Annotated in this window: 55 protein-coding genes (2 of these 55 cut by a window edge); 26 read left to right on the forward strand and 29 right to left on the reverse strand. The window is 70.1% G+C overall.

Annotated elements, in window-relative coordinates:
• The 4 genes from glsA to ACVFI9_RS04330 form a co-directional block, all read right to left on the reverse strand.
• Nucleotides 1-609: the 5' portion of a glutaminase A gene (glsA, locus tag ACVFI9_RS04315; protein WP_474764812.1), read on the reverse strand. 432 nt of this gene lie to the left of the window's left edge; only the first 609 of its 1,041 coding nucleotides appear in the window; its start codon is at nt 607-609; its stop codon lies off the left edge, out of view.
• Nucleotides 610-821: 212 nt separating this feature from the next.
• Nucleotides 822-1,820: a DUF222 domain-containing protein gene (locus ACVFI9_RS04320; RefSeq protein ID WP_474764813.1), complete on the reverse strand. Its 999-nt coding sequence runs from the start codon at nt 1,818-1,820 to the stop codon at nt 822-824.
• 102 nt (nt 1,821-1,922) lie between these two features.
• The gene (locus ACVFI9_RS04325) at nt 1,923-2,324 is read right to left on the reverse strand and encodes a hypothetical protein (RefSeq protein ID WP_474764814.1); all 402 of its coding nucleotides are present in this window, start codon (nt 2,322-2,324) and stop codon (nt 1,923-1,925) included.
• Between the two features lie 88 nt (nt 2,325-2,412).
• Nucleotides 2,413-2,865: an Lrp/AsnC family transcriptional regulator gene (locus ACVFI9_RS04330; protein ID WP_474764815.1), complete on the reverse strand. Its 453-nt coding sequence runs from the start codon at nt 2,863-2,865 to the stop codon at nt 2,413-2,415.
• A gap of 161 nt (nt 2,866-3,026) precedes the next feature.
• Here ACVFI9_RS04330 and ACVFI9_RS04335 point away from each other — a divergent pair, with 161 nt between their 5' ends.
• Nucleotides 3,027-3,758: a LysE family translocator gene (locus ACVFI9_RS04335; protein ID WP_474764816.1), complete on the forward strand. Its 732-nt coding sequence runs from the start codon at nt 3,027-3,029 to the stop codon at nt 3,756-3,758.
• A 102-nt stretch (nt 3,759-3,860) separates the two neighbouring features.
• Here ACVFI9_RS04335 and ACVFI9_RS04340 read toward each other — a convergent pair whose 3' ends face one another.
• Nucleotides 3,861-4,694, reverse strand: coding sequence for an alpha/beta fold hydrolase (locus ACVFI9_RS04340; RefSeq protein WP_474764817.1), 834 nt, complete (start codon nt 4,692-4,694; stop codon nt 3,861-3,863).
• Between the two features lie 108 nt (nt 4,695-4,802).
• On the opposite strand from ACVFI9_RS04340, the gene ACVFI9_RS04345 reads away from it, so the two are divergent.
• The 3 genes from ACVFI9_RS04345 (at nt 4,803) to ACVFI9_RS04355 (ending at nt 6,651) form a co-directional block, all read left to right on the forward strand.
• Nucleotides 4,803-5,351 carry a CGNR zinc finger domain-containing protein gene (locus ACVFI9_RS04345; protein ID WP_474764818.1) on the forward strand — a complete coding sequence of 183 codons (549 nt, stop codon included), beginning with the start codon at nt 4,803-4,805 and terminating at the stop codon, nt 5,349-5,351.
• A gap of 113 nt (nt 5,352-5,464) precedes the next feature.
• Nucleotides 5,465-5,767 (forward strand): hypothetical protein, encoded by a 303-nt coding sequence (locus ACVFI9_RS04350; RefSeq protein ID WP_474764819.1) that lies wholly within the window; start codon nt 5,465-5,467, stop codon nt 5,765-5,767.
• Nucleotides 5,768-5,799: 32 nt separating this feature from the next.
• Nucleotides 5,800-6,651 carry an NAD(P)H-binding protein gene (locus ACVFI9_RS04355; RefSeq protein ID WP_474764820.1) on the forward strand — a complete coding sequence of 284 codons (852 nt, stop codon included), beginning with the start codon at nt 5,800-5,802 and terminating at the stop codon, nt 6,649-6,651.
• Nucleotides 6,652-6,693: 42 nt separating this feature from the next.
• Here ACVFI9_RS04355 and ACVFI9_RS04360 read toward each other — a convergent pair whose 3' ends face one another.
• The 4 genes from ACVFI9_RS04360 to ACVFI9_RS04375 all read right to left on the reverse strand — a co-directional run bounded on the left by ACVFI9_RS04360 (nt 6,694) and on the right by ACVFI9_RS04375 (nt 8,675).
• A complete protein-coding gene (locus tag ACVFI9_RS04360; RefSeq protein ID WP_474764821.1) occupies nt 6,694-7,071 on the reverse strand; it encodes a RidA family protein in 378 nt (125 codons plus the stop codon).
• Nucleotides 7,072-7,104: 33 nt separating this feature from the next.
• The gene (locus ACVFI9_RS04365) at nt 7,105-7,602 is read right to left on the reverse strand and encodes an adenosine-specific kinase (protein WP_474764822.1); all 498 of its coding nucleotides are present in this window, start codon (nt 7,600-7,602) and stop codon (nt 7,105-7,107) included.
• Between the two features lie 197 nt (nt 7,603-7,799).
• Nucleotides 7,800-8,222, reverse strand: coding sequence for an acyl-CoA thioesterase (locus ACVFI9_RS04370; RefSeq protein WP_474764823.1), 423 nt, complete (start codon nt 8,220-8,222; stop codon nt 7,800-7,802).
• Nucleotides 8,223-8,279: 57 nt separating this feature from the next.
• Nucleotides 8,280-8,675 carry a hypothetical protein gene (locus tag ACVFI9_RS04375; protein WP_474764824.1) on the reverse strand — a complete coding sequence of 132 codons (396 nt, stop codon included), beginning with the start codon at nt 8,673-8,675 and terminating at the stop codon, nt 8,280-8,282.
• 126 nt (nt 8,676-8,801) lie between these two features.
• Here ACVFI9_RS04375 and ACVFI9_RS04380 point away from each other — a divergent pair, with 126 nt between their 5' ends.
• Entirely contained in the window at nt 8,802-9,302 is a 501-nt protein-coding gene (locus ACVFI9_RS04380) for a hypothetical protein (RefSeq protein WP_474764825.1), read from the forward strand.
• 34 nt (nt 9,303-9,336) lie between these two features.
• Here ACVFI9_RS04380 and ACVFI9_RS04385 read toward each other — a convergent pair whose 3' ends face one another.
• Nucleotides 9,337-10,365 (reverse strand): serine hydrolase domain-containing protein, encoded by a 1,029-nt coding sequence (locus ACVFI9_RS04385; protein WP_474764826.1) that lies wholly within the window; start codon nt 10,363-10,365, stop codon nt 9,337-9,339.
• A gap of 184 nt (nt 10,366-10,549) precedes the next feature.
• On the opposite strand from ACVFI9_RS04385, the gene ACVFI9_RS04390 reads away from it, so the two are divergent.
• On the forward strand, nt 10,550-11,182 hold the full coding sequence (locus ACVFI9_RS04390) for a MarR family winged helix-turn-helix transcriptional regulator (RefSeq protein WP_474764827.1): 633 nt from the start codon (nt 10,550-10,552) through the stop codon (nt 11,180-11,182).
• Here ACVFI9_RS04390 and ACVFI9_RS04395 read toward each other — a convergent pair.
• Genes ACVFI9_RS04395 through ACVFI9_RS04430 form a run of 8 tightly spaced genes read right to left on the reverse strand, consistent with a single transcriptional unit; the run spans nt 11,119 to nt 19,796 of the window.
• A complete protein-coding gene (locus ACVFI9_RS04395) occupies nt 11,119-12,375 on the reverse strand; it encodes an MFS transporter (RefSeq protein WP_474764828.1) in 1,257 nt (418 codons plus the stop codon). The genes ACVFI9_RS04390 and ACVFI9_RS04395 overlap by 64 nt on opposite strands.
• An 8-nt stretch (nt 12,376-12,383) precedes the next feature.
• Nucleotides 12,384-13,634 (reverse strand): 2-hydroxyacyl-CoA dehydratase, encoded by a 1,251-nt coding sequence (locus ACVFI9_RS04400; protein WP_474764829.1) that lies wholly within the window; start codon nt 13,632-13,634, stop codon nt 12,384-12,386.
• A complete protein-coding gene (locus ACVFI9_RS04405) occupies nt 13,631-14,725 on the reverse strand; it encodes a 2-hydroxyacyl-CoA dehydratase (protein ID WP_474764830.1) in 1,095 nt (364 codons plus the stop codon). The genes ACVFI9_RS04400 and ACVFI9_RS04405 overlap by 4 nt, the downstream gene beginning before the upstream one ends.
• Complete coding sequence (locus tag ACVFI9_RS04410) at nt 14,722-15,957, reverse strand: CaiB/BaiF CoA transferase family protein (RefSeq protein ID WP_474764831.1); 1,236 nt, start codon at nt 15,955-15,957, stop codon at nt 14,722-14,724. Before ACVFI9_RS04410 ends, ACVFI9_RS04405 begins: the two co-directional genes overlap by 4 nt.
• Nucleotides 15,954-17,087 (reverse strand): CapA family protein, encoded by a 1,134-nt coding sequence (locus tag ACVFI9_RS04415; RefSeq protein ID WP_474764832.1) that lies wholly within the window; start codon nt 17,085-17,087, stop codon nt 15,954-15,956. Before ACVFI9_RS04415 ends, ACVFI9_RS04410 begins: the two co-directional genes overlap by 4 nt.
• Entirely contained in the window at nt 17,084-17,911 is an 828-nt protein-coding gene (locus ACVFI9_RS04420; RefSeq protein WP_474764833.1) for an amino acid ABC transporter ATP-binding protein, read from the reverse strand. The genes ACVFI9_RS04415 and ACVFI9_RS04420 overlap by 4 nt, the downstream gene beginning before the upstream one ends.
• A complete protein-coding gene (locus tag ACVFI9_RS04425; RefSeq protein WP_474764834.1) occupies nt 17,911-18,855 on the reverse strand; it encodes an amino acid ABC transporter permease in 945 nt (314 codons plus the stop codon). The genes ACVFI9_RS04420 and ACVFI9_RS04425 overlap by 1 nt, the downstream gene beginning before the upstream one ends.
• Nucleotides 18,856-18,875: 20 nt before the next feature.
• On the reverse strand, nt 18,876-19,796 hold the full coding sequence (locus ACVFI9_RS04430; protein ID WP_474764835.1) for a transporter substrate-binding domain-containing protein: 921 nt from the start codon (nt 19,794-19,796) through the stop codon (nt 18,876-18,878).
• A gap of 216 nt (nt 19,797-20,012) precedes the next feature.
• Here ACVFI9_RS04430 and ACVFI9_RS04435 point away from each other — a divergent pair, with 216 nt between their 5' ends.
• Both ACVFI9_RS04435 and ACVFI9_RS04440 read left to right on the forward strand, forming a co-directional pair.
• Nucleotides 20,013-21,347, forward strand: coding sequence for an alpha/beta fold hydrolase (locus tag ACVFI9_RS04435; protein ID WP_474764836.1), 1,335 nt, complete (start codon nt 20,013-20,015; stop codon nt 21,345-21,347).
• 263 nt (nt 21,348-21,610) lie between these two features.
• On the forward strand, nt 21,611-22,357 hold the full coding sequence (locus ACVFI9_RS04440) for an SGNH/GDSL hydrolase family protein (RefSeq protein ID WP_474764837.1): 747 nt from the start codon (nt 21,611-21,613) through the stop codon (nt 22,355-22,357).
• A 116-nt stretch (nt 22,358-22,473) separates the two neighbouring features.
• Here the strand turns inward: ACVFI9_RS04440 and ACVFI9_RS04445 are convergent, their stop codons facing one another.
• The gene (locus ACVFI9_RS04445) at nt 22,474-23,904 is read right to left on the reverse strand and encodes an HNH endonuclease signature motif containing protein (RefSeq protein WP_474764838.1); all 1,431 of its coding nucleotides are present in this window, start codon (nt 23,902-23,904) and stop codon (nt 22,474-22,476) included.
• Nucleotides 23,905-24,152: 248 nt separating this feature from the next.
• On the opposite strand from ACVFI9_RS04445, the gene ACVFI9_RS04450 reads away from it, so the two are divergent.
• Together ACVFI9_RS04450 and ACVFI9_RS04455 are read left to right on the forward strand one after the other, a co-directional pair.
• Entirely contained in the window at nt 24,153-26,777 is a 2,625-nt protein-coding gene (locus ACVFI9_RS04450; protein WP_474764839.1) for an ATP-dependent Clp protease ATP-binding subunit, read from the forward strand.
• 176 nt (nt 26,778-26,953) lie between these two features.
• On the forward strand, nt 26,954-27,283 hold the full coding sequence (locus ACVFI9_RS04455) for an anthrone oxygenase family protein (protein WP_474764840.1): 330 nt from the start codon (nt 26,954-26,956) through the stop codon (nt 27,281-27,283).
• Here the strand turns inward: ACVFI9_RS04455 and ACVFI9_RS04460 are convergent.
• Nucleotides 27,272-27,469: an alpha/beta fold hydrolase gene (locus ACVFI9_RS04460; RefSeq protein ID WP_474764841.1), complete on the reverse strand. Its 198-nt coding sequence runs from the start codon at nt 27,467-27,469 to the stop codon at nt 27,272-27,274. The two genes, ACVFI9_RS04455 and ACVFI9_RS04460, sit on opposite strands and share 12 nt — an antisense overlap.
• Before the next feature lie 475 nt (nt 27,470-27,944).
• Here ACVFI9_RS04460 and ACVFI9_RS04465 point away from each other — a divergent pair, with 475 nt between their 5' ends.
• Both ACVFI9_RS04465 and ACVFI9_RS04470 read left to right on the forward strand, forming a co-directional pair.
• Nucleotides 27,945-28,355 (forward strand): hypothetical protein, encoded by a 411-nt coding sequence (locus tag ACVFI9_RS04465; protein WP_474764842.1) that lies wholly within the window; start codon nt 27,945-27,947, stop codon nt 28,353-28,355.
• A gap of 365 nt (nt 28,356-28,720) precedes the next feature.
• Nucleotides 28,721-29,533: a hypothetical protein gene (locus ACVFI9_RS04470; protein WP_474764843.1), complete on the forward strand. Its 813-nt coding sequence runs from the start codon at nt 28,721-28,723 to the stop codon at nt 29,531-29,533.
• 182 nt (nt 29,534-29,715) lie between these two features.
• Here the strand turns inward: ACVFI9_RS04470 and ACVFI9_RS04475 are convergent, their stop codons facing one another.
• Nucleotides 29,716-30,135, reverse strand: coding sequence for a DUF1801 domain-containing protein (locus ACVFI9_RS04475; RefSeq protein ID WP_474764844.1), 420 nt, complete (start codon nt 30,133-30,135; stop codon nt 29,716-29,718).
• A gap of 357 nt (nt 30,136-30,492) precedes the next feature.
• Here ACVFI9_RS04475 and ACVFI9_RS04480 point away from each other — a divergent pair, with 357 nt between their 5' ends.
• Entirely contained in the window at nt 30,493-31,242 is a 750-nt protein-coding gene (locus ACVFI9_RS04480) for a hypothetical protein (RefSeq protein WP_474764845.1), read from the forward strand.
• On the opposite strand, the gene ACVFI9_RS04485 is transcribed toward ACVFI9_RS04480, so the two are convergent.
• Nucleotides 31,234-32,052: a hypothetical protein gene (locus ACVFI9_RS04485; RefSeq protein ID WP_474764846.1), complete on the reverse strand. Its 819-nt coding sequence runs from the start codon at nt 32,050-32,052 to the stop codon at nt 31,234-31,236. The two genes, ACVFI9_RS04480 and ACVFI9_RS04485, sit on opposite strands and share 9 nt — an antisense overlap.
• 101 nt (nt 32,053-32,153) lie before the next feature.
• Nucleotides 32,154-33,452 carry an MFS transporter gene (locus ACVFI9_RS04490; protein ID WP_474764847.1) on the reverse strand — a complete coding sequence of 433 codons (1,299 nt, stop codon included), beginning with the start codon at nt 33,450-33,452 and terminating at the stop codon, nt 32,154-32,156.
• Between the two features lie 63 nt (nt 33,453-33,515).
• Here ACVFI9_RS04490 and ACVFI9_RS04495 point away from each other — a divergent pair, with 63 nt between their 5' ends.
• Nucleotides 33,516-34,124: a CGNR zinc finger domain-containing protein gene (locus ACVFI9_RS04495; RefSeq protein ID WP_474764848.1), complete on the forward strand. Its 609-nt coding sequence runs from the start codon at nt 33,516-33,518 to the stop codon at nt 34,122-34,124.
• A 20-nt stretch (nt 34,125-34,144) separates the two neighbouring features.
• Here ACVFI9_RS04495 and ACVFI9_RS04500 read toward each other — a convergent pair whose 3' ends face one another.
• Nucleotides 34,145-35,146, reverse strand: a complete 1,002-nt coding sequence (locus tag ACVFI9_RS04500; protein ID WP_474764849.1) for a LacI family DNA-binding transcriptional regulator — start codon at nt 35,144-35,146, stop codon at nt 34,145-34,147.
• Nucleotides 35,147-35,376: 230 nt separating this feature from the next.
• Here ACVFI9_RS04500 and ACVFI9_RS04505 point away from each other — a divergent pair, with 230 nt between their 5' ends.
• From ACVFI9_RS04505 to ACVFI9_RS04525, 5 genes are all read left to right on the forward strand, one after another.
• The gene (locus ACVFI9_RS04505) at nt 35,377-36,651 is read left to right on the forward strand and encodes an ABC transporter substrate-binding protein (protein WP_474764850.1); all 1,275 of its coding nucleotides are present in this window, start codon (nt 35,377-35,379) and stop codon (nt 36,649-36,651) included.
• A gap of 65 nt (nt 36,652-36,716) precedes the next feature.
• On the forward strand, nt 36,717-37,679 hold the full coding sequence (locus ACVFI9_RS04510) for a carbohydrate ABC transporter permease (RefSeq protein WP_474764851.1): 963 nt from the start codon (nt 36,717-36,719) through the stop codon (nt 37,677-37,679).
• The gene (locus tag ACVFI9_RS04515) at nt 37,679-38,599 is read left to right on the forward strand and encodes a carbohydrate ABC transporter permease (RefSeq protein WP_474764852.1); all 921 of its coding nucleotides are present in this window, start codon (nt 37,679-37,681) and stop codon (nt 38,597-38,599) included. The genes ACVFI9_RS04510 and ACVFI9_RS04515 overlap by 1 nt, the downstream gene beginning before the upstream one ends.
• Nucleotides 38,599-39,402: a ThuA domain-containing protein gene (locus tag ACVFI9_RS04520; RefSeq protein WP_474764853.1), complete on the forward strand. Its 804-nt coding sequence runs from the start codon at nt 38,599-38,601 to the stop codon at nt 39,400-39,402. Before ACVFI9_RS04515 ends, ACVFI9_RS04520 begins: the two co-directional genes overlap by 1 nt.
• Complete coding sequence (locus ACVFI9_RS04525) at nt 39,399-40,463, forward strand: Gfo/Idh/MocA family protein (protein WP_474764854.1); 1,065 nt, start codon at nt 39,399-39,401, stop codon at nt 40,461-40,463. Before ACVFI9_RS04520 ends, ACVFI9_RS04525 begins: the two co-directional genes overlap by 4 nt.
• 13 nt (nt 40,464-40,476) lie before the next feature.
• On the opposite strand, the gene ACVFI9_RS04530 is transcribed toward ACVFI9_RS04525, so the two are convergent.
• Nucleotides 40,477-42,717 carry an alpha-galactosidase gene (locus ACVFI9_RS04530; protein WP_474764855.1) on the reverse strand — a complete coding sequence of 747 codons (2,241 nt, stop codon included), beginning with the start codon at nt 42,715-42,717 and terminating at the stop codon, nt 40,477-40,479.
• A 74-nt stretch (nt 42,718-42,791) separates the two neighbouring features.
• On the opposite strand from ACVFI9_RS04530, the gene ACVFI9_RS04535 reads away from it, so the two are divergent.
• Together ACVFI9_RS04535 and ACVFI9_RS04540 are read left to right on the forward strand one after the other, a co-directional pair.
• Nucleotides 42,792-43,754, forward strand: coding sequence for a beta-L-arabinofuranosidase domain-containing protein (locus tag ACVFI9_RS04535; RefSeq protein WP_474764856.1), 963 nt, complete (start codon nt 42,792-42,794; stop codon nt 43,752-43,754).
• On the forward strand, nt 43,751-44,623 hold the full coding sequence (locus tag ACVFI9_RS04540) for a beta-L-arabinofuranosidase domain-containing protein (protein WP_474764857.1): 873 nt from the start codon (nt 43,751-43,753) through the stop codon (nt 44,621-44,623). Before ACVFI9_RS04535 ends, ACVFI9_RS04540 begins: the two co-directional genes overlap by 4 nt.
• Here ACVFI9_RS04540 and ACVFI9_RS04545 read toward each other — a convergent pair.
• Entirely contained in the window at nt 44,604-45,650 is a 1,047-nt protein-coding gene (locus tag ACVFI9_RS04545; protein ID WP_474764858.1) for a LacI family DNA-binding transcriptional regulator, read from the reverse strand. The two genes, ACVFI9_RS04540 and ACVFI9_RS04545, sit on opposite strands and share 20 nt — an antisense overlap.
• 103 nt (nt 45,651-45,753) lie before the next feature.
• Between ACVFI9_RS04545 and ACVFI9_RS04550 the strand changes: the two genes are divergently transcribed.
• The 5 genes from ACVFI9_RS04550 to ACVFI9_RS04570 all read left to right on the forward strand — a co-directional run bounded on the left by ACVFI9_RS04550 (nt 45,754) and on the right by ACVFI9_RS04570 (nt 51,959).
• Nucleotides 45,754-46,935, forward strand: coding sequence for a Gfo/Idh/MocA family protein (locus tag ACVFI9_RS04550; protein WP_474764859.1), 1,182 nt, complete (start codon nt 45,754-45,756; stop codon nt 46,933-46,935).
• Nucleotides 46,935-47,642, forward strand: coding sequence for a ThuA domain-containing protein (locus ACVFI9_RS04555; protein WP_474764860.1), 708 nt, complete (start codon nt 46,935-46,937; stop codon nt 47,640-47,642). Before ACVFI9_RS04550 ends, ACVFI9_RS04555 begins: the two co-directional genes overlap by 1 nt.
• A complete protein-coding gene (locus ACVFI9_RS04560; RefSeq protein ID WP_474764861.1) occupies nt 47,615-48,703 on the forward strand; it encodes a Gfo/Idh/MocA family protein in 1,089 nt (362 codons plus the stop codon). Before ACVFI9_RS04555 ends, ACVFI9_RS04560 begins: the two co-directional genes overlap by 28 nt.
• On the forward strand, nt 48,700-50,217 hold the full coding sequence (locus ACVFI9_RS04565; RefSeq protein WP_474764862.1) for an alpha-N-arabinofuranosidase: 1,518 nt from the start codon (nt 48,700-48,702) through the stop codon (nt 50,215-50,217). The genes ACVFI9_RS04560 and ACVFI9_RS04565 overlap by 4 nt, the downstream gene beginning before the upstream one ends.
• A 107-nt stretch (nt 50,218-50,324) precedes the next feature.
• The gene (locus ACVFI9_RS04570; RefSeq protein ID WP_474764863.1) at nt 50,325-51,959 is read left to right on the forward strand and encodes a GH39 family glycosyl hydrolase; all 1,635 of its coding nucleotides are present in this window, start codon (nt 50,325-50,327) and stop codon (nt 51,957-51,959) included.
• Between the two features lie 37 nt (nt 51,960-51,996).
• On the opposite strand, the gene ACVFI9_RS04575 is transcribed toward ACVFI9_RS04570, so the two are convergent.
• The 3 genes in view from ACVFI9_RS04575 to ACVFI9_RS04585 are tightly spaced (at most 51 nt apart) and all read right to left on the reverse strand, a layout consistent with a single transcriptional unit that may run on beyond the window.
• The gene (locus tag ACVFI9_RS04575) at nt 51,997-54,363 is read right to left on the reverse strand and encodes a glycosyl hydrolase family 95 catalytic domain-containing protein (RefSeq protein WP_474764864.1); all 2,367 of its coding nucleotides are present in this window, start codon (nt 54,361-54,363) and stop codon (nt 51,997-51,999) included.
• Nucleotides 54,364-54,371: 8 nt separating this feature from the next.
• A complete protein-coding gene (locus tag ACVFI9_RS04580; protein ID WP_474764865.1) occupies nt 54,372-54,767 on the reverse strand; it encodes a nuclear transport factor 2 family protein in 396 nt (131 codons plus the stop codon).
• Nucleotides 54,768-54,818: 51 nt separating this feature from the next.
• Nucleotides 54,819-55,191, reverse strand: the 3' portion of a protein-coding gene (locus ACVFI9_RS04585) for a class I SAM-dependent methyltransferase (RefSeq protein ID WP_474764866.1). It continues 329 nt past the right edge of the window; 373 of the gene's 702 nt are visible here — the last part of the coding sequence; its start codon lies off the right edge, out of view — the gene reads right to left on this strand; its stop codon occupies nt 54,819-54,821.

Here is a 55,191-nt window from a genome sequence, read left to right on the forward strand (position 1 = left end):
GAGCGGATCGGCGTCGATCCGACCGTAACTCTCGAGCAGACCCCCGATGGCCCGGTTCCGCTGGTTGGTGGCGGCCTCCGAACGGTAGACCTCCTCGTCGACGACGAGGTCGTGCCCGGCGAACTCCGACAGGCCGACTCGAATGGCCTCCCACTGCTCGCCGGGCGAGCCGCCCGGTACCAGCGCGGTGGTCGCGAGCGCTCCGGCGTTGACCATCGGATTCATCGGATGCCCATCGTTCAGTTCGATGGCGACGACGGAGTTGAACGCAAGCCCGGTGTTGTTCACGCCGACGCGTTCGAGGAGCGCCTCATGGCCGATCGCGTCGGACACGAGGGCGTAGACGAACGCCTTCGAGATGGACTGGATCGAGAACTCGACGGATGCCTCGCCCGCCGTATGCACACCGCCGTCGACCTCGACGACACTGACGCCGAACCACTCGGGATCCGCTTCGGCGAGGATCGGGATGTAAGCGGCGACGAGGCCGGATGACTCGGCGCGGGCGTACTCGTGTGCCTCGATCACCAGCTCGTCGACGCGCTCCCAACCGGGTAGCGCTCCGGTCGAGACGCGCTGCTCCACTTCGGCGATGCGCGGCAAGTACACGTCGAACTCCCCCCCGGTGTCAACGAGTCGCTCCGGCGACAAGCCGAACGCTACCGCGCCCAGCCGCCTGCCGCGACCATCGCCGGGATGCCGCCTCGAGGAGCATGTCGCCGCAGAGACGTACACACCCGCACGCGAGGGTTCGGTGGCGCTGCCGGCGGGCGCACCGCATCAGGTTCGGTCGCGCCGCCGGCGGGCGCACCGCATCGATGTCACGCGGCCTGGCTGTCGTGGAGTTGGAATCGTGTTCGGCCGCCGAGTCGTGGCGTTTGGAGCGCGTCGGCCTGGAGCTGCGGGATCGAGCGCCGGTCGTCCACGACCGCGTTGGTGCCGGGGTCGCCGTCGGTGTGGTCAGTGATCGGCATGCCGTCGGCGGGCGCGCGGTCGCCGGGTTCGCGTCGGCGGAGCACGTCGGTGACGAGCGCTTCGATCGCGGTCTTGATCGGGGCGGCGGTTTCGGGGTCGAGGCGGGCGTGCAGGTGCACCAGGCCGCGGCCGTCTTCACGGATCGTCAGCGACCGCTCCTGCCGGAGTTCGTCTTCGCGGGGTTCGACGCCGTCGGGACCGAGGCGTGCTTCGGCCTCGCGGACCCCGCGGAGCAGGGTCTCGAGGGGGACGTGCGCGGCGAGGTCGACGAGCGCGGCTTCGACGACGTCGACCCGACCCGGGTCGGCGTGCATCGCGGCCCGGTCGAGCATCGCCGTGATCGCCGCGGCAGCGTCGATACCGATCGTCGCGGCTTCCAGGGCGGCGGCGACGTGCGGGTGCCGGGACGGCTGTCGTTCACCGGTGAAGGTCTGGCGCCCGGCGGTGGCGGTGCCGACGGTGATCAGTCGTTGCGCGTCGGCGCGGGACGACCCGGTGGATGCCGCGATCAGGCGTACCGGGTTGTGGAACCCATGCGTCTTCGCGAGCCCGGTGTCACCGAACTCCGACCCGGAACGCTTGGTCACCTCGGCCGCGACTCGGGCGAGGAGGGCGTCGGTGTCGCGGCGCACCTTCGCGAGCGCGTCGGCGACGTGCATGAGGCCGGTGTCGCTCAGTTGCTCGACCTCGACCTGCGCGCGCCCATGGACGGCACCCCACGCTGGCATCGCACCCGCCCACACCTCGGTCAGCGCCGCGAGATCGCGCTCGAGCGCGACCAACGCCAACGGCTGCGCCAGCGGCTGCGGCTGCGGTGGCGGAGGTGGCGGTGGGGGTTGTTGCATGCTTCGATCCTGCACCCACCCACCGACATTCAACCCGCGGCGAAATCAACCATGATCAGCCATTCCACGTGTGGAGAATCGATGCAGGCGCCCGCGCACCCACTACTGGGAGAAGCGCACGCTCCGCACCTGCATCGTGTCGCCGTCGGTCCGGATGACGCATCGAACGGCGGCATGCCGCGCGGTGCCGGAGTCGTCGACGAAGCTGACGGTGCCGGAGACGCGTTGTGCGTCGTCGACCGCGGTGACCTCGAACGATCGGGAGAGGTCGATGTCGGTGCGCCCGCGCGCCTCGAGCCGAACCTCTGCAGCGGACCGGCACAGGGACTCTGCGGTGGCCGGCTCCGGCGATCCGGCGGCCATGACGCCGCCCACCACCGCCGCGCCGCCCGCGACGACGAGCACGGGCACCGCGATGCGGGCCCAGAGCGGGATCCGGTCGAGCCGAGTGGGTTTCGATGTGGACGCCACGACAGCAGGTGCCTCTTCGGTTTCAACGTTCATGGGCGCGAAGCTACGCGCCACGTGCGGCCGCGACATCCGTGCGCTCCACGGAGATCCACGGGGTGCAGTCCCTGAGGCGGACTCAGTTTCACAGCGGCAGTGGACGATCGTCGACCACGGTCTTCATGACGAGCGTCGACTGCACCCGAGCGACGCCCGGCAGCGCCGACAGCCGCTCGTCCCAGAGCTTCTCGTACGCGCGAAGATCGGGAACGGCGACCCGCAGCAGGTAATCGGGGTCGCCGAACAGGCGCAGCGCCTGGATGACCTCGGGGATCTCGGCGACCGCGGCGTCGAACGCCGGCACGGTGTCGCGATTGGCCTGCGCCATGGTCACGAAGACGAGCGCCCCGAACCCCATGCCGACGACATCGGCATCGATGACGGCGCGGTAGCCGGTGATGGCTCCGGATGCCTCGAGTGCGCGCAGCCGGCGGTGCGTCGGCGACATGCTGAGGTTCACGCGCTCCGCGAGCTCGGTCAGGCTCAGTCGGCCGTCGCGCTGGAGCTCGGCAAGGATTCTCCGATCGATGGCGTCCATGGGGAGGATTCTTCCACGGATGCCTCCTAGGGCGGCGAAACTGGGCAGCGACTTCCATCGCGACCTCCGTAGCGTTCTGTTCAGGCTCACAAGCCGGAAGACGACAAGCCGGAAGATCACAAGCCGGAAGACGACAAGCCAGAAGACGAAGGAGGAGTGCCGTGGACGCCCAACTGCTGCTCGCGTGCTCGGTGATGATGGTGCTCATGGTGCTGCTGCCCGGCCCCGACTGGGCGTACCTCATCGCCACGGGCATGCGCGAGCGGAGCATCCTGCCGTCGCTCGCGGGGATCCTCATCGGCTACCTCGCCACCGTCGCGGCAGTGGCGGTCGGCGTCGGCGCGGCCGTCGCGGCGGTGCCCTGGTTCATCATCGCGCTGACGTTCGCGGCCGCGATCTACCTCACCTACCTCGGCGTGCGCGTGCTGCGCGACCCGCCCGTGGTCGCGGCGGTCGCGCCGGCCGCTGCTGTCGCGCCGGTCGCCGTCGGCGGGCCGGTCGCGGCGGTCGCACCGACCACGGGCGCGCTGGTCGACGCCGGCGGCGCGCCGCACGAGGCATCCGCTCGACCGCCTCGTCCGTGGATGCGGATGCTGCAGGGTGCCGGGGTGAGCGGGCTGAACCCGAAGGGGCTGCTGGTGCTCGTGGTGCTGCTGCCGCAGTTCACGGATGCCGCGGGCGCGTGGCCGATCCCGGTGCAACTGGCGGTGCTCGGCCTGATCTTCGTCGCTGCCTGCGCGCTGGTCTACTCCGTCGTCGGCTACGGCGCCCGCACCGTGCTGCGCCTGCGGCCGTCGGCGATGCGCCTCGTGTCGCGCATCTCGGGCGGGGCGATGATCGTGCTCGCGGTCGTGCTCGTGGCGGAGCAGGCTGGGCACCTGATCGGCGCATGACCCGGCCGCGTGCGAGCAGCAGGCGAGATCGCCGTGGGGCCCGGGCAACCGCCCGGGCCCCACGGCTGAGTTGCGACGTTGCGGCGACGGTCGAGCGTCGCGCTACTTCTGCACGAAGGCGAGCAGCGCGCGGGTGACCTCATCGGCGTGGGTCCAGAGCATGCCGTGCGGCGCGCCCTCGATCTCGATGTAGTCGGCCGACGGCAGGCGCTTGACGAACTCGCGCGCGGTCGCGTCGATCGGCAGGATCCGGTCGGCGGTGCCGTGCACGATCAGCGTCGGCACGTCGACCTTCTCGATGTCCCCACGGAAGTCGGTCAGCCACGACTGCACGACGGCGGAGGAGGCGAACCATCCGCTCGAGGCCGCGGTGTTCCAGCTCGCGCGCACCGCCGCCTCGCCGATGCGGGTGCCGAGGTTCTCGTCGAGGTTGTAGAAGTCCTGGAAGAACTGGTCGAACCAGGCGTAGCGGTCGGATGTCGCGGCCTGCTCGATGCCGGCGAAGACCTCACCCGGAACGCCCGTGGGGTTGTCGTCGGTGCGCAGCAGGTACGGCTCGAGCGAGGCGAGGAACGCGGCCTTGGCGACGCGCCCGCTCCCGTGCGTGCCGAGGTAGCGCCCGACCTCGCCGGTGCCCATCGAGAAGCCGACGAGGATCGCGTCGCGCACGTCGAGCGTGTCGAGCACGGTCGCGAGGTCGGCGGCGAAGGTGTCGTAGTCGTAGCCGACGGTCGGCTTCGACGAGCGGCCGAATCCACGGCGGTCGTACGTGATCACGCGGTATCCCGCGTCGAGCAGGGCCGCGGACTGCTTCTCCCACGATTCGCCGCTGAGCGGGTAGCCGTGGATCAGCACGACGGGCTGCCCCGTGCCGTGGTCCTCGTAGTAGAGGTCGATGTCGCCCGAGTTCTCGGTTCCGACGGTGATGTACGGCATGGTGCCGGCTCCTTCGTGTTGATTGCCTAACCGGATGGAATGTTCGAAGAGGTTAGGTCGTTGTCCAGTGCAGCACCAGCCGTCATCCGAATATTCCTGGGGGTTAGCATGAACAGCACGAGCCGCGGAGGTGAGCGGATGTCGGTGACCGACCCCCCACGGGAAGCGCCCTCGCTGCTGCTCGACCTCGTGAACTCGCGGCTCGAGTTCGAGGATCACGTCGAGGACGAACTCGAGACCGATGCCGAGGCGTCCGCCTGGCTCATCGCCCACGGCGGCACGGGGGACGCCCGCGAGATCGCAGACGCGCGAGCCGTGCGCCAGCCGCTGCGGCGGTTCCTGCGCGGTGAGGCTCCCATCGAGACCCTCGAACCGTGGACGGCGTCGATCACGCGACGGCCGGCGTTCGGCCCCGGCGGCGTCGACTGGCGCGACGACGTCGATCCCGAGCACGGCGTCGGTGCGCGGGCGATGCTCGAGTGGGCCGACCTGCAGAGCCCGCAGGGCACCCGCATCCGGCCGTGCGCGGCATCCGACTGCCAGCACTTCTTCATCGACACGAGCCGCGCCAATCGCCGGCTCTGGCACTCGATGGAGACCTGCGGCAACCGTGCGAAGGCGCGTCGCCACTACGCACGCCTGCAGGCGCATCCCTGAGCCAGGCTCCATTCGTCCCGGCGACGACGCGCCGGCTCGTCGCGCGTCCTCCCCACCGGGGTGAGTCCCGTCGTGCAGCAGTCCACTGACGGAAGTCCACTGAAAGGAACGACATGTCCGAGATCCTCGAGATCACCACCCTCCGCCCCGCTCCGGGACTGACCGCCGCCGACTTCGTCGCCGCGAACGCCGACATCAACGAGTACCTCCAGCGTCAGCCCGGGTTCCTCTGGCGACGCATCGTCGAGCGCGACGACGGCACGGTGGTCGACATCGTGGCGTACGACAGCCTCGAACACGCCGAGCGCGGCGCCGCGGGCATCACGGGCGAAATGGGGGATTCGCCCGTGCACGCCGCCATCGACCACGGCACCGTCGACTGGCAGATGACCACGGTGCTGCAGGGCATCGGATGACCCGCCAACGCGTGCAGACGAAGGAGAATCCCATGGAACGGCCCGCCGACGAGTCCGGCGAGGGCCGGCTCGTGCTGCTGATCGGCGGCACCGGCAAGGTCGGCACTCGGCTCGCGCGTGCACTCCGCGCTCGCGGGCACCGCGTTCGCGTCGCGAGCCGCAGTGGCGGTGACATCCGCTTCGACTGGCGCGACCCCGAGACGTACGACGCCGCGCTCGCCGGGGTGGAAGCGGCTTTCGTGGTCGGTCCCGGCTCCGCGACGGACTGGTCGCCGCTGCTGCGCGACCTGCTCGCCCGTGCGCAAGCCGCGGGCGTGCATCGGGCGGTGCTCCTCTCGGCGCGGGGCGTCGAGTTCCTGCCCGACGGCGCGGTCGACCGTGCCGAACGGGTCCTGCGCGAGGGACCGGTGGCGTGGAACATCGTGCGCCCTTCGCACTTCGCGCAGAACTTCACCGAGGCGATGTTCGTGCCGGTCGGCGGCGCGGTCGTGGCGCCGGTCGGCGACGGCGCGGAGCCGTTCGTCGACGTCGAGGACGTCGCCGAGGTCGCGGCGGCGCTGCTGACCGGTCCGCGGTTCGAGGGTGAGGTCGTGGAGGTCTCGGGACCCGAGGCGATCGACTTCGTCGACGCGGTCGCCGAACTCGGTCGGGTGGCGGGGCGGGAGTTCGTGTTCGTCGACGAGTCGGCCGACCGGCACGTCGAGCGGCTCCGCGCCGCCGGCACGCCCGAGGGCTACATCACCTGGCGCATGGCGATGCTCGGCGGCATCCGGTCGGGCGACGACGCGTACGTCAGCGACGGCGTGCGGCGGGTGCTCGGCCGGCCCGCGACGTCGTTCGCGGCGTGGGCCGAGCGTGAGGCGGGGGTGCTCGGCACGGGGTGACGGGCGCTCGCCGATGGCTGGCGCGCGCCCGCTGCTGACGGCCTACGCGACGAGTTCGATCTCGACCCGCGCGCCGAGGGGAAGCGCGGCCACCGCAACAGTCGTGCGCGCCGGATACGGGGCGGTGAACACCGTCGCGTAGACCCGGTTCATGGCCGCGAAGTCGGCCATGTCGACGAGGTACACGTTCACCTTGACGACGTCGTCGAAGGTGCGGCCCGCGGCGGTGAGCACCGATTCCAGGTTCGCGAAGACTCGGCGGGTCTGCGCATCCACGTCGCCGTCGACGAGTCGGCCCGTTGCCGGGTCGATCGGGGTCTGGCCCGAGAGGAACAGCGGCCCGGCCGGGTGCCGCGCGGCATGCGAGTACGGGCCCACCGGTTCGGGCGCGTGCGGGTCGGTGATCGTCGAGCGCGGCATGAGTGGAGTCTAGGTCGCTGCGTGCGGTGTCCCTCAGAGCTTGTAGCCGATGGCCCGCAGCAGCGCGCGTCGATCGGCGACGTCGTCATCGGTCTCGACACCGAGCGGCGGCTCTCCGTCGACCACGCCGATCACGCCGCGGCCTCGAGGCGTGACGGCGACGAGGATCTCCACCGGGTTCGCCGTGGCGCAGAAGATCGCGCACACCTCGGACACCGCCTTCACGGGGTTCAGCACGTTGAGCGGAAACCCCTCGCGCAGCAGGATCACGAAGCTGTGCCCGGCCGCGATCGCCGAGGCGTTGCCGGTCGCCAGCTCGACCAATTCGGGATCGTTGCCGGACCGTCGCACCAATCGCGCACCCGAGGCCTCGCAGAACGCCACGCCGAACCGGAGCGATGGGCTGACGCCGACCAGCGCCTCATGAAGGTCGTCGATCGTCTTGATGAAGTGGGCTTGCCCGACCACGACATTCACGTCGTCGGGCTTGTCGATGGGCACGATGTCCCAGGACAGCGTCGTCTCGGTCACCACCCCATCGTGACACGAGCGACTGACGATGGCACCTCCGCACTGATCCGGCGCGAAGCAAAGGCACGACAGTTCGCCGCTGGCTCATGTGAGATGTGCGGGACGTGAGGCGCTTTCGACATGACGCAGACTGAGACACCTTGCCGGCGCGTCACGCAGAACGGCCCGGCCGGGGTTGTCTCCCTCGCGCCGCTCGGTCAGTCGTCGGTCTCGAAGAACGGGGCGGCGTGCTCAGGCGGCCAGTCGGTGGAGCGCCGCGTCCGCGCGTCGACATGGGCCACGATCATGAGGCACGTCGCGACCGTGGTGCCCGAGGCATCCGTCATCGTGCACTCGATGAAGGCGTCGGGGCCTCGGAACTCCCGAACGAACGAGGTGATCGTGATCTCCTGGCCCTCACCGACCGACTTGATGAAGTCGATCTCCATGCGGCGGACCCAGGTCATGAAGCCCAGCGTGCCGAGCGTCGGGAGGTCCCAGCCGGCGTACTTGGCGAGCCCCTCCATGCGGTGGTCGGTGAAGTACCGGGCGTAGTTGCCGGTGCTCACGTGCTGGAACGGATCGAGCTCGGAGAACGCGATGTGGTGCTTGGTCTCGTAGACGACCGGCTTGCTCGTCATCGTGGCTCCGCGTGCGCCGCGGATGGGTTGCGGGATCGAGGCATCAGGTTCCGGATGCTACATCATCGACTGCAGCAACTGCGTGGCCCGCTGGTTGTCGCTCGTCGCGAGCACGACGCGGTTCCTGGCCGCAATGTAGACGAGCGTGATGTTGATCCCGGCGTCGGAGAGCGCGCGTGCCATCGCGCCGAACCGGCCCGGCGTGTCCACGTCGGGGTCGGGGAGCACGGGAGTGACGATCACGTCGGTCTCCGCCTGCACCGAGATGCCGGCGCCGTCGAGCGCCGCCCTGGCTCCAGCGACGTCGTCGACGAGGATGTGAACGGTGCCCGTCCCGCCCTCCATGGTGGCGCAGAGGCCTTCGATGTTGATGCCTGCGTTGCCCAGCGCCTCGCCGAGCCGAGCCCCCTCGCCGGGCCGGTCTTCGAGGGTGACCAAGAGATCCTTCGCCATGGCGGCACCTCCTTCTCGGATGCCTCAGGTCTACGCCCGCCCCCGCCCCGCGTCAACGGGCCGACGATGGCTGCCACTGAACTCCGCCATGATCTCGGCCGACGCCTCCCTCGGTACGCTGGCCGAATGGCAGGGGGGCGACGGGCGTTACGGCGGAAGTACCTCAGTCTCGGCGTCGGCGAACTGGCGGCCGCCGTCGTGTTCGCCGGCGCTGCGATCTGGTTCGTGGGTCCGCGCCTCGGTGGCCCGACGGATCTCGCGGCGCTCTGGTCGGCGCTCACGCCATTGCTCGTCGTCCTCGTGCAGGCGGGCGTGTACTGGATCGCCGCGCGCAGTTGGGTGGAGCGGGAACCCATGCCTGCGGCATCCGCTGCCGTGTTCCGGGTGTTCCGCCTGGTCGACGTCGCGCTCCTGGCGGCCGGACTCCTCGGCGTGATCGTGTGGTGGCCCGGATCGGTGGGGACCGCGCTGGGCGTGCTCGCGGTGTGGGTGTTCGGCGTGATCGAGTACGTGAACTACTTCGTGGTGCGCCTGGCGTATCCCGCCGGTAGGTGGTTCACGATGGTGGGGCAGTGGCGCACCCCTCGGCTCATGCAGGATGTCTGGGCAGCCGCACCCAGGCCGTGACGCCGCCCTGACATTGGGGGATTGACCGTCACCATCAGCCCCACGGGGCGGTACAGGGCTCAGCCGGCGACATCAGCACCGGCCGAAGCAGCGGATTCAGCGCCTTCGAGACTTCCCGGATGGCGTCGCCCGTTCCGCCGTCGCCGTTGCCGAGCACCGCGAGGACCGCGCCGGTGGACGGATAGTAGGCGACGTTCGAGCCGTACCCGGGTTCGGCTCCGGCGTGCGAGACGCTGAGGACGCAGTCGTTTGCGGAGTCGTACACGACACCCGCACCGAGGCCGTACGCGGATCCGGTCTCTTCCGAGATCACCGCGCGATCCGCATAGCGCGCGACCTGCAGCTCGGGAGTCACACCCGCGCCTTCGCCCAGGGCTTCGCCCCAACGGTGAAGGTCGTCAAGGGTCGACACCATGCCGCCGCCCGCCCAGCTCTCGCCGTTCGACCACTCGACGGTGTCGGCCGGATCCCCGAGGTCCGGGCAGAAGCTGGAGTAGCCGTGCGTCAGCGGCGCAGTGACCTTCCCGTCGGGGGCGAACCTGCTGCGCTCCATGCCGAACGGTTCGGTGATGCGGTCGTGGATGAGCGTTGCGAGGTCGTCGCCGGTGACCTGCTCGAGGATGCCGCCGAGCAGGTAGTAGTTCGTGTTGGCGTACTCGAATCCCTCGCCGGGAGCGAAATCGGCGCGCGGGGTCGCCGCGCTGACCGCAATGAGTTCGTCGGACGTCGGGATGGCGTACGGGGCGCTGCAGATGCGGTCGACCTGCGCTCGACCGGCCTCGCCGGTGCCACTCGAGTGGTTCAGCAACATCCGCACCGTGATGTTCGACGCTTCGGGGAACTCGGGATACCACCGGTCGAGGGTGTCGTCGAGGCTGACGTCGAACTCGGGCTCGCCGATCACCTGCAGCATGACCGATCCCACGATCGTCTTGGTGATGCTGCCGATCTTCTGCTGGTTGTCGCGCCCCATCGGCTCCCCGGTCTCGACATCGGCAACGCCCCGCATCGAGACCCATTCCTCCTCGCCGGGGATCCACAGCCCGACGATGACCCCGGGCATGCCGGATGCCGCGAAGCCCTCGTCGAGCGCCGTCTCGAGTTGCGCACGCAGGGCCGGGTCGAGGGCGGTGGAGGATGCCGCGGGCTCGGCCGATTCGCTGCCCCATTTCTGGGGTCTCCTGAGGTCGGGGCCGAATCGGCCTGCACGCGCTGCTTACTCCGCGGGGGATTGGTAGGGTCTCAACGTGGATGACATCGTGCCGGACCCCCGCGGGGAACCGGCGACCGCGCGGCTGAACTACAGCGCGTACCGACTCGCTCGTGCGCTGAACCGCTTCGCCGAGAATGCCGCACTCGCGCACGGGGTGACGTTGTCGCAGTTCCTGGTGCTGCAAGTGCTCGGTGAAGGCGTGCCGCTGTCGAATGCGCAGCTCGCGCGGCGAACCTTCGTCAGCGCGCAGGCCGCGCACACGGTCTCGAACGAATTGATCGAGTCAGGGCTGGTCGAGCGCGGCGCGCATCCGTCCAACAAGCGAGTCCGGCTCGTCCAGCTCACCGAACAGGGTTGGGACGTCCTCGGCCAATGCCACGCCGAACTCCGCGCGCATGAGGATCGGCTTTCGGAGATGCTCGGCGGCGAGGTGCGCGGCTCGCTGGCTGAGGTCCTCGACCGCAGTGCGCAGGCGCTGGCGGGCGGGTACTTCGGCGATGACGAGGCCGAGGTGGCGGCGATCGCACGACGCGAATCGTCGATCCGTCCGCGTCAGATCCCGTCGAGGCTGGCTCGGGCGCGCATGCGCGCCGCCGCCACCGCTCACGAGGACGATTCTGCTCTCGACGAGGATTCACGTTCCGACGACTCACGCTCCGGCGACTGACGGCGGCGCGCCGGGTCGTGCTTCGGGGCCCGGATCGCGACCAGTAGTGTGCAGGCCAGCGCTGCGAGCCCGCCGACGAGCAGCGACACCCGCCCTGAAGACGCGTCGATGACCCAGCCCATGAGCAGTGCGCCGAACGGTGCCATCCCGTAGTTGCCCAGGGTGACGAGGGACATCAGGCGACCGATCGCGTGCGGTGGAGCCGACGATTGTGCCGCGGCGTTGAGCACGCCGTGGTAGTACCCGATGCCGAGGCCCAAGAGGGGCGCCGCGAGCAGGAACAGCGTCAGGGTCGGCGCCGCAGCGTTCAACAGCAGCGCCGTGCCCAACGCCGAGGTCGCGGTGATGAGCGATCGCACCGTCACCCGCGGGAGCGCCGCTGCGATGAATCCGCCGATGATCGCTCCGAGGGCGTTCAACGCGTGCACCGCACCGACGCTCGTCGCGTCCCCGCCGAAGGAGAGATTCACGGTCGCCGTGAGCACCAGGCCGAAGTTCAGGGCGAGCAGGGCGATGATCACGTTCGCGATCAGCAGGGTCGAGATCGACCGGTCCCGCAGGAAGTCGACGGATCGCACGGGTGCGCTCGCCGAACGAGCGGGGCGCGGATGCATCGAGCTCGGGCGGATCGCGAGGAGCGAGATCCCGACGAGCAGGAAGGACGCGGCATTGATGAGCATGCACGCCGGAGCGCCGAGGGCCTGGAAGGCGATCCCCGCAAGCCCCGGACCGATCGACCGGGCCGCCGCGAGGGCGATCGTGCTGATCGACACGGCGCTCGTCAGGGTCGCCGGCCCCACCAGCTCGAAGATGATCGCCTGTGCGGCCACCCGATCGAAGGACTGAACGGTGCCGAGCGCCGCGATCAGCCCGAAGATCAGCCAGAGATTCGGTTCGTCACCCGCGACGACGAGCGCGAGGGCTGCGGCGACGGCGGCAGAGAGCGTCGAGGTGATCAGCAGGATCGTGCGCGGACGCATCCGGTCGGCGAGCCGACCGGCCGGTACGCCGAACACGAGGAGCGGGAGGAACTGGGCCACGGTCACGCCGCTCAGCGCCTGCGCGCTCCCGGTGGACTCGAGCACGACGAGCTGCAGCGCCAGGTTCTGGAACCACGTCCCGGTGTTCGACGCGACCTGTCCCGCGAAGTACAGCGCGAATCCGCGCTGCCTGAGCGGCCCGAAGGCACCCATGGCGGGCGTCAGTCTCGCTCGGGCACGCGTGCGCCCAGGAACTCCGCGATCCGCTCGGGAATCCGGGCCGCTCGCACGGACCGGGCATCCGAGTTGTTCGCCCGGATCTCCAGCACGGGGATGCCCTCGGCCTCGAGCGCCTCGGTGATGAACCCCGAACCCGGCGTGTCGTCGGCGACGAGGTGCACCACGCCGTCGACGTCGTGCCCGAGCGCCTCCTTGACGTACCACTCCGATGACCACGGGGGCACGTACAGCTGATCGGTGAACCCGACGAACCGCGCGGCGAGCGCACGCATCGGGTCGTCGCCGTAGCGGGGATATCCGTCTGCGGCGATGGCGAGGTACATCGACCACACGAACACGGCGCCGAACTCCTCGTGGAATCGTTGGTACATCCCGAGGTCGGTCCAGAGGCCGCGTCCGATCCACATGAGTCGTCGTCGCTCGCCGGGGCACACGGCGTGGCCCGCGTCGACGCGGGCGGCGACGTCCTCGTACAGCGACCGCGCCGCGTCCACGGCCCACCGCGTCCCTCGGTGCCACTGCGGCACCATGACCGCGGGCATCGTGTCGTTCACCATCACGGGCGTCGGCCGCGCGGTCGCGATGAGATCACGCGTGCGGCGGTTCCACTCGGCCTGCTCGTTGCCGAGCGCCAAGATCTCGCTCAGGCGATCGGCATCGAACCGGCGGCCGGTGCGCTCCTCGAGCCAGGCCACCAACTCCTCGAACTCGGCCTGCAGGAGGTCGAGCCGGTCGGTTCCGAACGCCGTCTCCCAGTCGCGCGGGGCGAGCTCCCACCAGCGCGGCGGGACAGGATCCGCCCCAGTGCGGGAGAGCAGGAAGGTCTCGGTGCCGGGACGCTCGCCCCACTGCTCGAAGATCTTCTGCGTGACATCCCCGCTGCGCTCCGCGATCGCGAAGTCGGGCGTGGGGAGTCCGCCCCACGGGCGCTGCTCGGCGGGCAGGTCCTGCTCGCCGAGCGGCATGGCGTCGTACTGGAGGCTGAAGTCGGGAAGGCCACGGGCGACGAGTCGCTCCAGGGCGGCGGGCCCGGCCTGCTTGGCCGCGATGATCGACGACCACCACTGCGTCACCACGTAGGGGATGTCGAGGGCGCGGAGGATCTCGTGGGGCGCGTCGGCGTTCACGAGCGCGAGCGGTTCTCCCGCTCGGGCGCGTTCGGCGGTCTGGGCGAACCACTCCCGCTGGTGTCGCGTCGCGGCGACGGCGGAGTTCAGGCGGTCGTCGGTCATCGGGCCGCCTGTCCCGCAGCGGCGAGTTCGCCGGCCAGCGCCGACGCCGCCTCTTCAGCCTCACGCAGTGCCGCCTCGGGTGCGATGCGGGTACGCGCCGCGAACGGCAGCCCGCGATGCTCGGCGACGGCGCGCTGCGCGGGCAGGTCCCACACCGGGGCGTCATCGAGCTCGCGCACCAGGGCGAGCACGCCCGAGGCATCCGTCTCGATGAGGCGCCGTTCGAGCTCGGTCGCGCGCTCGCGCGTGCATGCGCGCGCGGCGAGCGGTGGGCGCGCGGCGTGGTGACGCGCGAGCCGGGCGATCGCCTCGTCGAGGTCAGCGCCGTCGACGGCGTCGCCGATCCAGGCCGCATCGCCGGTGTCGTGGTCTTCGCCGACCACGACGAGTCCGGCCGCCTCGATGACCCGGTAGACGGATGCGTCGGGGTGCGCGCTGCCGGTGACGAACACGGGCTCACCGTCGTGAGATTCGGCCGCGGCATCCACCACCGCCGTCGCCTGCTCGGGCGGCAGCGTTGCGGCCGCGCGGTAGGCATCGAGCGCCGCGGCACCGCTGCACTTGCGAGCGCGGCGCCGACCGCGAAGCGTCGTCAATGCCCGGCCGAGTTCGCGTTCCCGTGCGGCGGCGAGGCGAAGGCGCTCGGCGTCGACGCGTACGCCGGTGAGCGATTCGCAGAAGGCGGCGAGGCGCTCGTACTGGCGCCCGACGAAGCGGTCGCGCGGGGCACCGCCGCCGCGCGGCGCGTCGAGCAGGTGCACGGGGAACGGCACCCGGCCTCGCTGCGACAGGATGCGAAGCACGTAGAAGATCCGCAGGTCGGCGGCGGAGTCGTTGCACACCACGAGCCCCGCGAGGTCGTCATGCGCACCCGAGAGCACCTCGTCGAGGATCCGCGCCGCACAGGCATCGACCGCACCCAGGAACTCCCACGCCTCCGCCGAGAACGGCGTCGACCAGCTGCCGAAGATACGCACCGGCGTCGCGCCCACGGCGAGCACGAGTTGCCGAGGCACGTCGGCGCCGATCACCCCGATGCGCGGTGCCGCGGATCGCGGCCCTGGCCCAGCCCCTGCGTCAGCACCGGTCACAGCACGCCCTCCGCGTGCAGCTGCGCGATCCGACCCTCGTCGAATCCCGCGGCACGAAGCACCGCATCCGTGTGCTCACCGAGCGCCGGCGCGGGCTTCGCGAGCGTGACGTCGCTCCTCGAGAAGACCATCGGCAGCCCCGAGCCGTACAGCCCGTCGAAGTGCCCGAACTTCGGATGCACCAGGGGCAGCACCTCACCGCGCTCCGCGACCTGCGGATCGCGCACGGCCTCAGCGGTCGAGCGCACGGGGGCGGCCGGTGCGCCGTACGTGTTGAGCGCCGCAATCGCGTCGTCGTTGGTGCGCTCCGCCGCCCAACCCGCGATGAGTCCGTGCAGGCGGTCCGCGTTGGCCACGCGCGCGTCACGGGTGCCGAAGTCGTCGGACGCGAGGAGGTCGTCGCGGCCCATCGCCCGCAGCACTCCGCTCGCGAACTGGTCGGTCGGCGCGCAGATCGCGATCCAGCCGTCCGCCGTGCGGAAGGTGCCGAAGGGCGCCAGTCGCGGCACGTAGGCGCCGGTGCGCAGCGGGAACCCGATGGATTCGAGCGCGTCGAACGGTTCGCAGGCCACGAGAGAGGTCAGGGCCCCGAGCATCGACACGTCCACGTGCTGGCCCTCGCCGGTGCGATCGGCGTGCAGCACCGCCGCGAGCGTGCCGATGACGGCGAACAGCGGTGCGACGAGGTCGCCGACCGGCAGTCCGAATCGCACCGGCGGGTCACCGGGTTCGCCCGCCGTCATCATGACGCCGCTGAGCGCCTGGATGATGGTGTCCATCGCCTTGCGGTCGTTGTGCCCGTCGGTCGCGCCGAAGCCGCTGATCGAGGTGTACACGAGCTTCTCGTTGAGGCCGCGCACCGAGGCGTAGTCGATGCCGAGCCGCTTCGTGACGCCCGCGCTGTAGTTCTCGACCACGATGTCGGCCTCGCGGATGAGGTCGAAGAGCACCTCACGGCTTCCGGGGCGCTTGAGGTCGAGGGTGATCGACTCCTTGCCTCGCCCGCGGAGCATCATCGAGACCGACATGTCGTCGGGGGAGGTGCGTCGCACACTGAGCCCGTCCTGGGTGACGTACGGCGAGTTGTTGCGCGAGGAGTCGCCGCCGCGTGCGGGGTTCTCGACCTTGATGACGCGCGCGCCCAGTCCCGCCAGCAGCAGCGTGGCGTAGGGTCCGGCGAGCGCCGTCGTCAGGTCGATGACGGTCTTGCCGGCGAGTGGTGCGGTGCTCATGCGGGGTTCTCCTCGGTGCGGATGATCAGGCGGTCGCCTTCCCAGTCGAATTCGGTGGTCAATGCGGCGGCGCGGGTGATCTCGCGGAGGTACTCCCCGACGCCCTCGCCGCCCTGCGTCCGCGAGAGCGGAACGGGGCGTGCATCGTCGTCGATCCAGCAGGGGATCATGGATGCCCCGACCGACCCGCGCTCGTCGATCTCGAGCACGGCGATCGCGGCGTTGCGGCTCTCGGGGTGGAACGGGTACTCCGGCATCGCCGGATCGGGGTCGAACCCGAACAGGGCTCGCCGCTCCCGGGCCCAACTGCGGCGCTCGGGGCTGTCGTCGTCAGCGCCCGAGAGGGCACGCGTCACCGTGACGAAGTTGCCCAGGCCGTGGAAGATCGGTCGTCCCCGGTAGATTTCGACGCCCTTGCAGATGTGCGCGTGATGGCCGATCACCGCCGCCGCGCCGGCGTCGATCGCGGCATGCGCGACCTCGCGCTCGTAGTCGGCGAGGTCGACCGGCTGGTGCACGAGTCCCTTGTGCAGCGCGACGATGACGAACGTGTCGGATGCCGCGTGCCGGCCGATCTCCTCGGTGAGCCGGCGCAGGCTGCGCGGTTCGGCGAACGTGTAGATGCGCGGTGGGCCGCCCGGGTTCGCACCGCGGGGCTCGTAGTGGGTGACGATCTCGACGTAGGCGCATCCGGGCTTCTCGCTCCCGGCCCAGGTCTCGCGCGGCCCGACGCAGTTCACGCTGAGCACGACGATCCTGCGGCCGTCGTTCTCGACGACCGCGGGCTCCCAGGCCTCGTCGAGGTTCGCGCCCGCGCCGGTCACGGCCAGTCCGCGAGCGGCGCAGTGCGCGCGCGTGTCGGCGATGCCGTCGCCGCCGAAGTCGAAGACGTGGTTGCCCGCGAGCGTGAGCACGTCGAAGCCCGCGGCGGCGACCCCGTCGAGCGCGCTCGGAGGGGCAGGCAGGGCCGGGACATCCGTCGACATCGAAACGGTGGCATCGGTGTGCGGCACCTCGAGGTGGCCGATCGTGACATCCGCCTCGCTGAGCACGCCGGAGACCGACGCGAACAACCCGGTGGTGTCGGTGCGCTCGAGCACCAGGTCGCCCGTCGCGTAGACGACGGTCATCCGCTCACCTCGCGCGAGGCCCGACCGGAGCGCGCCAGGAACGCCTGCAGCCGTTCCGAGCGCGGGTCCTCGAAGAAGTCCCGGGCAGGGCGGTCCTCGATGATGCGACCGGCCGCCATGAAGACGCAGCGGTCGGCGACGTTTCGCGCGAACTCCAGCTCGTGCGTCACGACGACCATGGTGCGTCCCGTCGATGCGAGCTTCTTGATGGTCTGCAGCACCTCGTCGACGAGTTCTGGGTCGAGCGAGCTGGTCGGCTCGTCGAAGAGCAGGATGCGCGGATCCACTGCGGCACTCCGCGCGATCGCGACGCGCTGCTGCTGGCCCCCCGACAGGTGACGGGGGTACGCGTCGGCCTTGTCCTCGAGGCCGACCCGGCGCAGCAGCTCCATGGCGCGCTCGCGCGCCGCCGCCGGAGACGACCCGTGCACCACCATGGGCGCCTCGGTGATGTTGCGCAGCACCGTCCAGTGGGGGAAGAGGTTGAACTGCTGGAACACCATGCTCATGCGGCGCTGCTGGCGCCGCCGGCCTGCGTCGGCGAGGGGGCGGAGGTGGCCGTGGCTCTGCTCGTAGCCGAGCAGCTCGCCGTCGAGGAACATCGCGCCGCCGTCGATCGACTCCAGTTGGTCGATGCATCGCACCAGGGTGGACTTGCCCGAACCAGACGGCCCGAGCACCGCGACGACCTCGCCCTCGTAGACCTTCAGGTCCACGCCGTCGAGCGCGACCTGGTCGCCGAAGTGCTTGCGCAGGCCGGTGACCTCGAGCACTGGGGGCTTCTCGGTGTCGGGCACCGCGATCAATCCGGATGCCTCGTGCATCAGTTCGCCTCCATCGTTGTGCGGGCTGAGCGGGCGGCTCGTCGCATGCCGCCGCCGCCGCGGGCGGGCCGTCGCATGCCGTCGCGCGCGGCGCCGCGGCCGAAGTGCCGCTCCACGCGTCGCTGGATGAGCGTGAGCACCGTGACGACGACGAGGTACCAGATCACCGCGACGATGAGCATCGGCACGACCTCGTACGTGCGGTTGTAGATCACCTGCACGGCGTGCAGGAGGTCGCCCATCGCGATCACGCTCACGAGCGACGTGCCCTTGAGCAGCGCGATCACCTGCGATCCCGTGGGCGGGATGATCACGCGCATGGCCTGGGGCAGCACGATGCGGCTGAAGGTGTGCCAGCGGCCGAAGCCCATGGCGGATGCCGCGTCGTGCTGGCCCTGGTCGACCGAGAGCATACCGGCTCGCACGATCTCGGCCATGTACGCGGCCTCGTGGAGCGACAGGCCGATGATCGCGGCCGTCAGCGGCGTGATCAGGTCGTTCGTGCTCCAGCTGAAGAACTCGGGACCGAACGGCACGCCGAGCGTGATCCGAGGGATCAGGTAGGCGAGGTTGAACCAGAAGATGAGTTGGACGAGCGGAGGGATGCCCCTGAAGACGCCGACGAAGGTGATGGATGCCGCCTTCACCGGCCAGAAGTCGGAGAGCTGACCGGCTGCGAGCACCGTGCCGAGGATCGAGCCGAGGATCATGCACACGATCGTGAGCATGAGGCTCATGCCCAGCCCGAGCAGCACGCTCGGGTTGAACAGGTACTCGGCCACCACGTCCCACTCGAAGCGCTCGTTGCTCACGAGGAACCAGAGCACGCTCAGCGTGACGAGCAGGATCAGCGTCCCGCCGATGATGCGGGCGGGGCGGATGCGACGGCGCGCGGTCGCGACGTCGATGGCAGCGGTCGCCGGGGCGACTGGTGCGTTGGTCATCAGGGGCGCCTCCGTCATGTTCAGCCTTCGGTCATGGGGTTCAGCGACGGCTCATCGACCGTGACATCCGTGAGATCCCATTCCTTCATGATCCGCTCGTACTCGCCGTTCTCGAAGATGCCCTCGAACGCCGCGAGCATCGCCGGCGCGAGCTCGTTGCCCTTGGGCATGAACATCGCCAGCAGGTCGATGCCCGCACCCTGCTCCTCGGACTGCACGAGGTACTCGTACGTGTCGGGCTCGGCCGACTGCAGGTCCTTCGCTGCGGTCTGCGTCGTGCCCGCGTAGTCGGCGCGGTCGGAGTTCAGCGCCAGGAACGTCGCGTTGGTGTCCTCGAGGCCGATGAACTCGGGAGCGGGCAGCCCCTCTGCGGTGCACCACTCGGTGTATCGGGCGAGCTGGCTCTCGGTGACCGAGCCGGTGACGCCGGCGACGCGAGCGCCGCAGAGGGCTTCGGGGTCGCCGAGCTCGTCTTCGCGATCGCTGAGGTAGAGGTACGACGTGCGCGTGGTCATCCACACCACCGCGTCGAACTCGGCCTCGCGCTCCTTGGTGGTGCGAACGGGGCCGTTGAACGCGTCGTAGCGACCCGACAGCATGCCCGAGAGCATGGCGTCGAGGCCCGATGCCGTGCTGATCTCGAACGGAACGCCGAGCTGCTCGGCGAGGGCGGCCTGGATGTCGGGGTCGATGCCGGTGATCTCACCGTCCTCCTCGATCGTGCGGTACGGCGGGTGGGTGTCGCCCGCGATCGTGATCTTGCCCGCGTCCTTGATGGCGTCGGGCAGCAGGTCGTACGCCGGAGCCTCGGTGTTGACGCCGTTCTCGTCGACGGCCTCGGCGTCGGTGGTGGCGGCGTCGCCCGAAGGCGAGGAGCAGGCGGCGAGCAGCAGCGCGGCCACGCCGGCGACGGTCGCCATTCCGAACTTGCTGAGCTTCATGTCGTTCTCCACATCATTGTGAGCGCAAGGGGCACGGGGGGTCGTGCAACCAAGGAATATCATGCTGGATGATATTTTTGGCGGCAAGTGCGCACGGCGAATTTTGTACAAATGTTATCAACCGGGTTGATACTTTCGCGGAGCGGTGCCACAGTCGAATCGGCTCGCAACGGCCGCACGTCCACGGACACGCACCTTCGAACAAGGGAGTTCTCCATGCCCGGAAGCCACCGTCTCAGGAATGCGGCGATCGCCTCGGTCGCCGCCGCCGCACTCGTCGTCACGGCGACTCCCGCTGTCGCCGACGACGGCGTGGATCGCATCATCGAGGGCATCCTCGCCGACACCACTCCGTACCGATTCGTCGTTCCCGATGATTGGGACGGCACGGTCTTCGTCGACCTGGATTTCGCCGGCGGCCCCGTGAACGCCGCGAAGCAGGCGCTCATCGACGGCGGTGCCGCGTACGGCGGAACCACTCGCTCGGTCACCGGCTGGAACATCGGCGGCGCCATCGCCAACCAGATCGACGCGCTCGACGCGTTCACCGAGGCCGTCGGTGAACCCCGCCAGGCGATCGCGATGGGCAACTCGATGGGCGGCTTCGTCGCCGCGGCCACGGGTGAGCTGCATCCCGACCGCATCGACGGCGTCGTCGCCGCATGCGGCGGACTGTCGGGCACCGTGTCGCAGTGGAACCAGAAGCTCGACACCGTGTTCGTGCTCTCGGAGCTGCTCGACCCGGCGGGCACGCTGCCCGTCGTCGACATCCCGGTCGACGTGCCCGGTGCGCAGAACGCCTGGATCTCCTTCCTCAGCGCGGCCCAGCAGACGCCCGAGGGGCGTGCCCGCATCGCCCTGGCCTCCGCGATCGGACAGCTTCCGGCGTGGTCGCGCGCGATCGCCGACCCCGACCCGGCCGATGCTGCGACCTACCAGCAGGCCTGGTTCGGAGCGCTCGCCGGCGACCCGCTCCCGTACATCGGGCAGGCCATGAGCAGCCGCCGCACGATCGGCCTGGTCTTCGGCGGCCTGACGTCGTGGAACACGGGCATCGACTACGTCGAGCAGTTGCAGAAGGCGTCGCCGCAGGCGCGGCAGGTCGTCGCGGAACTCTACGAGCAGGCGGGGCTCTCGCTCGAAGCGGATCTCGCCACCGTCAACTCGGCGGAGCGGTTCGAGGCCGACCCCGAGGCGGTCGAGCGCTTCGCCGCGGCGTACCAGTTCACCGGCGAGATCTCCGTTCCGACGGTGACGCTCAACGCCGTCGGCGACCAGATCTCGACCGTCGCGCAGCAGAGCGCGTATGAGGAGCGCGTGACGAAGGCCGGGAACGCCTCGCTGCTTCGTCAGACGTACGTCGCCTCGGCTGGGCACTGCAACTTCTCGGCGGCCGAGACCGTCGCCGCGGCGAACCTGCTACTCGACCGTCTCGAGACGGGACACTGGGGCGACGGATGGAACGCTACCCAATTGAATCGTGCGGCCGAAGCGCTCGACCTCGGTGCGGCCCGGTTCTTCACGTTCCACCCCCACCGGTTCAACCGGTAGGCGGCCGGCGCACGGCGGAGGCTTCGGCGCACCTCCGCTGCCGCAGAGACCCCGGCGGTGCTGCGCGAGCGTAATTAATGCCTCCGCTCGCGTGGCGCCGCCGGCTTCACCCCACCGATCGCGAATCTGCGACCGTCGGATGTCGCGAAACCCGGTGCAACCCCTTCCGAGTCGGTGTCATCCCTCCTAGATTCGGAGGTTGCGGCCCGGCCCGGTGCTGGGCCGCATCGGGCGATGCATCCGATCGAGTGGTGGAGGTCTGCATGTCGACGAACATCGGCCGCACGAGGGGTCGATCGCGCGCGCTCGCCGCGATCGTGATCGCGGCCACGGCGTGTCTCGTGGTGACGGGCTGCGCGTCCGGGGGCTCGCCGTCGCCCGACGCGACATCGGCGACGCCGAATCCGGGCCCGACGGCCTCGGCGTCGGCGTCGGCGTCGGCGCGCCCGGCGTCGTGCGGTACCACCGCCGACGGGCTGACCTTCGCGGTCATCGGCGACTCGATCACCCACGCGGAGAGCCCCGATTTCGCCGCAGGAGAGATCGACCCGGTGTCCTGGGTGTCATTCGTGTGTGATGAAGGGTTCGCGTTCGCCGGCGGCTGGGCCGAGTGGGGCGCGACGACGGCGAAGATGGCCGAGTCGGTGGTGGCGCCCGTCGACGCTGAGACGCTCGTGCTGCTCGCGGGCACCAACGACCACGCCCTCGCCGTCCCGTTCGCCGAGACGACGGCGAACCTCGACCGGATCGTCCAGACGGTCGGGATCGTGGACGTCGTCGTGGTGTCGGTCCCGCCGATGGCCGCGTATCCGGCCGGGGCTCCCGAGCTCAACCAGCGGCTTGAGGAGCTTGCCCGTGCGCGCGGGTGGCGGTTCGTCGACGCGTCGGCCGGGCTTCGCGACGCCGACGGCAGCTACCAGGAGGGGATGACTTCCGACGGCATCCACCCGTCAGAGGAGGGCTCGCGAGTGCTCGGCGAGGCGATCGCCGAGGCGCTGAGAGACGGATGACGCCTTCGCCGTCGCGCTCCGACCGGTTCTCGAGGGCCGGAGAATCCACCCGTGCTCGTAAACCCGATTCCGGCGCTGGCGGCGCCATGTGCGCGGGTGAACGCCGCCGAACGGCGTCATGCCGCCCGGTCTTCACGCAGCTCGAAACGGGCTCGGCCGCCGAGCCGGGGAACCTGCGCCGGGTCGAAGTGCGGTGGTGGGATGAACCACACCTCGGTCGGGCCCGCGTGGATGCGCCATCCGTCGCGGTGGATCATGTGGTGGCAGAAGCTGCAGAGCATCACTCCGTTCGACAGGTCGGTCGGGCCGGTGTCGCGTTCCCACCAGTCGATGTGGTGGGCTTCGACGTATCCGATGTTCTGGCCGCATGAGGCGCAGCCACCGTCGCGTTCGCCGAGCGCGAGCCGCTGCGCCTTCGTGAACAGGCGGGCGGCTCGGCCCAGGTCGAGGGGGAGGCTGTCGCCCCCGAGAACGGCGGGGATGAGCTCGGCGTCGGCGGCCATGCGGCGGGCGGTGCCCGCTGAGACGGGCTGTTCGATACCGTCGATGCGGGCGTGCCCGAGGCCAGTGAGCAGGGTGTCGAGGTCGACGCGCACGACGACCGTGGTCTTCGCGAGGGGCGTGGCCGTCTGGGTGCAGCCGAGCGCGTGGCGGGCGAGCGCGGCGAGCGCGTCGGTCTGGATCTGCGGGATCGTGCGGTGGTCGTCGATGACCGGGCGTGGCTCGCCGTCGCCGGCCTGGCCTTCGCCCGGCTCGCGTCGGCGCAGCACGTCGCTGACGAGCGCTTCGATCGCTGCCTTCACCGGGGCGGCGTTTTCGGGGTCGAGTCGGGCATGCAGGTGCACCATGCCGCGGCCGTCTTCTCGCATGGTCAGTGAGCGCTCCATGCGGAGCTCGTCTTCGCGGGGTTCGACGCCGTCGGGATCCAGTCGCGCCTCGGCTTCCGGCACTCCACGCAGGAGGGTCTCGAGCGGCACCCGCCCGGCGAGGTCGACCAGCGCACGCTCGACGACCTCGACTCGAGCCGCATCCGCCCGGATCGATGCCCGGTCGAGCATCGCGGTGATCGCGGATGCCGCCTCGATGCTGATCGCGGCCGACTCGAGGGCGTCGGCGATGTGCCGATACCGTGAGGGGAGCCGCTCCCCGGTGAAGGTCTGCCGCTCCGCGGTGGCCGTGCCGACCGCGATCAGCCGACGTGCGTCGCCGTGCGACCCTCCGGTGGCCGCGGCGACGAGGCGGGTCGGGTTGTGGAAGCCCTGCGTCTTGGCGAACCCCGTGTCGCCGAACTCCGGCCCCGACCGCTTCGACACCTCGGCCGCCACCCTGGCCAGCACGGCGTCGACATCACGCCGCACCCTGGCGAGTGCATCGGTGACCTGCATGAGCCCGGCATCGCTCAACTGCTCGACCTCGACCTGCGCGCCCCCGCGAACTGCGCCCCACGCCGGCGACCCGCCCGCCCAGACGTCGCACAGCGCGGCGAGATCTCGCTGAAGCGCAGACAGCGCACCGAGCGGATGCCGAGGGGCCGGGGGCTGTTCCATGCTTCGATCCTGCACCCACCCACTGACATTCGATCGAGCAGAAAAGCATTACTGATCGGGCCATTTCCCTGTGGAGAACTCCGCCGGATAGTCGCCTGTGGAGGACGAGTCGCTAGGCAGCGCCCGTCGCCCGCGGCATCCGTCTCGCTCGACCGTGCGCGAGCTCCGTCCGAGCGTGCCCGGGAATACGCCCGCCCGCACCGCGTTGAACTTGAGCGTACCCAACTCAAGTTCCCAGGAGGACCTAGGTGCCCGACAACTTCAACGAGGCCGGCGCGAGCTCGTTCGACGAGTTCCTCGCCCGCTACCTCGCGGGTGAGCAGGCCAGGCAGGCGCGGTCGATCGACCTCAGCCGGTTCCTGACCTCGCGCACCCAGAGCATCCTGCAGCGTGCCGGACGCTTCGCGCTCGAGCGCGGGCAGACCGAGCTCGACGCGCTGCACATCCTGCGCGTCATCGTCGAGGACGAGTCCGTCGCGCAGGCGATCACGCGTGTGGGCGCGAGCCCCGAGCGCATCATCGAGGCGACCGAGGCACGGCTGCCCGCGGCATCCGCCACCCGCTTCGACGAGCTCAGCGAGCGCGTGAACGCCGCGACGATCACGCCGAGCGCGAGCCGGGCGCTGTTCCACGCGTACCAGGTCGCGCGCTCGAGCGGGTCGACGTACATCGACCCCGAGCACCTGTTCTTCGCCTTGGTTCTGGGTCAGGATGCCCCCGCCGGGCAGGTGCTCGCGCGCGCCGGCGTCACCGCGGACGCGCTCGCGGCCGGCCTGGGCGAGCACGTCGAGACGCAGGGCGCGGGCCCCGAGGCCGCCGGCATGGGCGAGCAGGCGGATGCCGCGGCATCCGCCACCCCGATGCTCGACAAGTTCGGCATGGACCTCACCCAGCGCGCCGCGAACGGCGAGCTCGACCCCGTGATCGGCCGCGCCGACGAGATCGAGCAGACCATCGAGATCCTCAGCCGCCGCACGAAGAACAACCCCGTGCTGATCGGCGAGGCCGGCGTCGGCAAGACCGCGATCGTCGAGGGCCTGGCCCGCGCGATCGTCGAGGAGAACGTGCCCGAGGCGCTGCTCGGCAAGCGCGTCGTCGCGCTCGACCTGCCCGGCATGCTCGCCGGCACCCGCTACCGCGGCGACTTCGAGGAGCGCCTCACCAAGACCATGGAGGAGATCGCCGACCACAAGGGCGGGCTCATCGTGTTCATCGACGAGGTGCACACCGTCGTCGGCGCCGGCGGTGCCGGTGAGGGCGGCATGGACGCGGGCAACATCCTGAAGCCCCGCCTCGCACGCGGCGAGCTGCACCTGGTGGGCGCGACCACGCTCAAGGAGTACCGCACCATCGAGAAGGACCCCGCGCTCGAGCGCCGATTCCAGCCCGTCAAGGTGGGCGAGCCGTCGATCGAGGACTCCGTGCTCATCCTGCAGGGCCTGCGCCCCGCGTACGAGGAGCACCACGGCGTCACCTACACCGACGAGGCCCTCCGCGCCGCCGTCGAGCTCAGCGCCCGGTACCTCACCGACCGGGTGCTGCCCGACAAGGCCATCGACCTCATCGACCAGGCCGGCGCGCGCCTGCGCCTCAAGCTGGGCGTGAAGGTGGATGTCTCGGAGTTGATCGAGCGGCTCGCGACGCTCGAGGCCGACAAGAACGCGGCCGTCCGTGCCGAGCACTACGAGGAGGCGTCGCGCATCCGCGACGAGATCGAGAAGGTGCAGGAGCGGCTGGACGAGGCGACGGAGAAGGCGGCCGCGCAGGGTCGCGTCGCGACCTCGGGTTCGACGGATGCCGCAGCCGACGCCGCTTCGACGACCGTCGACGAGGCGCAGATCGCCGCCGTGATCTCGCGGGCCACCGGCATCCCGGTCAATCGGGTTACCGAGGGCGAGCGCGAGCGCCTGGCTAACCTGGAAGGCGAGTTGCACGCTCGAGTCATCGGGCAGGACGACGCCGTCACCGCCGTCGCGCGCTCGGTGCGCCGCAATCGCACCGGCATGGGCGACGCGAAGCGTCCCGTCGGCTCGTTCCTGTTCCTCGGACCGACCGGCGTCGGCAAGACCGAGCTGGCCCGTGCGCTGGCGTCGAGCCTGTTCGACGACGAGGGCGCGATCATCCGCTTCGACATGAGCGAATTCGGCGAGCGGCACACCGTGTCGCGGCTCGTCGGAGCCCCTCCCGGCTATGTCGGTTACGACGAGGCCGGCCAGCTCACCGAGCGCGTGCGGCGCAACCCGTACTCGATCGTGCTGTTCGACGAGATCGAGAAGGCGCACCCCGACGTGTTCAACCTGCTGCTGCAGGTGCTCGACGACGGACGCCTCACCGACGGCCAGGGTCGCACGGTCGACTTCCGCAACACGGTGGTCATCATGACCTCGAACCTCGGTTCGGAGTTCCTCGCGTCGCGGTCGGGTGCGCTCGGCTTCGTGGCATCCGCTGACGGCTCTGGGTTCTCGTCGCAGGACGACGTGCGCCAGCGCGTGATGGGCAAGGTGCGCGAGGCCATGCGCCCCGAGTTCCTGAACCGCATCGACGAGATCGTCCTGTTCCAGAAGCTCACCGCCGACGAGATCGGGTCGATCGTGCGGCTGATGCTGGGCGCGACTTCCGCTCGTCTGGCCGCTCGCGAGATCGGCTTCGAGGTGACGGATGCCGCGGTGGCGCTCCTTGCGGAGCGCGGCTACGAGCCCGAGTACGGTGCCCGTCCGCTGCGCCGCCTGATCCAGCGCGAGATCGACGACCGCATCGCCGACCTCTTCGTCACGGGTGACCTCGGTGACGGCGAGGCGGTGAAGGTGGATGCCGCCGACGGCGCGTTCGTCGTGGCATCCGTGCCCCGCGCCACCGTGTCGATCGCCGCCTGAGGCCACTGGTCGTCGAGTAGCGCCGCCGCAGGCGACGCATATCGGGACGCACGCACCACGAACAGAACGCCCGGCTCTCGTCACGAGGGCCGGGCGTTCTCCATGGATGCCGCCGCGGCGGCACGCTCGGCAGAGCGGTCACCCGGCGGCATCCGGTGCCGATGTGCCGGGGTGGCGTGTCGATCGTGCCCCTGGTCGTGCTGCTCATCCCGCAGGGGCCGGTCGCGTTCGTGGCTGCGCTGTCGGCGCTTGCACTCTGGATCGGCGTCATCGTCGTGACGCTGGTCTTCAACGCTCCCGTGAATGCGCTGGCCGCCCGGTGGGATCCGGAGTCGCCGCCCGAGAACTGGGAGGAGCTGCGAGCCAGGTGGCACCGTGGACAGGCCATTCGCACGCCACTGGCCGTGGCGGCCTTCGTAGGAATCGCCCTCGCCGCCCTGCTGTGGGGAAGTGGCGGGTGGCGCCCACTTGGCCGAGAGCGGCGGTTGGCGCGGTCACGGCGGTGAGCCGGCCTCCCGTGGGCGTGCCGCCGAGTCGAGGTGGGCGAGAATCGCGCCCTCGACGCCGGCCGACGCCGGGTAGGGGAAGACGCGGTCCACTCCGTCGAGCCAGAGGTGCGCGGAATCCGGAATCGACGCGGCGAGCCGACGCCCGTGCTCGATCGGGATGAGATCGTCATCGGTGCCGTGCACCACAGCGTGGGCACCGCGAGCGTCGCCAGCGCGGATGCGCGCGGCCGCGTCGCGGCGACCGCCGCCTGGTGCTGCCGCAGCGCCGGAGGTTCAGCCTGTGCCGCTCACGCAGGTCGTACAAGACCAGCGCGGCGTTCTCGGCCACGTCGAGCCCCTCCGGTGATGCCATTCCGGAGCACCGCCGTCCAGACTGGGCGACGCCCACGAAGCTCAACCGACGCTGGTACGTCTTGCGCTTCGTGCCGCTCCGTGAGAAGGCGAAGGTATCGACGCCCGCACGCCTGCGTGACCTGAATTGCTACATCGACGAGAACTCGCGCTCGACTCGATGAAACGCGACTTCGACGCGGAGACCGTCCGGGCACTGCTCGACGAGCTCGTCAGGCGGCTCGAGGCCCGCGGCGTTCGCGGCACCATCCGGGTCGCCGGCGGCGCAGCCATGTTGCTGCACTACCCGGATGACCCTGCGGTTCGCGTGACGCGCGACATCGACGCCCTCATCGAACCGTCCGATGAGATCGAGGCCGTCTTTGCAGAGATGACAGCCGACCTGGGCTCCCCTCGCGGTGGCTGTACGCCGCGGGCCGGGGATTGTTGCGGGTCGGCGACCAGAGGACCGAGGCATCCGTTTTCGGTAACCATCGCCGGCGAGCGGGAGCTCATCGCGATGAAGATGGCGGCGGCGCGCGACAAGGACTTCGTCGATCTCGGAATTCACGCTCGCCACCTCGAGATCACTGACCCGGCGGAGCTGGTTCGCGTTGCGTACGAGGTCTGCGGTGACGACGCGGTCGAGCTGCCCGACGGTCGCGAGTCGTATCTCTGGTACGCGCAGAGCGTCATCGAGGACGCGTACCGACGGAGGCGACGTTCTCCAAGGCACTGAGGGCAGCTCACCTCGGCGCCCCCGGCTGCTCATGACGTGTATCCGTGCCATCGCGCCATCGTGGAGACGCCCGCGGTGGCGTAACCCTGCCCGCCCAACCAAACAACCCCTCCTCCGAATCCCGGGTTCCTGTGACTCCAACCGCAGGAACCCGGAATTCACGCATCCCGACGCCACCAGCGGCGTAGTTGCGTCGCGCTCTTCGGTGCCGAAGTGCCGAAGTACCGGATCTCGACGGCCCGGCTCTCTGAGTAGGGACCGGGGCCGTCGAAATGCGGAGACCGCGGGTGTGACCATCGTCCCGTGGGCACGCGATGGATTCCGTTACGCTGACCGCACGTTTCGTTCACGCTTGGGGGAGCACGATGGAGGCCGAGAGCGACGCGCAACCGCGCGCAGAAACGCCGGGTACGCCAGCACTGGCGACGAAGAAGCGGTGGTGGATGGTCGGCGTCGGAGCGGTCGCCACTGCCTTCCTTGCCGCCTTCGGCGCTTGGCTCTTCTCGCTCGTGAGTCCCGTCCTCAACAGGCCGTTCGAAGAGCAACCACTCGAGGTTCACGTCGACGATTCCGAGACGGAATGCGACAGCTACGCCCTCCCCGCGTCGCTTCTCAAGGACATTCCGGTGGAGCCTGTCGACGATGGCTTTCCCGCCCAGCTCGCGTCCTTCGACGGCCAGTGGATCGTCGCACACGGCGGGCTCCCGATCGTTTCTCGAACGATTGAACTAACGTTGCACGGCAACGGCGATGAGACCGTCGTCATCCACGACATCGATGTGATCGACTTCGAGCCGATAACGCCCGACGAGGAGATGATCGTGGTGTACGAGTGTCTTCCGATGGGCGGCGAGATCGATGTCTCAGCGCTTGCCGCGGACTTCTCGAGCAAACCACCGGTACTCGAGTTGACCGATCCGGAATTGCGCTTCCCGTACCAGGTGGCGAAGGACGATCCCGAGGTCTTCGACATCTTCGTCGCCGACATGGGGCCCGGCGACGCACAGGCGTGCTTCTGCCGCTGGAATATCGGCATTACCTGGAGCGCGGGAGAAGAACAGCATCAGACGGTCATCGAAGGTGAGTCGATCGGGGTCGCGACCGCGATCCCCTTGAGCGGGTGGCAGGACTACTGGTTCGTCGACGGTGCTTGGTCGACGGATCCGTTGGCCGATTGAAATCGGTCGGTCGCCGCGTGCGCCGCTCGCTGCGGGTAGTTGACGACGAGCTGCGCGATCGTCGATCCCCGCCGGAAGGCGCGGGCCGCCGAACCGGAACCACGCGGCGAGGGCAACCAGGCCCGCGAGCAGGCCGCCGGCGACGGCGAGCGTGGTGCGGGAGAGCCGGGCGCCCCGTGCGCTCATGTCTGCGGCCGCGTGTCGGCGTGGGCGCGCTCCAGCAGCTCTCGCAGCGCGCTGCGATCCACCCCCGTCAGCCGCGTGAGGTAGAGGCAGACCTTGCTCGCACGATGCGGGCCAAGCCGGGACATGAGGTCGGGCCAGCGCTCGGAGAAATGCTCGGGGAGGTAGATCGTGTGCTTCGTCGGGCCCGGCGCGAAGGCGAGCCGTGGAGATCGACCCGCGCGCCCGCTCTCGTAGCGGTACTCGAACGCTCCGAACCCGATGATCCGGTCCGCCCAGACGACGGGCGGCTCTCCGCTGATCTCGCCGAGCATCGCGAGCAGTTCGTCGGCCTCGGCGCGGCGAGGGCCCGTGGCGTGGTCGAGCACGTCGGCCACGGGGAGGTCCGACGGTGACATCGCGGAGTGATTCGCCGACATGGTTCCTCGAACGTGTTCGACAGCCCAGCGTACTCCGGCAGGTCGGGAGGAGGTATCGCTTCGCGTCCGGCTCGGTACCGAAGTACCGAAGTACCGAATTACCGAATTACCGAAGTACCGCCTCTCCGGATCGAGATCCGGGTGGGTCGTCATCTCTCGAGCCGAATGTGGGCGCGGGTCTATCGAGGACGGAGACCACGGGTGTGACCATCGTCCCTCGCACAAACGGGCGATCCCGCTACGATGACCGCACGTTTCGATCACGCTTGGGGGAGCAGGATGGAGACCGGGAGCGACCGGCGGCCGCGCGCAGACAGGGAGGGTACGCCTGCACCGGCGGCGAAGAAACGATGGTGGATGGTCGGTGCCGGGGCGGTCGCCACCGCGTTCCTCGCAGCGTTCGGCGCCTGGCTCTTCTCGCTCGTGAGCCCGGTCCTCGACAGGCCGTTCCAAGCGCAACCGCTCGAGGTCTACCTCGACGATTCCGAGCAGGAATGCGACAGCTACGCATTCCCGGCGGCGCTCCTCGAGGAGGTTCCGGTGGAGCCCGTCGACGACGGCACCACGCGCCGGCTTGCGGCGGTCGACGGCGAGTGGGTCGTCGCACACGAGGGGCTCCCGACCGTTCCGCGAACGGTTGAGCTCACGCTGCACGGCAGCGGCGATGAAACGGTCGTCATCCACGACATCGACGTGGTCGATTTCGAACCGGTGGTGCCCGACGACGAGATGGTCGTGATCCACGAGTGTCTGCCGGCAGGTGACATGGGCGGCCCGATGGACGTCTCGCCTCTTGCCGTCGACTTCGCAGGGCAGCCGCCGGTGCTCGAGCTGACGGATCCGGCGTTGCGCTTCCCCTATGAGGTGGCGAAGGACGATCCCGAGGTCTTCGACATACTGATCGCCAACAACGGCGTGGGCGACGAGCAGGCGTGCGTCTGTCGCTGGAGCATCGGCGTCACGTGGAGCGCCGGAGAACAAGAGCAGCAGACGGTACTCGAAGGCGACTCGATCGGGGTCGCGACCGCGATCCCCTTGAGCGCGTGGCCGGACTACTGGTTCGTCGACGGTGAATGGACGACGGATCCGACCGCCGCCTCACGCTGACGGCGCGCTCGGCACCCGGAACAGCTCGGTGCGGGCGACGACGCGGTCGCGCTCGGCGGCGAGCTCGAGCCGGCGCGGATCAGCGAGGTACGCATCGAGCAGCGCCTGGCTCGGCACTCGGTACAACTGCACCTCCGTCGGATGCTCCGGCCCGCGCTCGCTCCGTATCCGCTCGATCACCTCGATGCCGTAGTCGTGCAGCAGCGCGAGCACGCGATCCTCGTAGGCGACGAGATCGCCTTCGAGCCCGGGCCTAGCCCAGAGCAGGCAACACAGGGTGAATGGCGCATCATCGCCGGCAGGTTCGGCGGATGCCTCGAGCACCGCGCCGTCCGTCGGCGCCGTCGCCCCGCGGGCCCCCGACTGCCACGACCAGCGTCCCCACTGCAGCATCCCCTCGACGCGCGAGTATCCTGCGCCGTGCACGAACATCGCCACGAAGCCACTGACGAGCAGCACGGATCCGGCGATCCAGCTGATGTCCCAGAAGGTCGTCACGATGCCGGCGAATGCGGTGCCCATCGCGACGGACTGGGCGACGGTGACGGCCCACGACTTCGCGACGCGATGGCGGTAGAGCTCCTGCCAGCTCAGCATGATGAGCCCGGCGAGCAACGGGATCGAGATCGCGAAGAGGATCACGCTCGCGAGCCCGAGCGGCGAGGGCGCGGCATCCGTGACGAGCGGCTGCACGAGCACGATGCAGATGCCGACGAGGCCGCCGTACATCAGGTTGTTCTGCTTCAGCGATTCATACGCGAGGCCGGGATCGCGCCGAAGCGCCTGCTCGACGTACTCGTCTTCTCGCATCCCCGCCTCCGCTCATGCGCTCAGAGCGATTCTCGCAGCGAACGGGAGCGGAGCGGTCGGCGTGGTTCGCGTCCGCCGCGTTGCCGATACTCGAACGCTCCTCACTCGATGGCGGCCGGGACCGACTGTGGCGTGCGCCGCTCGGCGATCGCGAGCTCGGTGGGGTCGCCGATGCGGGGGAGCGGCCCGAGCGCGACCCAGATGAGCCCCGAGAAGGTGAGCAGCACCCCGATCAACAGGCCGATGCGCGTGCCGAGGAGCTCGCCGACCAGGCCGCCGGCGGCGGCGCCGAACGCGATCGTGCCGTACGAGACCCAGCGCATGCTCGCATTGACCCGCCCGAGGAGATGGTCGGGTGTGCGCAGTTGGCGCACCGTCATGAGGACCACGCTCGACAGCGTCGCGCCGGCGTCGCCGACGGCGAACACCGACCCGAGCACGACGACGAGCAGGGGCGCGCCCCACGAGGCATCCGCGATCGGAAGCACCAGCAGGACGATGCACTCGGCGGCCGCGGTCCACAGCATCGGCGGCCCCGCGCCGAACCGCCGTACCACCGGCCCTGCCAGGACCGAGCCGGCCAGTGCGCCGGTCGCGCCGATCGCGAGGATGAGGCCGACCTGGGCGGCGTCGAGCCCGAGCTCGCGCACGGCGTGCAGCAGGAACAGCACCATCACCCACTGGATGAACGGGTTGTAGAGCGCCGAGAAGCCCAGATTCGCCACCAGGTACTGGTCGCGCCTGACGAACGACAGGCCGGCGCGCAGCTCTTCGACGAAGCGGCCGCGCTGCGCCGGTGGTGCTTCGGGCGCTCGGATGCCTCCGACGGCGAGTGCCGAGACGACGTACCCGCCCGCGGTGACGAGCAGGGCGAACGGCGCGGAGACGAGCTGCACGAGGAGCCCGCCGAGGCCGGGCCCGCCGACCTGCACGGCGGCCGCGGTCGCCGCAAGCCGTGAGTTCGCGGCGGCGAGGCCTGACGGCGGCACGACGCTCGGCACCATCGATTGGTACGACACCTCGAACAGTACGGTGAAGCAGCCGATCGCCGCGGCGAGCAGGAGCAGCGCCGGCGTCGTCAGGATGCCGCCGACCGCCGCGACGATGATCGCGACGGTGAGTGCGGCGCGGCCCCAGTCGGAGGCGACGATCATCGGGCGTCGCCGATGCCGGTCGACGAGCACGCCGAGCGGCAGCGCGAGCAGCAGGAACGGCAGCCACCGGGCGACGCCGAGCAGCCCGAGCTCGAGCGCCGAGGCATGCAGGACGAGCACCGCGAGCAGCGGCAGCGCCAGCTCGGCGACCTGCTGAGCGGCGACCCCGGCGCCCTGCGCGAGCCAGAGCCGGGAGAAGCCGGCCGTGCGGAGCGGGCTCCTGCTAATGGGTGATGCCTTACTCATGCATTACAGATTGGCAGACAGGATCGAATGCGTAAAGTGCCAATTGTGCATTAGCATCGAGACATGACTGTTCCAGTCATCCCCAAGCGGCGCGACACCCCGTTCGCGCAGATCGGCGGCGCCGTCGCGCTCGACCTCATGAACACCATGTCCGAGCGGCTCAGCGACGATCGCGTCGTCGAGTACCTCGTCGACTACGGCGAGGTCGTGCGGTTCGCACGGCAGCTCGGTCTCATCGACGACGAGCAGGAGCGGGCGGTGCGTCGGCTCGCGTCGAGACATCCCGCCGAAGCCATCGTCGAATGGCGCCGTGTCACCGAACTCCGCGAGGCGCTCTACGCCGCCTGCTATGGCGGCGGGCCGAGTGACCCGGTCGTGCAGGCGCACGCCGAAGCGGTCGCGTCCGGCATCCTGGCGCGAGCCGGCGACGGCTGGGAATGGGACTTCCCCGTCGATCTCGCGCTGCCGCGACGACGCATCGCGCTCGCCGCGGTCGAGCTGCTGCTGCGCGACGATCTCGACCGGCTCGCCCAGTGTGCCGACGCGGAGTGCGGCTTCGTGTTCCTCGACACCTCGCCTCGGCACAATCGCCGGTGGTGCGTCGCCGCCGACTGCGGCAATCGCAACCGGGTGCGAGAGCACTACGCCCGCGTCAAGCGCGGCGAGGCCTGAGCCCGCCTTCAGCGGCCCGCCTACAGCGACTCGCGCCGCACCAGCGTCGTCGGCAGCACGTGGTCGTGCTCGACGGTCTCGCCTCGCGTGAGGCGGATGAGCGTGTCGGCGGCCACGCGGCCCATCTCCTCGAGGGGCTGGCGGACGGTCGTCAGGGGCGGATCGGATGCGGCGGCGATGAGCACATCGTCGAAGCCGACGACCGAGACATCCGCCGGGACGCTGCGGCCCGACGCCTGGAGCACCCTGATGGCCCCACTCGCCATCAGGTCGGATGACGCGAAGAGGCCGTCGAGATCGGGAGCCCGCTGCAGCAGCCGTGCCATCGCGGCCGACCCGCTGTCGACGGTGAAGTCGCCGTGCACGATCGGACCGGGCGAGATGTCGTGGCGCGCCAGTTCGTCCTGCCAGCCGCGGACCCGATCGCGGGCCGGCTCCATGTCGGGCGGACCGGTGATGATGCCGATACGAGTACGCCCGGCCTCGACGAGCGCTCGAGCGGCGAGCACGCCGCCGCCGTAGTTGTCGGAATCGACCACGATGGCGGTGGGCGGGAGCTCCACGAGTGGGCGGCCCACCCAGGCGATCGGAACGGGTGAGTCGACCAGACCCTCGACCAGATGCGTGATCTCGTGCTGGAGGATCACGATCGCGCCGTCGACGGCTCCCGATCGGAGGAAGCGCGGCACACGGGCCTGATCCTCGTGGTCGGCGGGGAGGAGCACGGGTTGCACGTCGCCCGCCGACAAACCCTTCGCGGCGCCCTTCAGGACCGCGGTGAAGAACGTGCCGCTCAGGCTGTCGAGCTCGTTGAAGGCGATCACGAGTCCGATGGCGCCTGCCCGACCGCCCCGCAGCACGCGTGCGGCGAAGTTCGTCTCGTACCCGAGTCGCTCGGCCTCGCGCTCGACCGCGCTCGCCATCTGGCGGTCGACGTTCGTGGCGCCCGAGAGCACCCGTGCCGCGGTGGCGCGAGAGACGCCCGCGGCCTGCGCGACGTCCACGATCGTGGGACGAACCATGTCACTACCTTTCGAACAACGAGGTCAGTCTACCGGCGAACGGGCTGGAAGATCGATCTCTGAAACATCGATCCGGATGACGTCGCATGATGGGCGACATTCGGTTCATGCTTGCCAACGTCGTGATTTCGGGGCTACGGTGTCGTCACCAGAGATCGATCTCTGCAGTCGCAGCATCAGAGGCTGTCGACCACACACAGTAGGTTCCCCCCCAGAGAAGTGGAGTTGTCGTGAACCGACGCATGCTCGCGATCCCGATCGCAGCAATCGGTGCCCTCGCACTGGCCCTCACCGGTTGCAGTTCGGGAGGCTCGGCCGCGGAAGGCGACCCGAACGCCGAGTTCGAGTTCTGGTCGTTCACCGGAATCGGCCAGCAGGAGTCCGTCGACCGGTACCTCGAGAAGAACCCCGATGCCAAGGTCAAGCTGAGCGAGGTCGGCAGTACGACCGAGACCGCGACCGCGCTGACCGCTGCCCTCGCGGGCGGCAAGGTGCCCGACCTCGTCATGATCCAGAACGACGACCTTCCCAAGTTCGTCGAGAACCCCGGGAACTTCATCGACCTGCGCACGCTCGGCGGCGACGACATCGGCGACCAGTACCTCGACTGGGCCATCGACGCCGCCACCGGCGAAGACGGCTCCATCATCGGCATCCCCACCGACGTCGGTGGTCTCAGCTTCGCCTACCGCGCGGACCTCTTCGAGGCGGCCGGCCTCCCGACCGACCCCGAGCAGGTCGCCGAGACGTGGTCGACGTGGGACGGCTTCATCGAGATGGGCAAGAAGTACACCGAGGCGACGGGGCAGCCGTTCGTCGACAACGTGGAGACCTCCGTGTTCTTCGCTGCGGTCAACCAGGTCAGCGAGAAGTACTACTCGCCCGACGGCGAACTCATCTTCGACAGCAACCCCGAGGTCGAAGAGGCGTTCCAGGTCGCGGTCGACACGTACGAGGCCGGCATCAGCGCGGGCATCGCGGCATGGTCGTCGGGCTGGGCGCCCGGCAAGGCCAACGGCGCGTTCGCGGTGACCATCGCACCGTCCTGGATCCTGTCGGGCCTCAAGAACGACGCTCCCGACACTGCAGGAAATTGGCGCATCGCCTCGATCCCGGGCGTCGGCGGCAACTGGGGCGGCAGCGTGATCGCCATCCCCGCACGTGCCGACAACCCCGAGGCGGCCTGGCAGTACATCGAGACGATGCTGTCACCCGAGGGGCAGACCGAGCACTTCGCCGAGACCGGCACCATGCCCGCGGCGAAGGGCGCGCTCGAGAGCGAGGACGTGCTGAACTACACCGACCCGTTCTTCGGCGACTCGGCCATCGGCAAGGTCATGAGCGAGTCGGTGCTGCAGTTCAACTCGTTCCACAACGGCCCCGACACGAGCGCGATCGGCGGAGCGCTGCTGAACGCCCTCGTCGACATGGAGGCCGGCAACGTGCCGCCCGCGGACGCCTGGCAGACGGGCGTCGACAGCGCGAACGCCGCTATCGGCGGCTGAGCCGCGACATCCACCCCGGTGGCCCGACGCGAACGCGTCGGGCCACCACCCGACGGAGGTTCATCGTGTCCGTGACTGCGACCGCCACACCCATCCAGCGCCGCGCGGAGCGTCGGCACACGCCCCGGCGCCGAATCCGCAGTTCGCTCGCCGAACGCGTCGCACCCTACGCCTACGTGGCGCCGTTCTTCATCATCTTCGCGATCTTCGGGCTCTTCCCCCTGCTCTTCACGTTATACGTCGCGCTGTTCGACTGGAACCCGATCGGCGAGCAGACGTTCGTGGGATTCGCGAACTTCGAGCGGCTCTTCGCCGATCCCCGATTCTGGAACGCGTTCGTCAACACCTTCGGGATCTTCCTGATCTCGACGATCCCGCAGCTGCTCCTCGCGCTCGTGCTCGCGCACCTGCTGAACCATGCCCGGCTGAAGTGGGCGAACTTCTTCCGGATGTCGCTGCTGGTGCCGTACATCACCTCGGTCGCGGCGACGGCCCTCGTGTTCGGCCAGATCTTCGACAAGAACTTCGGCCTCCTCAACTGGATCCTCGAGATCTTCGGACTGCCGTCGGTGAACCTCCTCGCCTCCCAGGTGGGTTCCTGGGTCGTGATCTCGGCGATGGTGATGTGGCGCTGGTTCGGCTACAACGCGCTGCTCTACCTCGCCGGGCTGCAGGCGATTCCGCGAGAGATGTACGAAGCGGCATCCGTCGACGGGGCATCCGGCTGGCAGCAGTTCATCCACCTCACCATCCCGTCGCTGCGGCCGATCATCATCTTCACCGTGATCATGTCGACCATCGGCGGACTGCAGATCTTCACCGAACCGCTGCTCGTCTCGCCCGAGACGGGCCTCACCTGCGGAGCCGGCCGGCAGTGCCAGACGCTGTCGCTCTTCCTCTACGAGCAGGGCTTCGGCCAGTTCGAGTTCGGCTACGGATCCGCCATCGGCGTCGCGCTCTTCGTCATCGTCGTCGTGGCCGCGCTGATCAACTTCTTCCTGTCCACCCGCACCCGTGGAGGCCGCTGATGTCCGCCGTCATCGAACAGGCGATCACTGAACCCGCCACCGAGGCGATCGTCGCCCCGGGGAAGGCGTCCAGCCGCCGCGGCGGCCGCGGAGGCGGTCGGGTCGGGCGCGTCCGGTGGCCCGTCTACGTGCTGCTCATCCTCGCCGTGCTGATCTCGGTCTTCCCGCTCTACTACATGTTCGTCATCGCCTCGGTCGGAGCGACGGCGGTGACCTCGTCGCCCCCGCGGCTCTACCCGGGCTCCGACTTCTTCGAGCTCGCTGCCAAGGTGTTCGACACGGTGCCGTTCGTGCAGTCGTTGATCAACAGCGTCATCGTGTCGCTGTCGATCGCCGTCATCTCGGCGGTCCTGTGCGCCATGGCCGGATTCGCGTTCGCGAAGCTGCACTTCCCGGGTCGCAACGCGCTGTTCCTCATCGTGCTCCTGACGATGACCGTGCCCGCGCAGCTCAGCGTCATCCCGCAGTACCTGATCATCTCGTGGCTCGACTGGGTCGACACGCTGCAGGCGATCATCGTTCCGGGGCTCGCGAGTGCCTTCGGGATCTTCTGGATGCGGCAGCACATGGCGACGACCGTGAGCGACGAGCTGATCCAGGCGGCGCGCATCGACGGGGCGAACAGCTGGCAGCTGTTCTGGAGCATCGCGTTCCCGGTGGTGCGGCCCGCCGCCTTCGTGCTCGGCCTCATCACCTTCACCTCGGTGTGGAACGACTTCATGTGGCCGTTCATCGTGCTGAAGTCGCCCGAGCTCTTCACGGTGCAGATCGCGCTCAAGCAGCTGCAGGCCAACCGCACCATCGACCTCGCCCTCACCATGGGCGGTTCGTTCATGGCGACGCTGCCGCTCCTGATCGTGTTCTTCTTCGTCGGTCGACGCATGGTCGCGGGCATCATGGACGGGGCGTTCAAGGGCTGATGGTTCCGGATGCCGCTTCCGCTGGTTCCGCGACCGGCGCCGTGCGTTCACGCGTGCTCGTCTGGGGTGAGAACTACCACGAGGAGCACGACGAGTCGGTGCGTCGGATCTATCCCGACACGATACGCGAGACCATCGCCGCCGCGCTTCGCCGCGAGCTCGGACCCGCGGCGCACGTGCGGACGGCGACGCTCGGCGATCCCGAGCACGGCTTGAGCGAGGAGGTGCTCGAGCACACGGACGTGCTCTTCTGGTGGGGGCACCGCGAGCACGACCTCGTGCAGGACGAGGTCGTCGAGCGAGTCCACCGTCACGTGCTCGCGGGCATGGGGTTCGTCGCTCTCCACTCGGCGCACTTCTCGAAGATCTTCATCCGGCTCATGGGCACCTCGTGCACGCTGCGGTGGCGTCAGGGCGATGACCGCGAGGTGATCTGGACCGTCGCGCCGACGCATCCCATCGCCGAAGGCGTGCCGCATCCGCTCGTGCTCCCCGCCCAGGAGATGTACGGCGAGCACTTCGACGTGCCCGTGCCCGACCACCTCGTCTTCGTGTCGGCCTTCAGCGGCGGCGAAGCCTTCCGGTCGGGCATGACCTACTCACGCGGATACGGGCGGATCTTCTACTTCTCGCCCGGCGACCAGGACTACCCGGTGTATCACGACCGCGACATCCAACGGATCCTCGCGAACGCCGCACGGTGGGCGCGCCAGGATCGTCCGCGCCGCTCGCCGCGGCTCGCGATGCACGCGACGAACGACTTCGTCACGCCGCGCGAATGGGACGGGACACCCCTGCCGTGAAGGACGTCATCGTGGTCGGCGCAGGCACGATGGGGCGCGTCTGGATGGACACCATCGCGCGGCGGAGCGACACCCGGGTCTGCGCGATCGTCGACGTGGTTCCGGGCGCCGCGGAATCGGCCGCTCGTGAGCGAGGCTGGGACATCCCCGCGCTGAGCCGTCTCGATGACGCGCTCGATCGAAGCGCCGAGGTCGTGCTGAACGCCACCGTGCCCGAAGCGCATCTCGAGGTCTCGTCGGCGGCGCTGCGTGCCGGCATCCCGGTGCTCAGCGAGAAGCCCGCGACCCCGACCGTGCACGAGGCGCTCGCGCTCGCGGCGCTGAGTCGCACGACCGGCGTCTTGCTGGCCGTGAGCCAGTCCCGCCGTCATTCCGCCGGCATCCGGGCGTTCAAGGGGGCGCTCGCCGGACTCGGCGGTGCGGCGCAGCTGCACACGCGGTTCTTCCAGAACCCCAGGTTCGGCGGGTTCCGCGATCGGATGGAGCACCCCCTGCTCGTCGAGATGGCGATCCACAGCTTCGACCAGGCGCGCTTCCTCCTCGACGCGGATCCCGTCTCGGTCTACTGCGAGGAGTTCGATCCGGCGTGGAGCTGGTACGAGGGCGCCGCCGCGGCCGAGGCGGTCTTCCGGTTCGACGACGGCTCGCGGTTCTCGTACACCGGCAGCTGGTGCGCCGACGGTCTCACCACGTCGTGGAACGGCGACTGGCGTGGGTCGGCGGCAGCCGGCACGGCGACCTGGGACGGTGAGACCGAGGTGCGCACGCAGGGGCGCGAGGGACCCGTGGCATCCGTGCCGCTCGACGCGGCGTCGGAAGGGCTGGACGCCGCCCTCGACGAGTTCGTCGCCGCGCTCGACGGCGGCCCCGACCCGTCGGGCGAGATCCACCGCAACGTGTGGAGCGTGGCGATGGTCGAGGCCTCCGTCATCTCGTCTCGACGCGGCGCACCGGTGTCGTTCGCCGAGGTGTTCGCCGACGCGAGGCGGGCTGCGATCGCCGGCGTCGGCGGCGAGGTCGCCGACCTGTTGCGGGCCGGCGACCTGCCGGTCGGGCGCTGAGGCGGGCCCGGGACTACCCGTCGACCGCCCGCGCGTGCACGAGCGCGGCGCGCTCGGGATGGAACGCGAGCATTTCGACGCCGATGCGCCGCAGCAGGCTGCCCGAGACGACGGGACCCGCCGGCGCCGCGGCGCCCGGGCCCGCGCCGACCGGCCCCGCGGCATCCGTTCCCGCGGCGCCCCGCCCGGCGGCTGCGCGCATCCACGCCGGAACCAGCCAACCCGGGCCGAGCGAGGCCGGATCCGTCACCGAGAGGCGGTAGCGACGCGCCTCGTCGAGGCCCGGGAGCCGAACGCGGGACGCGGTGTCGGCCGAAGCCGACGGGGTGACGATCGTGTACAGCGCCTCGGCGCCGTCGTCGGCCACGACCCCGCGCACCGCGACGCCGGCGGCGTCGAAGTCGCCGCCGCCGACCACGCGGCCGCGCTGGATGAGCGGGCGAAACCGCTGGTAGTCGGCGATCCATCGCGCCAGCACCGCGCGATCATCATCGCTCAACCCGCGGATGTCCCACTCGATCCCGAAGTGCCCGAGGAAGGCGACGGCGCACCGGAAGTGCAGGTCGTGCGTGCGTCCCGTGACGCTGGAGGTGGGCGAGGCGACGTGCGACCCCATCATCTCGGGAGGAACGAGGAGGCCGGTCCAGCGCAGGATCCGTGCCCGATCGAGCGGGTCGTGGTTGTCGGAGGGGTGCACCCGGTCGGTGCGTTCGAGGATGCCGAGGTCGACGCGTCCGCCGCCCGAGGCGCAGCTCTCGATCTCGAGCTGCGGATGCCGCGTGCGGAGCTCGTCGAGGAGCCGGTAGACCGCCATGGTCTGCGCGTGCACCGCGGGCGCCCCCGTCGCGGGGTGACCGGCGGCGATGAGGTCGCGGTTGTGGTCCCACTTCAGGTAGCTCACGTCGTTCTGCGAGACGAGGTCGTCGAGGCGCTCGAGGATGTGCGCGAATGCCTCGGGGTTGGTCAGGTCGAGCACCTGCTGGAACCGGAAGGTGGGCGGCAGCTCGGGACGCGCTCGGAGGATCCAGTCGGGGTGCGCTCGCGCGAGGTCCGAGTCCTCGTTGACCATCTCGGGCTCGACCCACAGGCCGAACTCCATGCCGAGCTCGCGCACCCGGTCGGCGAGCGGGCGCAGGCCATCGGGCCAGTTCGCCGGCTCCGGCGTCCAGTCGCCGAGGCTCGCGCGGTCGTCGTGGCGCCGGCGGAACCATCCGTCGTCGAGCACGTAGCGTTCGACGCCCAGCTCGGCGGCTCGCACCGCCAGCTCGTCGAGCGTCGCCGGGTCGTGGTCGAAGTAGACCGCCTCCCAGACGTTCAGGGTGACGGGGCGATCCCGGCGCGACGACCGCGAGATCTCACGCAGGTGCCGGTGGTACCGGTGCGCGGCCGCGTCGAGGCCCTCGCCGTAGCTGCCGTAGACCCAGGGTGACTCGTACGATTCGCCGGGGCCGAGCCGGATCTCACCGGGCAGCAGGAGCTCTCCGCCCCGGAACGCGAGCGAGCCGTCGAGGCGCTCGACCGCGTGCTCGTGGTTGCCGCCGACGCCGACGTGCGCGAGCCACACCTCGCCGGCGTCGGCGTCGAATCCGGGGACGCCGACGGCGACCGTGGTGGTGGCGTCCAGTCCGGTGCGCCCCCGGCGGGACTCGCGGGCGTGAAGTCCGGTGACGACAGGATGCCGCTGCGGGATCTTCTCGGTCGCCCATCGTCCGGCGAAGTCGAGCATCTCGGTGGCGTGGGTCGGAATCGGCAACGCGAGGCTGACGGACTCGACATGCAGCGGCTCAGCATCGGGGCTCGCATTGCGCACGCTCGCGCGTGTCCGGAGGAGGCCGGAGGGTCTGAGATCGATCTCCAGGTCGAGTTCGATCTGCGCCCACTCGTCACGTGCCGACACGGCGAGCACACCCGGCCCGCCCTGTATGGCGGAGCCCGGTTCGCACGCCCTCCCATCCAGCCCGACGGCGTGCACGCGGAACCGCGAGGCCCAGGCGGAACCGCCGCGATGCGCGCTCACGCCCGGTCGCCCGCTCCAGCCGTGGACATGCTCGGGGAGGATGCTCGGCCGATACGGCAGGTCGGAAACCCCGTCGATACCGGGTCGCTCTCGCATCTCGACGAACGCGGCGAGGTCGTCGTCGGACGTCGTGACGCGAGCTCCCCAGTGGACGATGGCCGGCAGCGCGTCCTCGCGCCAGGCCACGATGAGCGAGACGTCGTGGGTCGCAAGATGGATGGTCGTGTATGCACGCATTCGTCCATCTTGGCGGCTCGACGGGGTCCGAGTACAGTGAGAGATCGTTCTCACAACGACAAGGAGCTGCGCCGATGATGCTCGCACCGCTGCCCGCCGCATCCGTTCGGTTGACGCCCGGTCCCTTCGAGTCACGGCGCCGCCGGAACCGGGAGTACCTCGTCTCGTTGCAGGAGCGGAACCTGCTCCAGAACCACTTCATCGAGGCGGGGATCGGCGATCAGGCCTGGCATCTCCATCCATCGCGATCGTCGGCGGCCGATCGCGGACTCGATCGGCACTGGGGGTGGGAGACGCCCGGCTCCCTGCTGCGAGGCCATTTCGTCGGGCACTGGATGTCGGCCGCGGCGCGCGAGGTCGCCGTCACCGGCGACGCCCACCTGCGCGCCAGGCTCGACACCGTGCTCGACGGCCTCGAGCGGTGTCAGCAGGAGGGCGACGGCGAGTGGGTGTTCCCCGTTCCACGAGGCTTCCTGAGGCGCCTGGCCGAGGGGCGCGACGTGTGGGCTCCGCAGTACGTGATCCACAAGACCCTGATGGGGCTCGTCGACGTCTTCCGCGATCTCGGTGACCACCGCGCGCTCCGGATCGCGCACCGAGCATCGGCTGCCCTCCTGCAGTGGGCGCGGGAATTCGACGCCGACGCGTTCGAGGCGATCCTCGAGGTCGAGACCGGTGGAATGCTCGAGGTCTGGGCCGACCTCCTCGACGCCACCGGCGACGACAGGTACGCCGAGCTGCTCGACCGGTACTCCCACCGCACGCTCTTCGACGGGCTGCTCGCCGGACGCGACATGCTCACCAACATGCACGCGAACACGACCATCCCCGAGGTCCTCGGGGCAGCACGCGCGTTCGAGGTCACGGGCGACCCGCGGTGGCGGGCGATCGTCGAGGCGTACTGGGACTGGGCCGTGACCCGGCGCGGCACCTTCTGCACGGGCGGACAGACCTCCGGCGAGATCTGGACGCCGCCGTTCGCCTTCGCGAGCCGTCGCGGGAGAAGACCCAGGAGCACTGCACGGTCGTCAACATGATCCGGCTCGCGGACGTGCTGTTCCGCTGGACCGGGGAGGCGCAGTACCTCGACTACATCGAACGCAACCTGTACAACGGCATCCTGGCGCAGCAGCACCCCGAGACGGGCATGGTGGCCTACTTCCTGCCACTCGAAGGCGGCGCGGTCAAGCAGTGGGGCACGCCCACCGAGGACTTCTGGTGCTGTCATGGCACCCTCGTGCAGGCGCACACCCGTCACTCGTCGCTGGTGTTCTACAGCGACGAGAACGGGGCGATCACCATCGCGCAGTACGTCTCGGCGCGCGCGGAGGTCACCGACGACACCGGGACTGCCCAAGTCGAGGTCGAACTGCTCGGCGACGCCGGCTACGTCGGTCCCGACGCCAATGCCGGGGCGGCGGGCGACCGCCACCGGCCGAGTGCGTGGCGCGTCCGCGTCACGGTGCAGACGCCGGACTCATCGCCCCGGCGCGAACGACTCCGGGTTCCCGAGTGGGTGCAGGGCGCGCCCGTCGTCACGACGTCGGCCCCGACGCATCCGTCCGAGGGATTCCTCGAGGTCGACCACCAGGGCGGCCGCACCGAGATCGAGGTCGCGTTTCCCTTCGCGGTGCGGGCCGTGCCGATTCCCGACGAGCCCACCACCGTCGCCTTCGTCGAAGGACCGGTCGTGCTGGCCGGGCTGTGCGATCGCGAGATCGCGCTCGAGGGTGATCCGGCGGATCCACGCTCGATGCTGGCTGCCGACAACGAACGGCAGTGGAACCAGTGGTTCACCCGCTACCGCACGGTCGGGCAGGCGCACTCCATCCGGCTGATCCCCCTGCACGAGGTGACGGATGAGTCGTACAGCGTGTACTTCCCGATCACGCCGGTGCGGCGGTGATGAGGTCGGGACGGGTGGAGCCGCGGGCCACGAGTCGCGTCGGCAGCTCGGTGATCGACGGGGTGAGCGGTTCGCCCTGCGCATAGCCGGCGAGGGCGTGGATCGCGGATGCCGCCATCTCACGGATCGGCTGCCGCACCGTCGTCAGCGGGGGCCGGAGCCACCGCGCACCCCGGACGTCGTCGAACCCGACGACCATCATGTCCCTCGGAATCGCGAGGCCCGCGTCGGCGGCCGATCGGTAGGTTCCGGCCGCCATCTCGTCGGAGCAGGCGAAGAGCCCGACGGGCCCGTCGCCCTCGTGGCGTCGCAGCGCCGTCAGCGCGGCATTGCAGGCCCGGCGCGCGCCGGCGGCACTCCAGTCGGCCTGGGCGCGCACCAGGGGAGCGTCGGGCAGCAGTCGTCGCACCGTCGACTCGAAGCCCTCCACGCGCGCCCGACCGTACCGGTACGACGGCGCTCCACCGAGCACGACGAACCGTCGTGCCCCCTGGGCGATGAGGTGCTCCGCGGCGTCGATCCCGCCGGCCCGGTCGGTGGTGCGCACGCTCGGGATCGGCAGCGAGGAGTCGGCCCAGGGGTCGAGGAGCACGACCGGGATGTCCGCGTCCCGCAGGATCGCCAACTGCTTCGTGGTGGGGACCATCAGCCCGAGCACCACGCCGGCGGATCCGCGCGACCGGATGCGCACAGGCCAGTCGTCGCCGGGCGTCTCGCGCTCGGCGGTGAGCACGAGGTCGTAGTTCAGCCGCGCCGCCGCGGTGCGTGCTCCGGCCGTCACCTCGTCGGTGTACGGGTCGTGGAAGTGGCCCAGCACGAGGTCGAAGAGCAGCGACGTGCCCGATCGCGGCCTGCCCCGGCGTTCACCCGATCGGGAGTGCCCGAGGCGTTGGGCGGCGGCGAGGACGCGGGCGCGGGTCTCGGCCGACAGGTCGCCTCGGCCCCGCATCGCTCGGGACGCCGTGGAGATGCTGACGCCTGCGGCGGCGGCCACGTCGGCCAATGTGGCCCGTGGTGAGGAGGTCATCACGCTATTTTGCGCAAATTCCTGTCCGAACGCCACGGACTTTGGCATCGTGAGCACCCGAGCGCGGGTCGAGGACGGCCGCCTCGGGTGAAAGGACGAGTCAGTGACGACGACGATGCGGATCGCGCTCATCGGCACGGGGTTCATGGGCCGGATGCACGCCCACGCCTGGCGTACCGCCCCCAGGTTCTTCGAGCTGCCGGTCACGCCGGTGCTCTCGGTGATCGCCGGCCGCGACGCCGGTCGCACGGTAGCGTCTGCGGCTCGCCTCGGGTTCGCCGAATCGACGACCGACTGGCGGCGCGTGATCGACCGGGACGACATCGACGTCGTCGACATCTGCACGCCGGGCGACACGCACGCCGAGATCGCCCTCGCCGCCCTCGCGGCTGGCAAGCACGTGATGTGCGAGAAGCCGCTCGCGAACGACGTGGCCGCGGCCGACCTCATGGCGGCAGCCGCGGAGGACGCGCTGGCGCGCGGCGCGATGAGCATGTGCGGGTTCAGCTATCGCCGCACTCCCGCCCTGGCCCTGGCACGGCGCCTGGTCGAGGAGGGTGCGCTCGGCGAGATCCGCCATGTGCGCGCCCAGTACCTCCAGGACTGGCTCAGCGATGCCGATGCGCCGTTCACCTGGCGTCTCGACAAGACCCGTGCCGGCACGGGGACGCTCGGCGACATCGGGGCCCACAGCATCGACACCGCGCAGTGGCTGACCGGCGACGACATCGTCGGGGTCTCCGCCGTGCTGCGCACCTTCGTCGAATCGCGGCCCGTGCTGGACGAACAGGTCGGTCTCGGCGGGCGAGCACGGCAGGGCGCGCCGCGCGAGCGCGTGACGGTCGACGATGCCGTCGCCTTCACGGCCGGATTCGCCGGGGGAGCGCTCGGCGTCTTCGAGGCGACCCGCATGGCCACCGGGCATCGCAACGCCAACCGGATCGAGGTCAACGGCGAGCGCGGCTCCGTGGCCTTCGACTTCCGGGCCATGAACGAACTCGAGTTCTACGACGCCACCGATCCGGCGGGTCGCCAGGGCTTCCGGCGCATCCAGGCGAACGAGCCGGAGCATCCGTACGCCGGAGCGTGGTGGCCCCCGGGCCACGGGCTCGGCTACGAACACCTCTTCACCCACCAGGTCGTCGACTTCCTCCGGGCGATCTCCGGCGACGGGGCCGTCGCGCCGACCTTCCGGGAGGCCGCGCGCGTGCAACGCGTGCTCGCGGCCGTCGAGGAGAGCGCCGCCCACGACAGCGTGTACGTCCCCGTCGACGGAGCGCGCTGATGACCGCGCGTCGAGCGCTGGTCGTCCGCGGAGGATGGCAGGGGCATCGGCCGGTCGAGGCGACGGAGATCTTCATCCCCTTCCTCGAGCGCAACGGCTTCGAGGTGCGCATCGAGGAGTCGAACGAGGTCTACGCCGACGACGACGCCATGACGGCCACGGATCTCATCGTGCAGAGCGTGACGATGTCGGAGATCTCGCCCGAGGCGTTCCGCGGCCTGCGGTCGGCCGTCGAACGCGGCGTGGGCCTGGCCGGCTGGCACGGCGGCATCGCCGATTCGTACCGCGGCAACTCCGACTACCTGCACCTCATCGGCGGCCAGTTCGCGACGCATCCCTCGAAGCATCCCGACCAGTGCGCCGGCGACGAGTCCGACAACTTCCTCTGCTACACGGTGGACCTGACCGACCTCGGTCGCTCCCACGAGATCATGGCCGGCCTCGAGGACTTCACGCTCAAGACCGAGCAGTACTGGGTGCTGCACGACGACCTCATCGACGTGCTGGCGACCACGACCCATCCGGTGCAGCCGTACCATCCCTGGCATCGGGCGATCACGTCGCCGGCCGTGTGGACCCGACGGTGGGGCGAGGGGCGCATCTTCGTGGCGACACCCGGCCACAGTCTCGACGTGCTGCGCGATATCAACGTGCGCACCATCATCCAGAGGGGAATGCTGTGGGCGAGCCGCACGGAATCGGCATAGTCGGACTCGGGGTCATCTCGGGCACGTACCTCGACACCCTGCAGCGGCATCCCGACGTGCGGATCGTCGCCACCGCCGACCTCGATCATGCGCGCGCGGCCGCAGTCGCCGCATCGATCCCGGGATGCCGCGCGCTCAGCGTCGCGGAGCTCGTCGCGGATCCCGAGGTCGAGACCGTACTGAATCTCACGATCCCGTCGGCGCACGCGGAGGTCGCGCTCGCCGCGCTCGCACGCGGCAAGCACGTCTACGGCGAGAAGCCGCTCGCCGCGACGCTCGCCCAGGCGCGGCAGCTGCTCGCCGCGGCAGACGGGTCGTGGGTGGGTGGCGCCCCCGACACCGTGCTCGGCACGGGCGTGCAGACCGCTCGCGACGCCATCGAGAGCGGCCGCATCGGCCGGCCGCTCTCGGCGGTGGCGACCTGGATCTCGCCCGGCCACGAGGCCTGGCATCCGCATCCCGACTTCTACTACCGCGACGGCGGCGGTCCGCTGTTCGACATGGGCCCGTACTACCTGACCTCGCTCGTGCACCTCCTCGGTCCGGTCGTGCGTGTGAGCGGGGCGTCGTCCCGACCGCGTTCCACGCGACGCATCGGCTCCGGTCCCCGCACGGGCGAGGTCATCCCCGTCGAGGTGGACACGCACGTCACCGGTGTGCTCGAACACGTCGGCGGAGCCCTGTCGACCGTGACCTTCAGCTTCGACGCCGTCGCGACGACGGCGGCCCCCATCGAGGTGCACGGCGAGGCGGGCACGCTGGTCGTGCCCGACCCCAACCTGTTCGACGGCGAGGTGCGGCTGCGGCGTCTCGATGACGACGGATGGGCGGCGTTGCCTCCCAGTGCGGGCTACGAGCGCGCCGGCCGGGGCATCGGCCTCATCGACTTCCTGCACGACGGCGGCCGGCGCGCTCACGGCGCGATCGCGCTGCACGTGCTCGAGATCATGACCGCGCTCCTCGACTCCGCCCGCGACGGCGTTCGCGTCACCCTCGAGACGACGGCCGAACGGCCTCCGCTCGTGCCCTTCACCCCCTCTGAGCATTGGAGCCGGCAATGACCGCCACGGCGCGCGCCGTCATCGACCTGGATGTCACGGGCCACACCATATCCCGTCACGTGTACGGGCATTTCGCCGAGCACCTCGGGCGGTGCATCTACGACGGGTTCTGGGTGGGCGAGGACTCGCCGATCCCGAACGAGCGCGGCATCCGGCTCGACCTCGTCGAGGCCCTGCGGAACCTCGACATCCCCAACCTGCGGTGGCCCGGCGGATGCTTCGCCGACACGTATCACTGGCGCGACGGTGTCGGGCCGCGCGAGTCGCGGCCGAAGATCGCCAACACCAACTGGGGCGACGTCGTCGAGAGCAACCACTTCGGCACCCACGAGTTCATGGACCTCTGCGAGCTGCTCGGCGCCGACGCGTACGTCAACGGCAACGTCGGCAGCGGCACCGTGCAGGAGATGGCCGACTGGGTCGAGTACCTCACGCGCGACGACGACAGCCCCATGGCCCGGCTGCGTCGTGAGAACGGTCGCGACGAGCCGTGGAAGGTGCCCTTCTGGGGCCTCGGCAACGAGGCGTGGGGATGCGGCGGCAACATGTCTGCGGAGCACTACGCCGAAGAGGCCCGCCGCTACGCCACCTTCTGCCGCGATCACGGGGGCAACCGGCTCACCCGCATCGCCGCCGGCGCGAACGAGGACGACCTGGACTGGACCAGGGTGCTGATGAAGTCGCTGACCGAGTGCCTCGGCTGCCGGCTGTACGGCACCCCCGTATACCAGGCGGTCTCGTTCCACTACTACACGCACTCGGGATCGGGCATCAACACCGAGGCCGCCACCGAGTTCACGGCGAAGCAGTTCTACGAGACCATGGCCTACGCCGCCGACATCGACCGGATCATCCGCGGTCACGTCGCGGTGATGGACTCCTACGACCCTGCGGGCCGCATCGGCCTCGTCTGCGACGAGTGGGGCACGTGGTGGAACGTCGAGGAGGGGACCAACCCCGGGTTCCTGTTCCAGCAGAACACCGTGCGCGACGCGCTCGTCGCTGGCCTGCACTTCGACATCTTCCACCGGCACGCCCGCCGGCTCACGATGGCCAACATCGCGCAGACCGTGAACGTGCTGCAGGCGATGGTGCTCACCGACGGCGATCGGCTCGTGCCCACGCCCACCTACCACGTGTTCGAGATGAACAAGGGCCATCAGGATGCCTCGCTCCTCACGACGCACGTGATCGATGCGCCGTCGGTCGCCGTCGACGGCCGGGCCATGCCGCTGCTGTCGATGTCGGCCTCGACGAAGGATGGTGGTGCGCTGCTGTCGCTGACGCACCTGTCGGCGGATGAGCACCTCGAGGTGACGGTCGACCTGCGCGGGCGAGGGGCGCGCGTCGGTCGAGCGCGCGTGCTGGGCGGCGAGGCGACGAACGCGTTCAACGAGCCGGATGCCCCGTCCCGCGTCGCTCCGAAGCCGCTCGAGACCGAGCTCGCCGACGGGATCCTGTCGGTGCGGATGCCGCCGCACTCGTTCGCAACGGTCGAACTCGACCTGAGCTGACCCGCAGCCCACGCGCGCAGCACGACGGGTCGCGTCCTCCGCAGCCTCGCGGATGCCGCCCTCCGTCGTGCCACGACGCCACCGAACCCCTCGCGAATGGAATGAACATGACGACGATGACCCGCCACCAGAACGTCACGGTCGACGGGCACCCGGCAGAGGGCCGCGAGCTACGGCACGTGTGGAATCGCTGCATCGGCGCCGGCCGCGCCAACGAGGCGCTCCGCGCCGACTGGCAGGCCCACTTCGCCGAGGCGGTCAGCGTGCTCGGCGTGCGTTCGGTGCGGTTCCACGGCCTCTTCCACGACGACATGTTCGTCTACCGGACGCGGAGCGGTGGCGGCTTCGGCCCCGACGGCGAGCTCGACGGGCACGCGTTCACGTTCAGCTACGTCGACAAGGTGTTCGACTTCGTCCTTCAGAGCGGCGCGCGTCCGTTCGTGGAGCTCGGCTTCCTCCCGCGTGACCTCGCGACCGACACGGAGACCGTGTTCCGGTGGGGCGCCCACGCGAGCCCGCCGAAGGACCTGGACCGCTGGGTCGAGCTCGTGACGGTCACGATCCAGCACTGGATCGATCGCTACGGCATCGATGAGGTCGTGCAGTGGCCGTTCGAGGTGTGGAACGAGCCCAACCTGGTGCCCCACTTCTGGACCGGCACCAAGACGCAGTACTTCGAGCTCTACGAGGCCACGGTCACCGCGATCAAGGCGATCGATGCTCGGCTGAAGGTCGGCGGCCCGTCGACCAGTGTCTTCGTCCCGGATGCACGCTACGACGGCGAGACGGAGGACCGCGAGGCCCAGTTCGAGACAGCCGCCGCCGACGACGTCGACGCCCTCGACTGGCGGCCGGTGTGGATCGAGGAGTTCCTCGAGTGGTGTGCCGAGCGATCCCTCCCCGTCGACTTCGTGACCACGCACGTGTACCCCACCGACTACGCGTTCGGCGCCGGGGGCGACGCCCGGCTCATCAGCCGCTACGCGGACGCGACGCTCGACGACCTCACCCTGCTGCGCCGGCTCATCGCCGAGAGCCCGTATCCCGGCGCCGAGGTGCACATCACCGAGTGGTCCACCACGCCGTCGAGCCGCGACAGCATCCACGACACCGTCCACGCGGCGACCTACATCACGCGTGCCTACCTGCAGTGCACCGACCTGGCCGAGACCATCTCGTCGTACTGGACGTTCACCGACGTGTTCGAGGAGGGCGGAGCCGGCATCGGTCCCTTCCACGGCGGCTTCGGCATCATGAACGAGCAGGGGATCCACAAGCCGACCTTCCACGCCTTCGCCGCGTTGGCGCGCCTTGGCGACCGGGTCGTGCACTCGATGCCCCACGGCCTCATCGCGCAGGACTCCGAGACCTCGAAGCTCTCCGCCGTGTTCTTCAACTACCCCGCCGAGATGGGTGCGCGTTCGGTGGGATCGCGTGATTCCTACGCCGCCACCCGGGACCTGCGCGCCGTCGGTCCGGCCCGCCGGGTGCGCCACACCCTCGCCGGGCTCGAGCCCGGAGCCGTCTTCCTGGTCTCGGTGCTCGACCTCGACCACGGTGACGTCGCCGAGGAGTGGTATCGCATGGGCTCACCGCAGAACCTCACGCCCGCGCAGACCGCGCACCTGAAGGACGTCGCCGACGGGCTCGAGCGGTTCTCCCTCGTGGCGTCCGACATCGGGACGCTCGAGCTGGACCTCGAGCTGCAGCCCTGGGCCGTGGCATCGATCGTGCAGGGGTAGGTACCGCGGCCGGATGTCGCGGCCGACCAGGTGGGCGTCAGGCAGCCGTCGTGCGCGAGCGGTCCCATTCCATTCGCAGCGTCACCGGATGCTCCGGCACCTCGATCGTGACGCCCTCGACAGATCGGCCGTCGATGAGCAACGGATACCGTGACCGAAGCCGCAGGCGGCCGTCGGGGCGCAGCCAGCTCGCCTCGGCGAGGCCGTGCAGCGTCAGCGTGCAGCCGTCATCGTCCCATGCCAGCCGATCGACGACGATGCCGCCCCGTGCCCGCAGGCCCGTGATCGAGCCGCGGCGCCATTCCCGGGGGAGCGCGGGCAGGATCGTGAGGCTGTCCGTCGTGGAGTTCAGCAGCATCGCGGCGACCAGTGCCGGCAGGCCGCCGCTCGCGTCGAGGTTGAAGATCCTGCCCGCGTCGTGCGTCGTCGTCAGCGCGGGTCGCCAGTGGTCCACGGCGAGCCATTCGACGCACCTCAGCGCCGACCGGGCGTCGCCGAGGGCGGCGGCGGCGAGCCCGAGCTGCACGAGACCGAAGGCCATCTCCATGCGGCCTGGGGGTGCCGTCGGATCCTCGGCCCGCCACGCGATCTTGGCCGCGACGGTCGCGGCGGCGGCCTCGCGCAGCCCGGTGGCGTCGGGCGACGGGCCCTCGAAGGCCGGGTCGGGCTCGTACCACAGCGGGTACAGCTGCGACGCGTGCCGGTGCGCGTGGTTCTCGGGCCACAGGGGCGAGATCCATTCGGCGAGGGTGCCGTCGTCGGCGCGGCGGTACGCCGGAAGGCTCGCCACGAGCCGCCGCCAGCGTTCGTCCAGCGAGTGGTCGTCTCGTGCGTCGGCGAGCACCGCGGCGGCACGTGCCGCGTCACGGTGGATCGCGACGTCGATCGTGCTGTCGGCCGCCAACGGTGATCCGCCGGCAACCGGGGCGTTCTCGGGCGAGTAGTCCGGCACGAATGCGCGCCCGCGCTCCGTGGCGACGGTCGCGGTCTCGCCGAAGCGCAGGACGCCCTCGACGAGCTCCCAGAGCCGATCGTCGACGATCGACCGGTCACCGGTGGTCGCCACGAGGTCGGCGGCGAAGCGCAGCACCCAGCCGCCGCATCCGACCCAGAACAGGTGCGGGAAGTGCTCGTGGAAGTGATTCGCGAGGCCGTGGGTCGACATGCGCGAGGGGAGCAGCATCCCGTCGGCGCCGAAGATGCGGCCTGCGTTCTCGCGGTAGTCGTCGAGGAACGGGAGCACCAGGTTCAGCAGCGACCTGGCCAGCTCGGGCGTGCCCGTGGCGATCAGGCCGGCGATGCCGCCATTCTGGACGTTGCCGTTCATGGTGTAGTCGGCCGACCAGGCGGGCTTCCAGCTGCCCTGCCACACGCCCTGCAGGGTCGGGGGCAGGTCGCCCGTCGAGGCGATGGCGTGCGCGCGCCCCGAGAGGTACGCCGCCTCGATCACGCCTCGCCGTGCCTCCGCCTGACCGGCGCGCGCGGCGTCCCACAGCTCCTCGGTGGTCGGGTACGACGCGCCGCCGAGATCGAGCGTCGAGGCCCGCACGAGTGCGCCATGGGTGGAGGCCTGACGGGTGCGCAGCGATCTCCATCGGTCGATCTCGTCGGGCTCCGGCCCGCCGGGAGTCAGGGCATGCGCCCCGACCGAGAGCCGGATCGCGATGAGCTCCTGCTCGCCGGGCGGCACCACGAGGCGAGCGCGCAGTGGGGCGTTCTCCGACGGGCGGACCCACGCGAGTCGGCCGCGCACCGTCACGGTCGACGTCATCGAGGGATCGGACGTGTGCGTGGTCACCCGTCCGGCGTCGCCCTGCACCTCGAAGGCGGCTCGGACGGCTCCGGAGTAGTCGGGAGCGCCCGTCTCGAGCGCGTCGGCCGCGTCACCCGCGAGGCCCAGGGCGAGTCCGGCGACGATCCCGGTGTCGGACTCGACCGCGACGTGGATCGACTCGGAGTCTCGGGGCGCCAGGGCACGCACCGCGTGGCGGCCACCCGTGGCGTCCGTCCACGACACGGCGACCTCGCCGTGCTCGGGGTCGATCGACCGACGGACATCCGATGATCCACCGGGCGTCGCGATGGTCAACGTCGCGCAGATGCCGAGTGGATCCGTCCAGATGAGGTCGCCGTCGTAGCCGGATCGCCCGGCCGCTTCGGTCACCAGTCTGCTCGCGCGTGAGCTGTCGCCGGCGAGGATCGCCTCGCGGATCGCAGGCAGCGCTGGGGCGATCTCAGGTGCCGGGGGACGGGGATTGGCGGGCAGGAAGAAGCGCTCGTGCGAGAGTGAGAGGCGCAGTTCGTCAGCCGGACCGAAGAGGACCGCGCCGACGCGCCCGCTGCCGGTGATGAGGCCGTCCCCCCACGTCGGGGCCGGGGTCGTGGTGTGGAAGACGGGAAGCACGCGCGGGACTACGCCACTGAGTCGGCGTGCCGGTGCACGACCCGCCACTCGCCGTTCTCGCGTCGGTACACCTGCGTGGCCCGGATGGTGAAGGTGCGCGGCTTGCCGTCGACCGTCGCGGTGATGCGCTCGTAGCCCACGGTGTAGGCCATGTCGCCGACGACGTCGTACGAGATCAGGTCGAGCGAGTACTCCGTGCAGCTCGAGAAGTTCGAGGCGACGACCTCGAACGCGCCGACGACGTCGCTGCGGCCCACGCCGCTGCGCCACGCGCCGAGCACGCTGACGGGCTCGGTCTTCGACCAGATCGCCCGTCGCGGACGGTCATCGCCGTCGAACTGGGCTCGCTCGGCGTCGAGGAGTGTGCTGTTGACCCAGGCCAGGAAGTCGTCGGCGTCGCTCATTGGTTCAGAATGGCGTGGCTCGCCTTCGAGCACAATGGCGACCCGCGGTGATCACCGTCTGCGTCGGGCGAGCAGCGTCGAATCCTCGATGTCGACGGTCGAGCCGTCGCGCACCACCGTGCGCGCCCGCTGCTCGACCGCGAGCGCCTCGAAGTCGCCGGGCAGGCCGGGCAGCAGGTCCTCGGCGAGGAACATCGCATCGCGATGGCCGGCGGTCAGGTGCGTGAACGCATCCGATGGTGCGTGCCCCACCACCAGGAGGTGCCCTCCAGGTGCAACGGCCTCCGCCAGCCGACGCACCACGTCGACCATTCCGGCGTCGGGCGGATGCAGGTAGTGCGTGGTCACGAGGTCGTACGACCGTCCCTCGGCCGCGAACGTGCGAGCGTCGACCTGCCACCAGTCGACGCGGTCGGCGACGCCG

The sequence above is a fragment of the Agromyces sp. NSFZ genome (assembly GCF_056156205.1).

Excerpts from the sequence above, each read along its gene's own strand:
- ACVFI9_RS04500 (WP_474764849.1), bottom strand. The coding sequence starts at position 35,146 with ATGGTTCGTCCCACGATCGTGGACGTCGCGCAGGCCGCGGGCGTCTCT.
- ACVFI9_RS04425 (WP_474764834.1), bottom strand. The coding sequence starts at position 18,855 with ATGACCAACGCACCAGTCGCCCCGGCGACCGCTGCCATCGACGTCGCG.
- ACVFI9_RS04515 (WP_474764852.1), top strand. The coding sequence starts at position 37,679 with ATGTCCGCCGTCATCGAACAGGCGATCACTGAACCCGCCACCGAGGCG.
- ACVFI9_RS04555 (WP_474764860.1), top strand. The coding sequence starts at position 46,935 with ATGACCGCGCGTCGAGCGCTGGTCGTCCGCGGAGGATGGCAGGGGCAT.
- ACVFI9_RS04530 (WP_474764855.1), bottom strand. The coding sequence starts at position 42,717 with ATGCGTGCATACACGACCATCCATCTTGCGACCCACGACGTCTCGCTC.
- ACVFI9_RS04370 (WP_474764823.1), bottom strand. The coding sequence starts at position 8,222 with ATGACGAGCAAGCCGGTCGTCTACGAGACCAAGCACCACATCGCGTTC.
- ACVFI9_RS04495 (WP_474764848.1), top strand. The coding sequence starts at position 33,516 with ATGACTGTTCCAGTCATCCCCAAGCGGCGCGACACCCCGTTCGCGCAG.
- ACVFI9_RS04435 (WP_474764836.1), top strand. The coding sequence starts at position 20,013 with ATGCCCGGAAGCCACCGTCTCAGGAATGCGGCGATCGCCTCGGTCGCC.
- ACVFI9_RS04545 (WP_474764858.1), bottom strand. The coding sequence starts at position 45,650 with ATGACCTCCTCACCACGGGCCACATTGGCCGACGTGGCCGCCGCCGCA.
- ACVFI9_RS04440 (WP_474764837.1), top strand. The coding sequence starts at position 21,611 with ATGTCGACGAACATCGGCCGCACGAGGGGTCGATCGCGCGCGCTCGCC.
- ACVFI9_RS04570 (WP_474764863.1), top strand. The coding sequence starts at position 50,325 with ATGACGACGATGACCCGCCACCAGAACGTCACGGTCGACGGGCACCCG.
- ACVFI9_RS04360 (WP_474764821.1), bottom strand. The coding sequence starts at position 7,071 with ATGCCGCGCTCGACGATCACCGACCCGCACGCGCCCGAACCGGTGGGC.
- ACVFI9_RS04470 (WP_474764843.1), top strand. The coding sequence starts at position 28,721 with ATGGAGGCCGAGAGCGACGCGCAACCGCGCGCAGAAACGCCGGGTACG.
- ACVFI9_RS04350 (WP_474764819.1), top strand. The coding sequence starts at position 5,465 with ATGTCCGAGATCCTCGAGATCACCACCCTCCGCCCCGCTCCGGGACTG.
- ACVFI9_RS04355 (WP_474764820.1), top strand. The coding sequence starts at position 5,800 with ATGGAACGGCCCGCCGACGAGTCCGGCGAGGGCCGGCTCGTGCTGCTG.
- ACVFI9_RS04540 (WP_474764857.1), top strand. The coding sequence starts at position 43,751 with ATGATCCGGCTCGCGGACGTGCTGTTCCGCTGGACCGGGGAGGCGCAG.
- ACVFI9_RS04580 (WP_474764865.1), bottom strand. The coding sequence starts at position 54,767 with ATGAGCGACGCCGACGACTTCCTGGCCTGGGTCAACAGCACACTCCTC.
- ACVFI9_RS04325 (WP_474764814.1), bottom strand. The coding sequence starts at position 2,324 with ATGAACGTTGAAACCGAAGAGGCACCTGCTGTCGTGGCGTCCACATCG.
- ACVFI9_RS04445 (WP_474764838.1), bottom strand. The coding sequence starts at position 23,904 with ATGGAACAGCCCCCGGCCCCTCGGCATCCGCTCGGTGCGCTGTCTGCG.
- ACVFI9_RS04475 (WP_474764844.1), bottom strand. The coding sequence starts at position 30,135 with ATGTCGGCGAATCACTCCGCGATGTCACCGTCGGACCTCCCCGTGGCC.
- ACVFI9_RS04380 (WP_474764825.1), top strand. The coding sequence starts at position 8,802 with ATGGCAGGGGGGCGACGGGCGTTACGGCGGAAGTACCTCAGTCTCGGC.
- ACVFI9_RS04420 (WP_474764833.1), bottom strand. The coding sequence starts at position 17,911 with ATGCACGAGGCATCCGGATTGATCGCGGTGCCCGACACCGAGAAGCCC.
- ACVFI9_RS04340 (WP_474764817.1), bottom strand. The coding sequence starts at position 4,694 with ATGCCGTACATCACCGTCGGAACCGAGAACTCGGGCGACATCGACCTC.
- ACVFI9_RS04375 (WP_474764824.1), bottom strand. The coding sequence starts at position 8,675 with ATGGCGAAGGATCTCTTGGTCACCCTCGAAGACCGGCCCGGCGAGGGG.
- ACVFI9_RS04520 (WP_474764853.1), top strand. The coding sequence starts at position 38,599 with ATGGTTCCGGATGCCGCTTCCGCTGGTTCCGCGACCGGCGCCGTGCGT.
- ACVFI9_RS04490 (WP_474764847.1), bottom strand. The coding sequence starts at position 33,452 with ATGAGTAAGGCATCACCCATTAGCAGGAGCCCGCTCCGCACGGCCGGC.
- ACVFI9_RS04430 (WP_474764835.1), bottom strand. The coding sequence starts at position 19,796 with ATGAAGCTCAGCAAGTTCGGAATGGCGACCGTCGCCGGCGTGGCCGCG.
- ACVFI9_RS04535 (WP_474764856.1), top strand. The coding sequence starts at position 42,792 with ATGATGCTCGCACCGCTGCCCGCCGCATCCGTTCGGTTGACGCCCGGT.
- ACVFI9_RS04415 (WP_474764832.1), bottom strand. The coding sequence starts at position 17,087 with ATGACCGTCGTCTACGCGACGGGCGACCTGGTGCTCGAGCGCACCGAC.
- ACVFI9_RS04480 (WP_474764845.1), top strand. The coding sequence starts at position 30,493 with ATGGTCGGTGCCGGGGCGGTCGCCACCGCGTTCCTCGCAGCGTTCGGC.
- ACVFI9_RS04330 (WP_474764815.1), bottom strand. The coding sequence starts at position 2,865 with ATGGACGCCATCGATCGGAGAATCCTTGCCGAGCTCCAGCGCGACGGC.
- ACVFI9_RS04345 (WP_474764818.1), top strand. The coding sequence starts at position 4,803 with ATGAACAGCACGAGCCGCGGAGGTGAGCGGATGTCGGTGACCGACCCC.
- ACVFI9_RS04320 (WP_474764813.1), bottom strand. The coding sequence starts at position 1,820 with ATGCAACAACCCCCACCGCCACCTCCGCCACCGCAGCCGCAGCCGCTG.
- ACVFI9_RS04395 (WP_474764828.1), bottom strand. The coding sequence starts at position 12,375 with ATGGGTGCCTTCGGGCCGCTCAGGCAGCGCGGATTCGCGCTGTACTTC.
- ACVFI9_RS04400 (WP_474764829.1), bottom strand. The coding sequence starts at position 13,634 with ATGACCGACGACCGCCTGAACTCCGCCGTCGCCGCGACGCGACACCAG.
- ACVFI9_RS04385 (WP_474764826.1), bottom strand. The coding sequence starts at position 10,365 with ATGCCCGGGGTCATCGTCGGGCTGTGGATCCCCGGCGAGGAGGAATGG.
- ACVFI9_RS04485 (WP_474764846.1), bottom strand. The coding sequence starts at position 32,052 with ATGCGAGAAGACGAGTACGTCGAGCAGGCGCTTCGGCGCGATCCCGGC.
- ACVFI9_RS04565 (WP_474764862.1), top strand. The coding sequence starts at position 48,700 with ATGACCGCCACGGCGCGCGCCGTCATCGACCTGGATGTCACGGGCCAC.
- ACVFI9_RS04410 (WP_474764831.1), bottom strand. The coding sequence starts at position 15,957 with ATGAGCACCGCACCACTCGCCGGCAAGACCGTCATCGACCTGACGACG.